Source organism: Kitasatospora sp. NPDC058046, assembly GCF_042885595.1.
GTDB lineage: Bacteria > Actinomycetota > Actinomycetes > Streptomycetales > Streptomycetaceae > Kitasatospora.
The window spans coordinates 64,973-121,827 of the sequence record NZ_JBHVRS010000013.1 but is presented as its reverse complement, the minus strand read 5'-3'; the positions used below and the strand labels follow the sequence as shown (position 1 = coordinate 121,827).

Below are 56,855 nucleotides of genomic sequence, written 5' to 3'. Positions count from 1 at the left end.
GGCTCCTGGACGGTCCTGCTGTTCGGGCCCGCCGACGGCGGGACGCGGAACCCGGGCGGCGCGCCCTTCACCCCGTTCGTCGCCAGCGTCCTGCTGATCGCCTCCTTCGGGCCGGTGTGCGTGGCGCTGACCCCGCGCTGGGCCGCCGTCACCGGGGTGGGCATGCTGGCGGCCGTCTTCCCGGCCGGGGTGCTGTCCGGGGGCGACCCCGCCGGCGTCGCCGGGTACCTGACCGGACTGACCATCGGCATGGCCTTCATCGGCTTCAGCTGCCGCAGCTTCGCCTGGCTGACCTCGATCGTCTGGGAACTGGACACCGCCCGCGAGGCGCAGTCCCGGCTGGCCGTCGCCGAGGAGCGGCTGCGCTTCTCCCGCGACCTGCACGACGTGATGGGCCGCAACCTCACCACCATCGCGCTGAAGAGCGAGCTCGCCGTGCAGCTCGCCCGCCGGGGCCGCACCGAGGCCGCCGACCAGATGGCCGAGGTGCAGAAGATCGCCCAGGAGTCGCAGCGCGAGGTCCGGGACGTCATCCGCGGCTACCGCACCGCCGACCTGCACGCCGAGGCGATCGGCGCCCGCGCGGTGCTGCGCTCGGCCGACGTCGTCTGCGAGATCGACCTCGGCGAGCAGGCGGACGAGCTGCCGGCCCCGGTCCAGTCGGTGTTCGGCTGGGTCATCCGCGAGGCCACCACCAACGTGCTGCGGCACAGCGAGGCCGACCGCTGCCTGATCCGGCTGCGGACCGAGGACGGACGGGCCGTGCTGGAGCTGGAGAATGACGGGGTGCCCGACGTCCCGTTCCCCTCCCAGGGCAGCGGCACCGGGCTGCGCGGACTGCGCGAACGGCTCGCCGCCCACGGCGGCGAGCTGGCCGTGCCGACCGCCGGGCAGGGCGTCTTCCGGATGCTCGCCACCGTCCCGCTGCCGAGCTGAGGAAGAAAGACCGCCCGATGACCGAGAACGCCGCGCCCGTCCGCGTCCTGCTCGCCGACGACGAGCACCTGATCCGGGGCGCGCTGGCCGCGCTGCTCTCGCTGGAGGACGACATCGAGGTGGTCGCCCAGGCCGGCTCCGGGACGGAGGCGCTGGCGATGGCCCAGGCGCACCGCCCGGACGTCGCGGTGCTGGACCTCCAGATGCCCGGCAAGGACGGCATCGAGGTGGCCGCCGCGCTGCGGCTGCTGCTGCCGGACTGCCGCTGCATGATCGTCACCGGCCACGGCCGCCCGGGCTACCTGAAGCGGGCGCTGGAGGTCGGGGTGCGCGGCTTCCTGCCGAAGACCGTCTCGGCGGCCGACCTGGCGGGCATCATCCGGACCGTGCGCTCCGGCGGCCGGTACGTGGACCCGGAGCTGGCGGCGGACGCGATCAGCGCCGGCGAGACCCCGCTGACCCCGCGCGAGACGGACGTCCTGGAACTGGCCGCGGACGGCACCCCGATCGCCGAGATCGCCGAGCGCGCCTCGCTCTCCCAGGGCACCGTGCGCAACTACCTGTCCTCGGCGGCCACCAAGCTGGGCGCGGAGAACCGGCACGCGGCGGTGCGGATCGCCCGCGAGCACGGCTGGATCTGAGGGATCCGGCGCCCGCGGGCGATCGTTCCGGGCTCAGGCCCAGGTGGTGCCGGTCAGCCGCTCGTACACCTCGATGTACCGGGCCCGGGTCTGCTCGACGATCTCGGTCGGCAGCGCCGGCGGCGGCTGCTCGCCGTGGCGGTCCCAGCCGGAGGCCGGGGAGACCAGCCAGTCGCGGATCAGCTGCTTGTCGAAGGACGGCTGCGAGCGGCCCGGCTGCCACTGGTCGGCGGGCCAGTAGCGGGAGGAGTCCGGGGTGAGCACCTCGTCGCCGATCAGCAGCTCGCCGTCCAGCAGGCCGAACTCGAACTTGGTGTCGGCCAGGATGATGCCGCGCTCGCGGGCGATGTCCCGGGCCCGGGCGTAGACGTCCAGGGTGGTGCGGCGCAGCTGGGCGGCGAGCTCGGCGCCGATCCGGCGGGCGGTCTCCTCGTAGGAGACGTTCTCGTCGTGCTCGCCGACCTCGGCCTTGAGCGCCGGGGTGTAGATCGGGGCGGGCAGCTCGGAGCTGTTCTCCAGGCCCTCGGGCAGCGCGATGCCGCAGACCGTGCGGCTCTCCTGGTACTCGGCCAGGCCGGAGCCGGCCAGGTAGCCGCGGGCGACCGCCTCGACCGGGACCATCTCCAGGCTGCGGCAGACCAGCGTGCGGCCCTTCCAGTCGGCCGGGGCGCCGGCCGGGACCTCGGTGGAGATCACGTGGTTGGGGACGATGTCGGCGATCCGCTCGAACCACCACAGCGACAGCTGGGTGAGGATGCGGCCCTTGTCCGGGATCTCGTTCGGCAGCACCCAGTCGTGGGCGGACGTCCGGTCGCTGGCCACCATGACCAGCTCGCCCGATCCGGTGCGGTAGAGGTCGCGCACCTTGCCGGTGTGCAGGTGGACCAGGCCGGGTACCTGGACCGGCTCGGGCTTGGTGACAAATCCGCTCAAGGTGTTCAGTCCTCAGGGGTCGTTCGCGGGTGGGGCACCGCGAAAGGGGAGGTCACTGCCCCCGCAGTCTTTCACGACCGGGTTCGCCCGCCCCGACCCGTCCCCGGCCTCGGGGGACGGAGCGCCTAGTTCTTGCACAGTCGGTCCAGCAGGTTGGCGGTGGCCCGCTGGATCCGCTCGTCGGTCAGGCCCGGGCGGCCCAGTGCGGGCGACCAGGCGAAGGTGCCCGCCGCGAAGACGTACGCGCCGCTGGGCGCCCGGTACAGCGAGGTCTCCTGGTAGCGGGTGCGGCCGCCCAGGTCCTGGTACGGCGAGTGCGCCAGCAGCACCCGCTCGATGTGCTCGGGCAGCGCCACCTTGGGGTAGTAGCGGTCGGCCTCGCCGGCGACCAGCCCGGGCAGCTCGTCGCCCTCCTGGAGGCCGGTGCCGTCCCAGAGCCAGTGCGCGGTGTGCCGGGCGACCAGCGGGACGGGCGCGGCGACCCGCCCCGAGTACTGCACCCCGAGCAGCTGCTGCTCGGGCTCCCCGGCGTCCCGCCACAGCGCGCTGGCCGCGCCGGGCGCCCCGGCGGCCGGGCTGCCGGGGCGGACCTTCTGCCGCTTGCGGCAGTTGAGCAGCCGGTTGGGCTCGCCGGAGGCGGCGGCGGTCAGCTCGACCCGCCAGTACATGGTGTTGGCGGAGAGGAACACCAGCGAGGTGCCGCCGTCCCGGGCCCGCTCGGCGGCCCGGCGCATCGGCTCGGACCAGTACTCGTCGTGGCCGGGGAAGACCAGCGCCCGGTGCCGGGACGGGTCCACCAGGCCGGCGTGCAGGTCGGTGGCGGTGGCGTAGGAGAGGTCGTAGCCGAAGCGCTCGGCCCAGCGGATGAAGTCGTACGCGTGGCCGACGTGCAGCGGCAGTCCGGCGGTGGCGTGCGGGCGGTCGAAGGAGACGGTGACGGCCGCCTCCGGCTCGCCGACCAGACCGCCCAGGCCGTCCCAGGCGTGGTAGAGGCTGGCGCCGGTGCGGCCGTCCTCGGGGAACAGGTTGTACGCCTGCCAGGTCACGTCGGGGAGCACCAGGAGCAGCTCGGCGGTGCGCGCCCGCTCGTCGAAGTCCCGGACGGTGAAGGGGATGTGGCTGCGGTGCAGCATGTCCGCGGTGGTCAGCACGGCGACGTACGAGCCGGGCTTCCAGTGCGCCGGGATCTGGAGCCGCCAGGAGTGCCACCAGTGGTGGCAGGAGACCGTCCGGTCGACCACCAGCGGGGCGGGCTGGGCGAGGCCGGAGATCAGCGGGCTGGAGGTCATGTGGCGGGCGCCGTCGCCGCCGTAGTGGCCGATCCGGAAGACGTCCACGGTGAACTCGCGGGGCGGGTTGACGGTGACCCGGAAGTCCACCGAGCCGCCGGGGCGGATCACCCCGGCCGAGGCGAAGCCCTTGATCTGCTGGTCCACGTCGTTGGCGCCCTGCGGGCTGCCGACCGACGGCTTGGGCCGGGTGCCCGCGGCCAGCGGCTGCTGGCCGGGCGCGTCCACCGAGACGTACCAGGGGACGGCGCCCTCCGCCCCCGCCAGGTACTGGTCCGGGCTGCGCAGCCAGGGCAGCGGCCCCTGACCGAAGGGGTCGGAGACGCTGTAGGCGTGCGTCCCCGACTCCCAGCGGCGGTTGAGTTCGGTCCCCACGCGCCCCTCCCAGGTGCACTTCCGCCCGGTGGCACGTGCCCCCCGGATGTGCGTGCGGTCTAATACACCACAGAGTGCTGCCGTAACGTCACCCTCCGGTAGCAATTGGTGCAGGGAATCTCGCGCGCCTCCCGGGCAGGGCCTCCGGCCTGCGAAGACGCCGGGCGGCCAACCGATTTGGGGGCGCGCACCGGGACACCGAGCGCCCTCCTGGAACGCCTGGGACGTCAGAGGCGGACGGGTTTCTCGAGACGGACGTCGGCCGCGTCCAGCCAGGCGCGCAACGGGCCGTCCTGGCCCTGTTCGACGGCCTGGGCGACCGGGCCGGCCAGGTCGGTGCGGCGCACCCCGCCGAGCAGCAGCACCGGGCCGTCCAGCCAGTCCAGGCCGGGGGAGCCTCCGGCGGTGTCCACGGCGGCGCAGCAGACCATCGCGGTGACGTGGTCGACCAGCAGGTCGCGGCCGCTGCGGTCCGGTTCGAGCAGCGGGGCCGGGGCGGTGGTGCGGGCCAGCTGGGCGGCGAGCGCGGCGGCCAGCAGCTCGCCGTCGCCCTCGGCGAGCCGGCCCAGCAGCCGGGTGAGGGTCGGAGCGCCCGGGCGGGACTGCGGGGCGAGCCGGTCCAGGGCGGTCTGCAGGGCGGCGGCGCCCGCCCGCCAGCCGGCGTCCACCACCTCGGCCGGGTAGTCGGCCCACTCCAGCTCGTGCCAGCCGCCGACCGCCGGGCGGCCGAAGAACAGGTCGGCGGCGAGCCGGGAGACCGCCCGGTCGACGGTGCCGGGCTCCTCCAGCAGGTCGCAGGCGGGGCGGTCGCCGAGCCGGCTGCCGTAGCCGTCGGCCAGCCGGTCGCGCCGGGACAGCTCGGTGAGCGCGGAGACCACGCCGGCGTTGAGGTGGGCCGGGTGGCGGCCGAGCCGCCAGGCGGGCAGCGCGACCCGGGTGAGCAGCCGGTCCCAGCCCGCGTAGGCCAGGCCGACCTGCTCCTGGGCGGCGATCCGCAGGCCGTAGTCGACCGCCCTGGCCTGCTCGGAGGCCCAGCCCGCGACCGAGCGCTCCAGCTCGGCGGAGTGGCCCCGGCAGGCGCCGAGCAGACGGCGGACGACCCGGCGGACGACCCGGTCGGCGAGTGCGGCCGGACCGCGCCGGGGCGGCCGGGGCGGGGCGGCCAGGATGCCGCCGCCGAGGCCGGGGGCCGTGCCGCCGCCGGAGTCCAGGCAGGCGTCCAGGCGGCGCAGGAAGCGCCGGGCGGCGGCGATCTCCGGGTCGGCGGAGGCGGCGGTGCCGGCCACCACGGGGGCGAGCAGGGCCCGCAGCTCGCCGGCCCGCATCCACCAGAGGAAGGGCGAGCCGATCACCAGGACGGGGGCGGGCTCGGCCGGGTCCGGCTGCGGCGTGGCTGTCGGCCCGGCGGGCGGGACATCCTCCAGCCAGCTGTCGCAGTCCGGGGTGAGGGCGACGGCGGAGGGCGCGGGCACGTCCAGCCGGTCCGCCAGTTCGTCGATCAGCCGGTACAGCTCGGGTGCCTCGGCGCGGTCCAGCGGGACGGCCGGGGTGGACGGCGGGACGGCCCGGCGCAGGGCCCGGGCGGTCAGCCCGGCCACCAGCAGGGTCAGCGCGGCGACCGCGCAGACCGCCCAGCGGGCGGCGTCCCAGCCGGCCGCGTCGGCGGCCCCGGGCGCGCCGATCCGGCCGGTGAACCGGCCCGCGAGCAGGACCACCGCGACGGCGGTGGGCAGGGCGGCGGCGGCCCGGGCGAGGCCTCGGACCCGCAGGACCGCCTGGGCGTGAGCGCGCGCGATGTCGACTGCTGCCATACGGTGCGGCACCCCCTTCGGAGCCCTCGGGCGCCCGGCTTCGGGCCCTGAGCCGACTCGAAATGATCAGTTCCGACCGGGAAGCGGAGGCGTCCGATCCCCGGTAGTGCATGCTGCGTGGCGCTACTGACATTTTCGACGCCCCGGTCCGGGTGGGCGTTCCGGATCACCCCGGTTTCCACTCGTCCCGGTGACACTGCCCGGATTCCGGACGCCGGCGGCCGGTCCGGTGCGAAGCACCCGACGACCGCCCGGCCGGACGCCGTCCAGCATCCCCCCGTGGGAGCACCGCTACCCGGCGGCGACCCCGGCGCACGGGCCCCGCGCACCGCGATCCAGCGCACCATAAGGCCGCGCAGCCGGTTGCGTCAGCCGGATGCGGGTGCTGTCACCCGATGGGCTGGAATCCGTCGGCCGAACGGTGAGTCCGCCCCGGTGGCCCCTCCAGCCCCGAAACGCCCGGGGCACTGCGCCCATGGGGGTTGACCGGCCAGCTCGGTTGTTCGAGCTTCGCTCGCCCCTGCCGGCGGCCCCCGCCGCGGGCCCGAGCGGGGCCGTCGCACGCCGCGGCCCCCGTGCGAACGGTTCGCACGGGGGCCGCGGTCGGCACGGGCACGGGTGGCCTCAGGCGGTGGCCGCCTTCAGCGCGATGTCGGTACGGTGCTGGCCGCCCTTGAGGGAGATCCGGTCCACCGCGGCGTACGCGCGCTCGCGCGCCTCGGCCAGGTCTGCGCCGGTCGCGGTGACCGACAGCACGCGGCCGCCGGCGCTCAGCACCTGGCCGTCCTCGCCCGCCGTCGTCCCGGCGTGCAGCACGAACGCGGTGCCGTCCGCCTCGGCCTCGGCCAGGCCGTCGATCGGGTCGCCGGTGCGCGGGGCGGCCGGGTAGCCCTCGGAGGCGACGACCACGGTGACGGCCGCGCCCTCGTCCCAGCGCAGCGGCTCCAGCTGGTCCAGGGTGCCGTTGGCGGAGGCCAGCAGCACGCCCGCCAGCGGGGTGCGCAGCCGGGCCAGCACGACCTGGGTCTCCGGGTCGCCGAAGCGGGCGTTGAACTCGATCACCCGGGTGCCGCGCGAGGTGAGCGCCAGGCCCGCGTACAGCAGGCCGGAGAACTCGGTGCCGCGGCGGCGCAGCTCGTCCACGGTCGGCTGGAGGACGGTCTCCAGGACCTCCTCGACCAGCCCGGCGGGCGCCCACGGCAGCGGCGAGTAGGCGCCCATGCCGCCGGTGTTGGGGCCCTCGTCGCCGTCCAGCGCGCGCTTGAAGTCCTGGGCGGGCTGGAGCGGGACGACGGTGGTGCCGTCGGTGATCGCGAACAGCGAGACCTCGGGGCCGTCCAGGTACTCCTCGATGACCACGCGCTCGCAGGCGGCGGCGTGCGCCAGCGCCTCCGCGCGGTCGGAGGTGACCACGACGCCCTTGCCGGCGGCCAAGCCGTCGTCCTTCACCACGTACGGGGCGCCGAAGGCGTCCAGCGCCTCGGCCGCCTCGGCGGCGGTGGTGCAGACGTAGGAGCGGGCGGTGGGCACGCCGGCCGCGGCCATCACGTCCTTGGCGAAGGCCTTCGAGCCCTCGAGTCGGGCGGCCGCCGCGGACGGGCCGAACACCGGGACGCCGGCCGCGCGCACGGCGTCCGCGACGCCGGCCACCAGCGGGGCCTCCGGCCCGACCACCACCAGGGCGGCGCCGAGCCGGCCGGCCAGCGCGGCGACCTGCGCACCGTCCAGCTGGTCGACCGGGTGGACCGTCGCGACCTGCGCGATCCCGGCGTTGCCCGGGGCACAGTGCAGTTCGGACACAGCGGGATCTTGGGACAGAGAGCGGCACAGGGCGTGTTCGCGGGCGCCGCCGCCGATGACGAGGACCTTCACGCCTGGCAGCGTAGTCGGTGGCCTGTTCCGGCCGCTCTCCGGTCCCGTCGGATCCTCCAGGCGGAACGCTCCGTACGCCGAGCACACTGGAGGATCGTCCAAGCTCGACCGGGCCGATTCGGCGACGGGTGCCCGGGTCACGACGGCGGGTCACCCGACCCTCGCTCGGACGGGTGAAATCTCGCCGACCCCCGCAACCCGCCCACCTCGGGTTCCGTTGGCCGAAACCGGTAACGATCAGCGGAGAAGCGCCCCCACGGTCAGCCATTTGGCGGTAAGAAGTGCTGTTGGAGAACCACCGGCGGACACCACGTCAGCCGTTGCGCCGACAGACCCAGCAGTCCGCCCGCCACAGGGAGCCCCACAGGTGAGCCAGCCGGAAATGCAGCCCGAGGAGAGTGCCTGGGGCAAGGAGATCGGCGAGGAGGACCCGCCCGCCGCCGCCGTCGTCCGACGGGCCTCCACCCGACGCCGGGACGATCTGAGCACCCGACAGTTCCCGCTCGGGGACTGGGGCGAGCCCGCCGAACGGCTGGAGGAGCTCTACCGCTGGTCCGAGGAGCGGGCGGTCGAGGCCATCGAGTGGTACCGCCGGGACCGGATCTGGAAGCGCCGCTGGGCGCGCCTGCTGCGGTTCGGCGCGGCCGGCTTCGCGGTGGGCGGGGTGACCGCCCCACTGGTCGACCTGGCCGGCGCCTTCGCGAACGGCACCGGCTGGGGCTACGTCGGCTTCGCGCTCTCCGCCGGCTGCCTGGCCGTCGACCGGGTCTTCGGCCTCACCTCCGGCTGGATGCGGGACGTCTCCACCGGACAGGCGCTGCAACGCCGCCTGGAGGCCTTCCAGTTCGACTGGGCGTCGGAGTGCGTGCGCGAGGTGCTCGGCCCGACCGAGGGCACCGCGGGCGAGGCCGCCGAGCGCTGCCTGGGCGTGCTGCGCCGGTTCTGCGAGGACGTCTCCGACATGGTCCGCTCCGAGACCTCGGAGTGGATGCTGGAGTTCCGCGCCTCGATGACCCAGCTGCCCACCCAGTCCGGCGGGGCCTGGGGCGGGCGCAGCGAGCCCGGGGTGGGCGCCCAGGTGCGGGTGCTGCCGCCGCCGGGCACCCGGCCCACCATGCCGCGTCAGCGGCCGCCGGAGGGGCCGCTGCGCTAGCGGTCGGGGCCGGGAGCCGGATCGCGACTCGGGGCTCGGGGCTCGGGGCTCGGGGCTCAGGGCTCAGGGCTCAGGGCTCAGGGCTCAGGGCTCAGGGCTCAGGCGAAGACGATCATCGAGCCCTGGGCGACGCTCCTGGTCGCCGCCGCGTACAGGCCCGACCAGGCGTGCCGCTCCCGGGCGAAGGGGTGGACGTCGTCGATCGGCGGCCCGAACGGCTGCTCCAGGCCGGTCGGGCCGAGCGGCCGGGTCGGGTCCGGCGGGTTGAGCGGGTCGATGCCCAGCGCCGGTGCGACGGCCTGGAGTTCGCGCAGCAGCCCGTGGCTGGAGCCGAGCGGGCCGCCGGAGGCGAGCAGCGTCTCGTCCACCAGCGGCACCGCGAACTCGACCGGCACGTACGCGCCGGCGTGGTCGAAGTGCCAGACCAGGTGCGACTGTTCGGCACCGCTCTCGAACATCTCCAGCAGCTGCTCGTAGTCGCCGCCGAGCGTGTCGACCGGGGTGATGTCCAGTCCGGTGAGGCCCAACAGGTAGGCGCGGCGCAGGAAGTGCAGCGAGTCGTAGTCGAAGGCGGCTATCGGCTCGACCGCACCGCTGATGCCCGGGACGAACTGGTAGACCGGCACCTCGGGCAGCCCGCGCGAGGCCAGCACCGCGTTGTAGAGCGCGAGGTCGTCCCGGAAGGGGTTGTCGGGACTGTGGCTCAGCACGTCCACCAGCGGGACGAGCCAGAGGTCGCAGGCCATGGCCGGCAGTTCCTCTCCGGAGGCGGGGATCGCCCGCGGAGACGGGGCGACGACGGGGGCTTGGGTCGGTACCCGGACGGCCCGTTGGCGGGGCGCCCGGTCCGACGCCCGCCCACCCTACCGGCCCGGCGCGGCGTGCGGGTCGGACCGCCCCCGCGGGGCCTCCGGGGGCGGCTCGGGCAGCCGCCGGCCGAACCGGCCGTACGGCGTCGCGCGCGGCTGCGGCACCAGGCCGAGGCCCAGTCCCAGTTCACGGCCGAGCTCCCGGCCGACCTCGTCGCTGCGGCGGCTCCGCTCGGCGCGGGCCGCACCGGGCCCGGCGGCGGACTCGGCGGCCGGCTCCGGCGGGGCCGGCGGCGCGGGCGGCGGCTCGACCGGCACCGCGGGCGGCTCCTCCCCGGCGAACTCGGTGAGCAGCCCGAGGACCGTCACCGACTCCAGCGGCTGTCCGGCCAGCCCGGCCAGCAGCCGGACGGTGTACAGGTTGTACTCGCAGATGATCCGGTGCGCGGCGAGCGGGTCGCGGGCCTCGATCGCCTCGACCAGGTCCGGGTGGCGCTCCCAGCAGACCCCGCCCAGCGCGGGCAGCTCCCGCAGGTAGCGGGCGGCGAACATCCAGGACTGCACCCGCAGCCAGTCCAGGTAGTCGGCGATCCGGCGGTTGCCGAGCAGCGCGCCGACCTCCTGCCAGAACCGGCGGTCGCAGCCCACCATCACGTCCAGGTTCCCGGCCCGGGCGGCCCGCACCGCCGCGTCGGCCCGGCGGTGCAGCGAGGACAGCCGGCTGAGGTCGGGCAGCGCCCGGCGGGCGGTGTACTGGCGGTGGAAGCTGTCGGTGATCAGGACCCGGGACTCGAAGATCTCCAGGAAGTCGTCCCAGCCGAGCTCGGGCACGGTGAAGCCGCGGTGGTGCTCGGCCCGCAGCAGGCCCTGCGCGCCGAGGTCGACCAGGGCCTCGCGGGCCGGGGTCGCGGAGACGCCGTACAGCTCGGCGATCTCCTTGACGGTGAAGTTGCGGCCGGCCGCGAGTCGGCCGGCCATCATCTCCTCGCGCAGCGCGCCGGCGATCTGCTCGCGCAGGCTGTTGCGGTGGATGACGGGACGGGGGGTGTCGCCTGCGCCGTTGTCAGGCATGGGCGCGACCTCCTCGGGCGGGCCGACCGGGCAGGCCCTCGTACGGGCCGGCGGGGAACACGACGAGTGCTCATCTTCTCAAACCCGATCGACCCAGGTACGAACCAACCCTCCGGAACGCCGTCCGCGGCGCCCCGGCGCCGTCCCGACCGCGTCCCGTCCCCCGCTCCCGCCGCCGTGCCGGCCCCCGCTCCGGGCGCCGCTCCGGCTCAGCGCTGGACCGGCGCCGGGATCCCCAGCAGGCGGTCCCGCAGCACCGGGAACTCCTCGCGCGCCTTGGCCACCTCGGCCGGGTCGAACTCGACCGTCAGGACCTCCTCGTCCGCCCCCGCCTCGGCCAGCACCCGGCCCCACGGGTCCACCACGATGCTGTGCCCGGCCTGCTCGACCCCGGCGTGCGTCCCGGCGGTGTTGCAGGCCAGCACGAAGGCCTGCTCCTCCACCGCCCGGGCCCGGGCCAGCAGCGTCCAGTGCTCGCGCCGCCGGGCCGGCCAGGCCGCCGGGACCACCAGCAGCTGCGCGCCGGCGTCCAGCAGCGCCCGGAACAGCTCCGGGAAGCGCAGGTCGTAGCAGGTGGCCAGGCCCAGCGTGGCGAAGTCGGTGGGCGCGGTGACGATCTCCTGCCCGGCGCCCATCACCACCGCCTCGCCGCTGTCGAAGCCGAAGCGGTGGATCTTGCGGTACGTGTGCACCAGCTCGCCGTCCGGGGAGAACAGCAGCGAGGTGTTGTAGATCGGACCGTCCGGATCGCGTTCGACGATCGAACCGGCGTGCAGCCAGACCCCGGCGGCCCGGGCGGCGGCCGACATCACGTCCGAGGTGGGCCCGTCCAGCGTCTCCGCGCCGTCCGACCAGAGGTCGTAGGCGAAGCCGCCGAGCGGCCACAGCTCCGGGAGGACCACCAGGTCGGCACCCTGTTGCGCCCGCACCAGGGCGGCCGCCCGAGCCCTCCGCTCGGCGGGCGGCTCCGCGTCGGAGACCGCGAGTTGGATCAATGAAGCGCGCACAGTACCACCGTCCACGGCAAGAGACCTACGATCGTCACCCGAAAGCGCTGCCCAGCTGTCTCCCGGCAGCGTAACGTGCGGTTAGCGTGTGCGCCGGGAAAGCCGGACCATCCCGGTCGGCCGTGACGGCGGGGCACAGGCGGCAAGGAAGCTGACGGAGGGCCGGAGATTCCCGTGACGGACAACCAGACCGTGCAGGCTTACACCGAGGCGTGGACCCAGACCATCGAGTCCATATCGGAGCTGGTCGCCCCCCTTCCCGAGGGCTCCTGGAACCGGGCCACCGAGTGTCCGGGCTGGTCCGTCCGGGACGTCGTCTCGCACGTGATCGCGGTCGAGTCCGACCTGCTCGGCGACCCCCGCCCGATCCACTCGCTGCCGCGTGACCTCCGTCACGTGACCTCCGAGTTCGCCCGCTACGTCGAACTCCCGGTCGACAAGCGCCGCTGCCACACCGCGCTGGAGATGACCAGCGAGCTGGAGTACACGATCATCCGGCGCTCCCGGGCGCTGCGGAACGCCAAGCAGACGCCCGAGGAGCCGGTGCGCTGGCCGGCCGGGCCGCTGGCCAGGGACGTCCCGTACCACGAGCTGCTGCGGAGGCGGGCCTTCGACGTCTGGGTGCACGAGCAGGACCTGCGCCGGGCCCTGGAGGCCCCGGGCAACCTGGACGCCCCGGCCGCGCTGATCACCCGGGACGTGCTGCTGGAGCTGCTGCCCAAGGCCGTCGCCACCAAGGCCGGGGCCCCGGCCGGAACGGCCCTGGTGCTGGACGTCACCGGCCCGGTGGAGTTCCTGCGCACCGTCCGGGTGGACGCCACCGGCCACTGCACCGTGGACGAGTCGATCAGCCTGGCGCCCGACGTCCAGCTCACCATGGACTGGGAGACCTACCTGCGGCTCGCCTGCGGCCGCGGCCGGCCCGGCCCGGTCTCCGTCGAGGGCGACCAGGAGCTGGCCGAGCGGGTGCTGGCCAACTTCTCGGTCACCATCTGAGGCGGGCCGCCCGGGGCCCGGGGCCGGACGGCCCCGGGCTCAGCCCGCCGGCGCCGCGACCGCCTGCGCCGCGACCTTCCGGCGCAGCCGCAGGATCATCGCCGTGCCCACCGCCAGCGGGACGTACTGCCAGCAGAACGCCCAGCGGAAGGCGTCGGCCGAGTACCCGACGGCCCCGTCCGGGGAGAGCGCGTCCAGCAGCACGCCGATGCCGAACAGGGTGATCATCGTGCCGATGAAGCCGCCCATGTTGACGATCCCGGAGGCGGTGCCGAGCCGCTCCGCGGGGTTGCGGGCGCGCGCGTAGTCGAGGCCGACCAGCGAGGCCGGGCCGTTGCTTCCCATCACCAGGATGATCCCGACCAGCAGCCAGGTCGGCGGGTGGCCGCCGGGCCAGGCCAGCACCAGCGCCCAGCCGAGCGCGGTGGTCACGACGACGGTCAGCACGATCGGCATCCGGGTCCGCGCCGAGGCGGAGAGCAGCCGGCCGAACAGGAAGCCGAAGCTCATGTTGCTGAGCACCAGCAGGGTCAGCAGCCCGCCGGCCCCCGCCCGGGACATGCCCTGCGCCTGCACCAGGTAGGGCAGGCCCCAGAGCAGGCCGAAGGCGTTGCCGGGGAACTGGGTGGTGAAGTGGATCCAGAGCCCGAGCCGGGTGCCCGGCTCCCGCCAGCAGGCGAGGACCTGCTGGCCGACCTTCGGCCGCGCCCCGGTCGCCCCGCCCTTCCCGGCCTCCCCGGGCCGGGCGGCGGCGGCCTCCTGCGGGGGCGTGTCCTTGAGGAAGAGCGCGACCAGCGCGAACACCGCCACGCCCAGCAGCGCGATCGCGGTGAAGGTGGGCGTCCAGCCCTCGCTGTGCAGCGCCTGGGCGAGCACCACGGTGGTGACCAGGTTGCCGCCCATCCCGGCCAGGCCGGTCAGCTGGGCGACGAACGGGTTCCGGGCCGCCGGGAACCACCGGGCGGCGATCCGCAGCACGCTGATGAAGGTCATCGCGTCGCCGCAGCCGAGCACCGCGCGGGAGGCCAGCGCGGGGCCGAAGGAGGAGCTGAACGCGAAGGCCAGCTGGCCGGCGCTCAGCAGCAGGACGCCCAGCAGCAGCACCCGGCGCGGCCCGAACCGGTCGACCAGCAGGCCGACCGGTATCTGCATGGCCGCGTAGACCAGCACCTGGAGGATCGAGAAGGTGGAGAGCGCCGAGGCGCCGATGCCGAAGCGGTCGGCGGCGTCCAGTCCGGCCACGCCGAGGCTGGTGCGGTGGATGACGGCCAGGATGTAGACGCTGACGCCGACGGACCAGGCCAGCCAGGCCGCGCGGCCGCCGGGCGGCTCGAATACGGGTCCGGGCACCGGCGCTGACGCCGGCACGGGGCCGACCGGGGGCCCGGCGGCGGGTCGGGGAGCGGGGACGGACGGGGACGGGGCTGGACGGGCGGGCTCCACGGTCATAGTCCGACCAGATTAGTCATCCCATGATTGGACGCCCAGATGCGGGGCGCGCACCGCGCCTCAGCCGGTCAGCGTCCAGGACACCGAGCGGGTCATGTGGCGCTCCCGGAAGGCCTCGTCCCGCACCCAGTCGGTGGTGTCCTTGACGGTCGCCATCACGGTGGCCGTCCGGCCCGGGGCCAGCTCCAGCGGGGCGGTGTCCAGCCAGGAGCCGTCGGGGGACTGAGGCGTCACGGGGACGCCGTTCACCTTCCACTCCACCTTCAGCTGCCGCGGGCCGGTCAGCGGCAGCGGCCGGACGTCGAGCCGGGGCCGCCCGGACACCTCGCCGGGGGCCGGCACCGGGGCGTCGGTCGGCCGGACCCTGCGGTACAGCTCCTCGATGATCGCCTCGCGCGAGGGGAGGTTGTACGCGCTGCCGAGGGTGCGCATCACCGAGTCCGGGGTGGGCCGGTAGAGGCCGTTGGCGCTGCGGTACGCCCCGACCACCCCGGCCCCGTCCGGGGACTCGGCGCCCAGCCAGCGCCACCACTTGGTCTGCTTCCTGCGCATGTCGTCGGCGTTGAGGGTGGCGAGGTTCGGGTAGTCGGCGTCCTCCGGGGCGCTGTCGTACTCGTCGCCGAGGTCCCCCACGGTGTGCCCGATCTCGTGCTGGATGATCCGTCCGGCGTCCGGGCTGCCGCCCGCCAGGGTGGTCACCCCGGTGCCGCCGGCGCCGCCGTACTCGGTGGAGTTGGCCAGGGCTATCAGGTACTGCGGCCCGGCGCCGCCCCCCGCGTACCGGGCGGTGGCGGCCTCGTCGGCGCAGAGCAGCCGGGCGGTGCCCTCGCACCAGAAGTGCATGCCGAGCGGGGTGGCGGTCTTGCGGCCGCGGCTCTCGGACTCGGCTATCCCGGAGACCGGGGAGACCACCTCGACCCGCCTGATGTTGAAGAAGCCCTGGTAGGTGCGGAAGGGCTCGATGTCCATCAGCGCGTGCCAGGCCTTGTCGGCCTGCTGCCGGAAGAGCTCCTGCTCGCCGGCCGTGTAGCCGTCGCCGAGCAGCACCAGGGTGATCCGGTTGGCCGGGTCCCCGGTGCGACGTATGTCGACGGTGGGGGCGGCCGCGGGTATCCGCTGGTCGGCCTGGAGGGCCGCGTGCGGCGGCACCGCGCGGTCGGCGGCGGCCCCCGGCCCGATCACGCCGAACGGCGAGGGGCCGACCAGCTCCAGGGCGCCCGGGAGGGCGGCGGCGGACACCAGCACGAGTGCGGCCAGACTCCGGACGAGACGGCCAGGGTTGCCAGGCGGCATACGGGTGCGTCCTCCGGGTTCCGGTCACCCGGCGTCGCCCGGGTGGTGGAGCGGAGACGTACCCGGGCGGCCGGGACTCCCCTATCCGGCCGCGAAAAAGTCACCGACCTGGCCGAACGATCCGTACTTTCCGGATCATTCAGGTCATACCAACCATCACTCGGACGGTCTCCGAGGCCCGCCGAAGAACTCCGAAAAATTCTCGGAACCCGCCTGCAACCCCTGACGGGGATGCGCGTCTATACGGATGAAGGCACGGAGAGCGAGACCGGCGGAGCCGGGGGGCGCTTCCGCTCGTGAAGCAGCGGGGCCGGTCGTCTTCGCCCACACACACCGTCAGACCCATGACCCTGGGGAGTCACGTCATGCGCACGTCCGTTATCACCCGTTTTGCGAAGAACGACCGCGCCTTCTCCGGCCGCCGCCGCATCGCCACCCTCGCCGCCACCGTCGTCCTCGCCGGCGGCGTCCAGTTCCTCGCCACCGACACCGCCTGGGCCTGCGGGGACCACCGGCTCAACGGCGCGTACGAGGCTCCGGCCAACGTGCCCGGCCTGTCCCCGGACACCGCCATCGTCTCCGCCAAGTCCTCCGTGGTGGCGGACGGCAGCTGGAACGAGGTCTCCGTCAAGGTCACCAACAAGGCCGCCGAGGACGCCCACGGCATGGAGCCCTTCCTCGGCATCCACACCCCGGGCTCGGGCGCCGCGGCCCGCCTCAAGGACGTCAAGATCCAGTACGAGGACTACACCGGCGCCTGGAAGAACCTCCAGCTGCTCGACGGCTGCTCCCGCGTCGTCGACATCACCGGCTCCCAGCGCCAGCGGATGGCCGCCAACAGCTCGGCGACCTTCAAGTTCCGCTACTCGCTGGCCGCCGGCACCCCGGCCGGCGTGACCACGATCGACCTGCTGGCCTCGACCGAGATGGCCGGCTCCCAGGGCCCGGGCGACTCGGGCTTCAAGACGGTCAAGGTGACCCACCCCCAGGACACCGCCGGCACCAAGCCGACCACCCCGTCCAAGCCCAAGCCCACCCCCACCAAGGACACCAAGCCGGCCCCGGCCAAGCCCGCCGCCGAGCAGACCAAGGACACCGCCGCGGCCGCCCCGGCCCCGAAGCCGACCACGCCCTCCGCTGCCCCGGCCACCACCGCGCCCGCCGGCACCCCCGAACTCGCCCAGACCGGCTCCTCCTCCACCAACACCTTCCTCGCCGCCTCCTCCGCCCTGCTCCTCGCCCTCGGGGCCAGCGCCCTGATCGCCGTGCGCCGCCTCCGCCGCCAGCACTGACCTGCGGTCGTCAGGGCCGAGCGGGCCCCGGCGCCGACGGTCGGAAGATTCTCGGAACCCACCTGCAACCCCTGACGGGGATGCGCGTCTATACGGATGAAGGCACGGAGAGCGAGACCGGCGGAGCCGGGGGGCGCTTCCGCTCGTGAAGCAGCGGAGCCGGTCGTCTTCACCCACACACCACCAGCACGACGACTTTGGGGAGTCACGTCATGCGCACGTCCGTTATCACCCGTTTCGCGAAGAACGACCGCGCCTTCTCCGGCCGCCGCCGCATCGCCACCCTCGCCGCCACCGTCGTCCTCGCCGGCGGCGTCCAGCTCCTCACCACCGACACCGCCTGGGCCTGCGGGGACTCCGACAAGGCCCCGGTCACCACCCCGGCGAAGCCGTCCGCCGCGGACGAGGAGGACCGGTCCGTCGAGCTGCACGGCCAGGGCACCAACGCCACCTTCCTCAAGGCCCCCGGCACGCTCACCGTCGGCGGCCCCAAGGCGGAGTTCGACGTCCAGTTCTTCAACGGGACCGGTGCCGACTACCACCGGATCTTCCCCGGCATCGCGTTCTTCAACATGAACGGGGCCACCCCGAAGCCCTCGCAGGTCACCGCCGAGGTCATGGCGAACGGCACCTGGCAGCGCGTGAAGCTGGCGAACGGCTGCGACCCGGCGATCGGCGGCTCCCTCCCGTCCGCGGGCGGGCCGCTCGCCGACGGCCACGCCGTCCGCTACCGCTTCCGGGTCGGCCTCTCCGCCGACGTGGCCAAGGGCATCGACGGGCTCCAGGTCACCGTCAAGCCCAGCGAGGGCCGGGGCGTGAGCACCGCCGTCAAGGTGGTGCACCCGGCGGCGCCCGCCAAGCCGACCACCCCGGCCAAGCCCACCCCCACCAAGGACGCCAAGCCGGCCCCGGCCAAGCCCGCCGCCGAGCAGACCAAGGACACCGCCCCGGCCGCCCCGGCCCCGAAGCCGACCACCCCCTCCGCCGCCCCGGCCACCACCGCCCCCGCCGGCACCCCCGAACTCGCCCAGACCGGCTCCTCCTCCACCAACACCTTCCTCGCCGCCTCCTCCGCCCTGCTCCTCGCCCTCGGAGCGGGCGTCCTGATCGCCGTCCGTCGACTCCGTCCCCAGCGCTAGTCGAACGGGCGGTCACACCGAAGGGGCCCTCCTCCGCACGGCGGTGCGGAGGAGGGCCCCTTCTTCGGTGCTACCGGGCCGTCAGCCCCAGGTGATCAGGCGCTTCGGGCGCTCCAGCAGCGCGGCCACGTCGGCCAGCACCTTGGAGCCCAGCTCCCCGTCCACCAGGCGGTGGTCGAAGGAGAGCGCGAGCGTGGTCACCTGACGCGGGACCACCTTGCCCTTGTGCACCCACGGCAGTTCCCGGACCGCGCCGAAGGCCAGGATGGCGGCCTCGCCCGGGTTGAGGATCGGGGTGCCGGTGTCGACGCCGAAGACGCCGACGTTGGTGATGGTGATCGTCCCGCCCTGCATGTCGGCCGGCGAGGTCTTGCCCTGACGGGCGGTCTCGACCAGCTCGCCGAGCGACGTGGCCAGCCCCGAGAGGGTCCTGGACCCGGCGTCCTTGATGTTCGGGACGATCAGGCCGCGCGGGGTGGCCGCGGCGATGCCGAGGTTCACCTGGCCCTTGAGGACGATCTCCTGGGCCGCCTCGTCCCACTGGGCGTTGATCCCGGGGTGCCGCTTGATCGCGGTGAGCAGCGCCTTGGCGACGATCAGCAGCGGGCTGACCCGGACGTCCCGGCCCAGCTCGCCGCTCTCCTTGAGCCGGCGGACGAACTTCATCGTGCGGGTCACGTCGACCTGCACGAACTCGGTGACGTGCGGGGCGGTGAAGGCCGAGGCCACCATCGCCTGCGCGGTCGCCTTGCGGACGCCCTTGATCGGCACCCGGACGTCGCCCGCGCCGGACACCGGCGCCTGCGGCGCGGCCGGCTCGGCCACGGCGGTCTCGGCCACCGGCGCCACCGGGGCCGCCGGAGCGGCCTGGGCGGCGGCGTGGGCGTGCACGTCCTCGCGGGTGATCACGCCGTCCCGGCCGGTCGGGGTGACCGCGCGCAGGTCGACGCCGAGGTCCTTGGCCAGCTTGCGCACCGGCGGCTTGGCCAACGGCCGCTCCCCGGACGGTACTTCGGCGACCGGGGCCGGGGCCGCGGGCGCCGGTGCGGCGACCGGGGCCGGGGCGGCGGCCGGAGCCGGCCTGGTCGCGGCGACCTTGGTGGTGGTCGTCCGCCGGGCCCGGCGCTGGCTGCCGCCGGTGCGCGGGCCGTACCCGACCAGCACCTCGCGCCGCTCGGGCTCGGGCTCCTCTGCGGGAGCCGGAACCGGCGCCTGGGCCGGCGCCGCGGCGGGGGCGGCCGGAGCCGCGACACCCGCCTCCCCGGCGACCGCGATCGAGATGATCACGGTGCCGACGTCGACCGTCGCGCCCTCGGGGAAGTGCAGCGTCTCGACCACCCCGTTGAACGGGATGGGCAGCTCCACGGCCGCCTTGGCGGTCTCCACCTCGCAGACGACCTGCCCGTCGGTGACGGTGTCACCGGGCTTGACGTACCAGCTGAGGATCTCGGCCTCGGTGAGGCCCTCGCCCACATCGGGCATCTTGAACTCGCGGAGCGAGCGAACTTCGGTGGTCATCTTCGCTCCCCGGAGTCAGTACGCGAGCGCGCGGTCGACGGCGTCGAGCACGCGGTCCAGGTCGGGGAGGAAGGCCTCCTCGACCCGGGACGGCGGGTACGGCGCGTGGTAGCCGCCGACCCGCAGCACGGGTGCCTCCAGGTGGTAGAAGCACTTCTCGGTGAGCCGGGCGGCCAGTTCGGCGCCCATCCCCAGGAAGACCGGTGCCTCGTGCACCACGACGGCCCGACCGGTGCGCTTGACCGACGCCTCCAGGGCGGCGAAGTCCACCGGGGAGAGCGAGCGCAGGTCGACGACCTCCAGCCGGCGGCCGTCCTCCTCGGCGGCCGCGGCGGCCTCCAGGCAGACCTTGACCATCGGCCCGTACGCGATCAGCGTCAGGTCGGTGCCGGGCCGGACGACCCGGGCCTCGTGCAGGCCCAGGTCGGCGGCGTCGCCGACCTCGCCCTTGTCCCAGTAGCGGCGCTTGGGCTCCAGGAAGACGACCGGGTCGTCGGACTCGATCGACTGCCGCAGCATCCAGTGCGCGTCGTGCGCGCTGGACGGGGTGACCACGCGCAGACCGGCGGTGTGCGCGAAGTACGCCTCGTGCGACTCGCTGTGGTGCTCGACCGCGCCGATGCCGCCCGCGTAGGGGATGCGGATGGTGACCGGCATCTTGACGTGCCCGAGCGCGCGGGCGTGCATCTTCGCCAGCTGGGAGACGATCTGGTCGAAGGCCGGGTAGACGAAGCCGTCGAACTGGATCTCCACCACCGGGCGGTAGCCGCGCAGCGCCAGGCCGATCGCGGTGCCGACGATGCCGGACTCGGCCAGCGGGGAGTCGATCACCCGGTCCTCGCCGAAGTCCTTCTGCAGGCCGTCGGTGATCCGGAAGACGCCGCCGAGCTTGCCGATGTCCTCGCCCATGAGGAGGGTCTTCGGGTCGTTCTCCAGCGACTTGCGCAGCGCTCCGTTCAGCGCCTTGGCGATGCTCAGCTGACCGGCCATCAGTGGGTCTCCCCCGCCTCGAAGGAGGCCGCGTACTCGACGTACTCGGCCCGTTCCTCATCGACCAGCGTGTGCGGCTCGCTGTACACGTGGTCGAAGATCAGGGTCGGGTCCGGGTCCGGCATGCCGCGCACGCCCTCGCGCACCCGCAGCCCCAGCTGCTCGCTCTCGGCGTCGACGGCGGCGAAGAACTCCTCGTCGGCCAGGCCCTCCTTCTCCAGGTGGGCGCGGAGCCGGGAGATCGGGTCCTTGGCCTTCCAGGCCTCGGTCTCCTCGGTGTGCCGGTAGCGGGTGGGGTCGTCGGAGGTGGTGTGGGCGCCCATCCGGTAGGTGAACGCCTCGATCAGCACCGGGCCGTTGCCGTTGCGGGCGTGGTCGAGCGCCCAGCGGGTGACCGCGAGGCAGGCCAGCACGTCGTTGCCGTCGACCCGCACGCCGGGGAAGCCGAAGCCGGAGGCGCGGCGGTACAGCGGGATCTTGGTCTGGGTGGTGGTGGGCTCGGAGATCGCCCACTGGTTGTTCTGGCAGAAGAAGACCACCGGCGCGTTGTAGACCGAGGCGAAGGTGAAGGCCTCGTTGACGTCGCCCTGGCTGGAGGCGCCGTCGCCGAAGTACGCGATGACCGCGTCGTCGGCGCCGTCCTTGGTGATGCCCATCGCGTACCCGGTGGCGTGCAGGGTCTGCGCGCCGATCACGATGGTGTACAGGTGGAAGTTCTTCTCGTTCGGGTCCCAGCCGCCGTGGTTCACGCCGCGGAACATGCCGAGCAGGTTCAGCGGGTCGACGTCGCGGCACCAGGCCACGCCGTGCTCGCGGTAGGTGGGGAAGGCGTAGTCGCCGGGGCGCATGGCGCGGCCGGAGCCGACCTGGGCGGCCTCCTGGCCGAGCAGCGAGGCCCACAGGCCCAGCTCGCCCTGGCGCTGGAGCGCGGTGGCCTCGCCGTCGAACCGGCGCACCAGCACCAGGTCGCGGTAGAGAGCGCGCAGCTCCTCGGGAGTGGTGGTGAGGGGGTAGTCCGGGTGCTCGACCCGCTCGCCTTCCGGCGTGAGCAGCTGGACGAGCTCCGGCTGGGCGTCCTTGCCCGTGGCGCGGAGGGTGTCAGGGACGCCGGGGGCCGCCTTCTTGCGGGCCCTCGCCGTGCTTTTGACGGTCACGTTCACTCCTCGGTCTGTCCGGCCGCCCGGGGTCGCCGGTGACCGGTCCGGTCACCGCCTCGCGGGGCGCGCGTGGGTGTGCGCTCCCACTGCGGGGCAGGTGGTGATCCTGTTCCGACGGCGTCCCTCACGAGAACGTTACCCAGCGTCCGCCCTCGACGCGCTTGCGCTAGGACGTCCTACTTGTTCAGGGCCTACAACCCCGAGGGTGCCGCGTTCGGCTCGCCGTCGGAAGGGTGGGGGTGACGGTCGGCGTGACGCAGCTCTCAATTCGAGCGCCTTCAGGACACCAGCGCACGTTATCCGGGCAGACGCCCGTACGTAAGGGGGTTCTCGGTATCGGTTTCGGACGGCTGTGGCCGGATCGCGTTGGTATGGAGGTCCGGGCGATAGGTCTTTCGTACGGTGTTATGGGAGGCTTTGGACGTGACTGATAACGGACAAATCAGGGTATTCCTGCTCGACGATCACGAGGTCGTCCGGCGGGGCGTGCACGATCTGCTCTCGGTCGAGGACGACATCGAGGTCGTCGGCGAGGCCGGCACGGCCGCCGAGGCGCTCACCCGGATCCCCGCGGTCCACCCGGACGTGGCGGTGCTCGACGTCCGGCTGCCGGACGGCAACGGGGTCGAGGTCTGCCGCGAGATCCGGTCCAAGCTGCCGGAGATCAAGTGCCTGATGCTCACCTCGTTCTCGGACGACGAGGCGCTGTTCGACTCGATCATGGCCGGCGCCTCCGGCTACGTGCTGAAGGCGATCCGCGGCACCGACCTGATCACCGCCGTCCGGGACGTCGCGGCCGGCCGCTCGCTGCTCGACCCGGTCGCCACCAGCAGGGTGCTCGCCCGGCTGCGCGACGGCGGGGAGAAGGAGGACGAACGGCTCGCCCAACTCACCAAGCAGGAACGGCGGATCCTCGATCTGATCGGCGAAGGTATGACAAATCGTCAGATCGGCAACGAGTTGCACCTGGCGGAGAAGACGGTGAAGAACTACGTCTCCAGTCTGCTCGCCAAGATGGGCATGGAGCGGCGCACCCAGGCGGCCGCCTTCGTGGCGCGGCACCAGGCCGACCACCAGTACTGATCCGGCCCTTCACAGAACTGACGGTTTGTCAAGGGCCCCCACAAGGGGGCCATAACCTCTGCACGTGACTTTCAGCCAGACCCTTGCCTGCGCACCGGCCCGCCCCGATCTCTCCGCACCACCGATGGGGACCCTCAGTCCCCCCGTCCCGGGGGGTGCGCTCGCCGAGGTCCTGGCCCGCTACCGGGTCGGACGGCCGCTGACCACCGAACCCGTCGCCGAGGGCCTGTTGAACCGGGGGTACCTGGTCACCACCGAGGCCGGTCCGTACTTCCTGAAGTGCTACGTCGACTCCGCCACCGCCAGCCGTCCGAAGATCCTCGCCCACCACCGCGCGATGGCCGCGCTGAACACCCTCGGCCTGCCCGTCGCACCCCCGCTGGCCTGCGCCGAACGGTCCGGCACGGTGGCCGCCTGGGGCGGCCGACTGTTCGCCCTGTTCCCCTGGGTCGAGGGCCGGCACCGGCACGGCGACGAGCTCGACCCGTCGCAGTGCGACGCGCTCGGCACGCTGCTCGGCCGGCTGCACGGCGCGCTCGACGACGTCTGCGCCCCCCTCGAACAACCCGCCGGGTACCGGAGCGCCGACCCCGTCGACAGCGCCGCACTCGCCCGCGACCTGCGGCGCCGCGCCCGGGAGCACCAGCCGGCCGGGGAGTTGGACGCCCTCGTGGTGGAACGGCTCACGGAACGGCTGGAACTGCTCGCCGAGCACGCCCACCGCCGCCCCGCCCCGGAGGCCGCGCCGCCCACCGGCTGGACCCACGGCGACTTCCACGGCCTCAACCTGCTGTACGAGGACGACCCGCGGGGCGGCCGGGTGGCGGCCGTCCTGGACTGGGACAAGCTCGGCCCGCAGCCACGCGCCGAGGAGGCGGTCCGGGCCGCCACGCTGCTCTTCAACGACCGCTCGTCCGGCGCCCTCGACCTGGTCCGGGTCCGCCGCTACTCCCAGGCCTACCGGGCCTCCGGGGCGGCCACCGCCGAGCACCTGGCCGCCGCCGTCCACCGGGTCTGGTGGGAGCGGCTGAACGACTTCTGGATGCTGCAGTGGCGCTACCAGCGGGCCGACCACCGGGCCGACCCGCTCTACCCCGCCTCCGCGGGCCAGCTGGCGTGGTGGTGCCAGGAGTACGAGCAGGTCCTGGATGCCTTCGCCAACTGACCCGCCGCCGCCGACCGGGTCAGGGGGTCGGCGGCACGACCGGGATGGACGGCTTCGGGTCCGTCGGCGGCTTCGGCGACCCGGTGCCGGGGCCCGCGGTCTGCGGCGGCGCCGTCGTGGGCGGCGCCGTCGTCGCGGGCGCCGTCCCGGTCGGCGTGTGGCTGGCCGTCCCGGTCGGCGTCGGGGTCGGGGTGTGCTTGCCCGTGTTCGGCGACGGCGACATGTTGTTGCCGCTGTTCCCGTTGTTGTTCCCGTTGTTGTTGCCGGGGTCGGTCGGCTGCTGCGGCTTCTTGCTGCCGGAGGCCGAGGCCGGCGGGGTCGCCAGGCCGCTCTGGGACGGGGGCGCGGTCGTCTCGGTACTGGTCGCCGCCGGGGGCTGCGGCGAGATGTCCGAGTGGCCGGTGGGCTCGCTGCCGCTGAGCGCGAACGCGATGCCCGCACCGGCTGCGACCAGCACGGCGATCGCACCGGCCACCCAGGCCCAGGGCCCGCGCCGCCGGCCGGGGCCCTCGTCGTCCCCGCCCGCACCGGTACCGCCGCCGTACGGGCCGCCGGCCGCCGGGTAGGGCGAGGAGGGGGTGTGCGGGCCGCCCGTCGAGTACGGCAGCACGGAGGTCTGGTCGGCCGGGCCCACCGCGCCGAAGGCCGCGGTCGCCGCGGCCTGGTCCGGCCGGAGCACCTGGGTCGCGCCGGTGTCGACCGCGGCCGCGCCGGCCCAGGCGGCCCCGCCCGCGCCGTGCATCTCACGCAGCGCGTGCTGCACGTGGGCGCGGAACTCGTCGGCGTCCTGGAAGCGGTCGTCCGGGTTCTTGGCGAGCGAGCGCAGCACCAGCGCGTCGAGGCCGGCCGGCACCCGGCCGTTGGCCTGCGAGGGCGGCACCGGCGGGTCCTGGACGTGCTGGTAGACCACCGACAGCGGGGTGTCGCCGGTGAACGGCGGTCGCACCGTGAGCAGTTCGTAGAGCATGCAGCCGGCCGCGTACAGGTCCGAGCGGTGGTCGACCGGCTTGCCGAGCGCCTGCTCGGGCGAGAGGTACTGCGGGGTGCCCATGACCATGCCGGTCTGGGTCATCGTGGTGGCCCCGCCGGTCAGCGCCCGGGCGATGCCGAAGTCCATCACCTTGACCGCGCCGGCGTTGGTGATGCTCACGTTGGCGGGCTTGATGTCGCGGTGGACGATGCCGCTGCGGTGGCTGTAGGCGAGCGCCTCCAGCACCCCGGCGATGATGATCAACGCCTGGTCGACCGGCGGCGCCTCCTCGTCCGCCAGCAGCTCGCGGACGGTGCGGCCCTCGACCAGCTCCATCACGATGTACGGCGTGGACTCGTCCCCGTCGTACTCCTCGCCGGTGTCGTAGACCGCGACGATCGAGTGGTGGTTGAGCGCCGCGACGGCGTGTGCCTCGCGGGTGAAGCGCAGCCGGGCGACGTCGTCCTGGGCCAGCTCGCCACGCAGCAGCTTGACCGCGACGGTGCGGCCGAGCCGCACGTCCTCGGCGGCGAACACCTCGGCCATGCCGCCGCGCCCGAGCCGGTAGGTCAGCCGGTAACGGCCGTCCCCGACGGTGCTCAGCGGCACGGCGGTGCCGCGGCCCGGGGTGTGCGGGCCGCCCGTGGCGACCGGCGGCAGCGCCGAGGTCGGGGCCTCGCCGCCGGGCTCGGGAATCCTCGGGGTTCCGCCGGTCCGGCCGACCGCCCGGACACCCGCGTCGTCGTCCGGCTGCTGCGTCTGTGCCATCGCTCCTCGCCCCGGGCGTTCGCTCGGATCGCGGTGCCCTGTCGCTTACGTATCCCCGAACGCTACCGCCTCCGGCGGACGACCGTGGTACCCCCGAACCTGCCGGAAACCGTCAGAGCAGGCCATTCCGGTCGGCCGGGAGGTCGAGGACCAGCACGTCGGCGGGACGGTCCGCGTGGCTGAACTTGCCGCCCGTCTTCTCGTCCGCCTTGTTGACCACGATCGCGATGATGATGCCCGCGAGCACCAGCACGCCGACGATGATCCCGATCACGACCACGGCCGTCGAGCAGCCGCCGCCGCTGGTGGGCGCCTTCGGCTGCTGGTACGGCGGCATCGGCTGCGGCATCGGCTGCGGCGGCGGGGTGTGCGCCCCCTGCTGGAGGTACTGCGGGTGCGGCGTGTGCGGGGCCTGCGGCCGCGGGGTCTGGTAGGCGGGCGGCGGGGTCTGGTACTGCTGCCCGCCCTGCTGGAGGTACTGCGGGTGCGGCGTGTGCGGGGCCTGCGGCTGCGGCGTCTGGTAGGCGGGCGGCGGCGTCCGGTACTGCTGGGCCCCCTGCTGGAGGTACTGCGGCTGGGGCGTCTGCGGGGCCTGCGGAGCGGCGTGCACCGAGCGCGGGCCCTCGTTGATCACCAGCGGGGTGCTGGCCTGCAGCCGGTGCCCGTTGTCGCCGCCCTTGGCGGCCGCGATCAGCCGCTCCGCCTCGTCCCGCATCGCCGCCGCGCTCTGGAACCGGTGCGCCGGGTCCTTGCGCAGCGCCTGGGCGACGAAGGCGTCCACCTCGGGCGTGATCGAGCGGTTGAGGGTGGAGGGGGCCGGCGGCTCCTCCTGGACGTGCTTGTAGGCGATCGAGAACGCCGAGTCCCCGTCGAAGACCAGCTGCCCGGTGATCATCTCGAAGAGCATCACGCCGACCGAGTAGAGGTCGGAGCGGGCGTCCACCGGCTTGCCGAGCGCCTGCTCGGGCGAGAGGTACTGCGGGGTGCCGACCACCATGCCGGTCTGCGTCATCGACGTGACGCCGGATTCCAGCGCACGGGCGATGCCGAAGTCCATGACCTTGACGTTGCCCTTGCGGTCGAACATGACGTTGCCGGGCTTGATGTCGCGGTGCACCAGGCCCATGTCGTGCGAGGCCTCCAGCGCGTTCAGCACGCCGACGGTGACCTTCAGGGCCTCCTCGGCCGGCATCGCGCCGTACTGGCCGACCGCCTCGTTGATCGCCTCGCGCAGGCCGTTGCCGTCGATCAGCTGCATCACGATGTACGGCGTGCTGGAGCCGTCCGGGGCGATGTCCTCGCCGCTGTCGTACACGGTGACGATGTTCGGGTGCTCCAGCCGGGCCACCGCCTGGGCCTCGCGGCGGAACCGCTCCTTGAACGAGTCGTCCCGGCCCAGCTCGCTGTGCATGCTCTTCAGCGCGACCTGCCGGTCCAGCACGCGGTCGTGGGCGAGGTGCACGGAGGCCATGCCGCCCTCGCCCAGCAGCCGCTGCAGCACATAGCGGCCGTTGCCCAGGGAGAAGCCCTCGACCGCCGCGTTGCCGTGCTCGCTCATGGTCCTCTGCTCCCCCTCGGCGCGGCCGTGCTCGCCGCAACCTGACGTTCGGTCTCGTCCGTGCGTGGTGGGCCCGGCCCGCTGGCCTGGCGGGCCCCTGCCGCGGCGGTTCCACCGGCCGGCGACAGGGGCCAGGGTATCGGCTCGCGCCGACGGTGATCGGTCCAGGGCCGGGGCCGGTCCCGGCCCGGGGGCCGCCCGGCCCGGCGGCCCGGGGCCGGGGAGGATCGTCGTGGTACGTCCGGTCCGACGGCGGTCCGGGCGGCCCGGACGCGCCTACCGGCGGGTACCGCCGGGTGCGGCTACAGGTAGGGGCCGGAGCGGATGCCGCGGCCCTGGCCCGGCTCGTCCTCGTCCGGCTCGCCGCTGTGCAGCCCGGGCGGCAGCGCCCGCCGCATCTGCTCCAGCTGTGCCCGCGCCGCCATCTGCTGCGCGAACAGGGCGGTCTGGATGCCGTGGAACAGGCCCTCCAGCCAGCCGACCAGCTGGGCCTGGGCGATCCGCAGCTCGGCCTCGGTCGGGATGGTGTCGTCGGTGAACGGCAGCGACAGCCGCTCCAGCTCGGCGACCAGCTCCGGGGCCAGCCCCAGTTCGAGCTCCTTGATCGAGCTCGCGTGGATGTCCTTCAGCCGGACCCGGCTCGCCTCGTCGAGAGGCGCCGCCCGGACCTCCTCCAACAGCTGCTTGATCATGCTGCCGATGCGCATGACCTTGGCGGGCTGCTCGACCATCTCGGTCACCGGGAGCTCGCGCGGCACGTCGCCCTCGTCGTCCCCGTCCCCAGCCGCACCGGCGAACCCCTGGCCCACGGGCAGCCCGTCCGGTCCGACGATCAGCACCTTCTGGCCGTCCTGCGACTGCCCGCCGCCGGCCCGGAAGGGCTCCTGCGACGGGCGCTCGTTCATCGGATTCGTCATGAACAACATTCTCTCTCACTGGGGTTGGTCGGGCGGAAGCCCCCGGTCGTCCCGCCGTCCTGCGCCACCCGTGACGACGCTACGCCTCCGGACGCCCTGCGGGAATCCGTACGGATACTCAGTTCCCGCACCCGGTCCGCCGACCGGCCACCGGCCGCCCGGCGACGGCACCCCGGCCCCGCGCACGGCGGTCCGCCGCTCCGTGGCCGCCGAAACCCCGGGCCGCTCCGGGCGCGCCGCGCCCCGCCGGGCCCCAGCCCTTGCGCTACCGCAGCCCCGGCCCCGGGGGGCTCAGTCCTTGCGCAGCCGCAGGCCGACCAGTCCCAGGCCGCAGCCGATCAGGCCCAGGCCGACGCCCAGCGGGAGCTGAGTGGTGGAGGCGTCCTGCCAGCGGGCGGGGAAGAGCGCGGGCACCCCGGCCACGGCCGCGACCGGCTGTCCGGCGACCGCCTCGGCCGTGTTCGCCGCGGCCGGGTCCGGGACGGCGGCCGCGCCGGGGGCCTCGGCCTCCGCGGCGTCCCCGTCGGCCTCCGGCTGCTCGGCCCCGACGGCCTGGTCCGGGGCCTCTTCCGGGGTCTGCTCGGCAGCCTGGTCGGGGGCCTGCTCCGGGGCCTGGTCGACGGCCTGGTCGGCGGCCTGGTCCGGCAGCTGCTCGGGAGCCTGGTCGGGGGCCTGCTCCACGGCAGCGTCGGAGCGCTCGGGCAGCGAGGCCAGGTGGTGCCGGTGGGCCTGCGGGGCGTTGCCGGCCGGGTGCGGACGCGGCAGCGGTCGCCGCGGCGGCGCGGCCACCGGCCCGGGGACGCCCGGTTCGTCGTCGGCTTCGTCGTCCTGCTCGGCGGCCGGCCCACCGCCCGGCTCGGCACGCGTCCCCGCGTCCGGCGAGGGATACGCCGCCGGCAGGGGGAGCGCCCCCGGCGAGGGCAGCGCCACCGCCGCCGAGGCGGCGGCCAGCGGGAGCGTGAGCCCCAGCACGGCCGCCGCGAACAGCCGCTGGGCGCGGCCCGGAGAGCGGCGGGACGGACGACGGTGGTGCGGCGCGACGGGCAGCGGCCCGAGGGATGCGTGCGGAGATGCGGCCACGGTCGGAGTCCTTCCGACGGCCGACGGCGCCCGGGGGCGGGATCGGCGGCGGGACTGCTCCGGACCAGATTCGCACGCGCCCGCCGTTACGGCATTTCGGGCAATTCACACCCGTCCGGCCGCCGCCCCGCCACCGGGGTCCCCCGTGCTCAGGCCCGCAGCACGACCTTCCCGACCTGCTCCCCGCGCTCCAGCACCCGGTGCGCCTCGGCCACCTCGGCCAGCGGCAGCACCCGGTCCACCACCGGCTTCACCACCCCGGACTCGACCAGCGGCCACACGTGCTCCCGCACCGCCGCCACGATCGCCGCCTTCTCCGCCAGCGGCCGCCCGCGCAGGTTGGTGGCGATCACCGCCCCGCGCTTGCGCAGCAGCGTGTTGAGGTCGAGCTCGCCCTTCACCCCGCCCTGGAGTCCGATGATCACCAGCCGCCCGTTGACCGCCAGCGCGTCCACGTTCCGCTGGAGGTACTTGGCGCCCATGATGTCCAGGATCACGTCCGCCCCGGCCCCGTCGGTGGCCTCCCGGAGCACCTCGACGAAGTCCTGCTCGCGGTAGTCGATCAGGATGTCCGCGCCCAGCTCGGCGCAGCGCGCCAGCTTCTCCGGGCCGCCCGCGGTGACCGCGACCCGGGCGCCGACCGCCTTGGCCAGCTGGATCGCCATCGTCCCGATCCCGCTCGCGCCGCCGTGCAGCAGCACCGTCTCCCCGGGCCGCAGGTGCGCGGTGAGGAAGACGTTGGACCACACCGTGCAGGCGACCTCGGGCAGTGCCGCGGCCTGCTCGGCGGACAGCCCCGCGGGCAGCGGCAGCAGCTGCCCGGTCGGCACCGCGACCCGCTGCGCGTAGCCGCCGCCGGCCAGCAGCGCGCACACCTCGTCGCCGACCGCCCAGCCGGCCACCCCGGGCCCGAGCGCGACGATCCGCCCGGCGCACTCCAGCCCCGGGTAGGGCGGGGCGCCGGGCGGCGGGTTGTAGAAGCCCTGCCGCTGGAGCAGGTCGGCGCGGTTGACGGCGGTGGCCGCCACCTCGACCAGGACCTCGCCCTCGGCGGGGACCGGGTCGGGCACCTCGGCCCAGACCAGTGCCTCGGGACCGCCGGGTACGGGAATCGTCATCGCATGCATGCCCCGAACCTACTGCGGGCGGGGGCGGTTCCACGGCGCGGCTCAACCGGTCGGCGCGGCTCGACCCGTGGGCGACGCTCGCCCCGCCCGTGGGCGCGGCTCAGCCCGTCGGCGCGGCCGCGCTGGACTTGATGACGATCACCCGGTCGGTGAGCTGGAGCACGGCGGCCTCCGGCTCGGTGTAGTTGAGCACCCGTCGGCCCCGGACCACCGCGACCACCAGGTCCGCGCACTCGCGCGGGCTGTGCCCGGCCTCGGCCCGGGTGACCGGGCGCTCCACCACGTCCAGCCCGTTGCCGTACGTCAGCAGGTCCTCCATCACCGCCCCGGCGTGCGGGCTGAGCATCGACAGCCCGAGCAGCCGCCCGGCCGAACTGGAGCTGGTCACCACGACGTCGGCGCCGCTCTGCCGCAGCAGCGGCGCGTTCTCGTCCTCCCGTACGGCGGCGACCACGGTGGCGGCCTTGTTCAGCTGGCGGGCCGTCAGCGTGATCAGCACGGCGGTGTCGTCCCGCTCCGGCGCGACCACCACCCGCGCGGCGGTGGGCAGCCCGGCGCGCACCAGGGTGTCGGTGCGGGTGGCGTCGCCGACCACCCCGACCAGGCCGTGCTGGGCGGCGGCGTCGACCACCTTGCGCTGCGGGTCGACGACGACGATCTCCTCCTTCTTCACCCCCTGCCCGATCAGGGTGTCGACGGCGCTGCGGCCCTTCGTCCCGTAGCCGATGACGACGGTGTGCTCGCGCACGGTGGACCTCCAGCGGTTCAACCGCCATTGCAGGCGGGTCCGTTCGGTGAGCACCTCCAGGGTGGTGCCGACCAGGATGATCAGGAACACCACGCGCAGCGGGGTGATCACGAAGATGTTGGTGAGCCGGGCGCCGTCGCTGAACGGGGTGATGTCGCCGTACCCGGTGGTGGAGAGCGTCACGGTGGCGTAGTACGCCGCGTCCAGGAAGCTCAGCCCGCCGCCGGCGTTGTCGTTGTAGCCGTCCCGGTCGAGGTAGACGATGAACGTGGTGGCGACCAGGACGGCGAGCGCCAGCAGCAGCCGGGAGCCGACCTGCCGCACGGCGGGCTCGGCCCGTCGGGCGGGCAGCACGATCCCGGCGTCCGCCCACGGCTCGGTGCCGGGCGCGAGGTTGCGTCGGATCCGGCTCATGCGCCCACCCCGGCGGCCCCCGCGCCGGACGCGCGGCTCTTGACGGTTCCCTCGTTCACGGCACCTCCAGCAGTTCGACCGTCTCCCCCGCCGCCGCCCCGCCGGGCGGCACCACGGCGAGCGCCTCGGCCCGGGCGAGCCCGCGCAGCATCGCCGGGCCGTCGAAGGCCAGCGGCAGGACGCCCTCGGCGGTCCGCCGGACCGGCTGGAGCCGGGTGTCCGTCCGGTGCCCGGCCAGCGGGGCCGCGGCCGGGGCGAGGGCGGGCGGGCCGACGGTCCGTCCGCTGCGGGCGTGCAGCAGCGGCAGGACGAGGGTGACCATCCCGGCGACGGCGGCCAGCGGGTTGCCCGGCAGGCCCACCAGGTGGCGGCCGCCGGGGAGTTCGGCCAGCAGCATGGGGTGCCCCGGCCGGACGGCGACGCCGTCCACCAGCAGTCGGGCGCCGGCCTCGGCGAGCGCCCGGTGCAGGAAGTCGACCGGTCCGGCGGCCGTTCCGCCGGTGGTGACCACCAGATCGGCGGTGGAGTGCCGCAGCGCGTCCCGGAGCAGCCCGAAGTCGTCCCGGACGTACCCGACCTCGGGCGTCCCGGCGCCGGCGGCCCGCAGCCAGGGCGGCAGCAGCGGCCCGAGCGCGTCCCGGACCAGGCCCGACCCGGGCACCCCGGAGGTGAGCAACTCGTCCCCCAGGACGAGCAGTCGGACCTCCGGACGGCGGCGGACCGGCAGCCGGTCGTGGCCGCAGGCGGCGGCCAGGCCGAGCACGGCCGGCCCGACCGGGGTGCCGGACGGCAGCAACTCCTCGCCCAGGCGGCACTCCTGGCCGCGCGGGCGGACGTCCTGGCCGGTGGTCAGCGGCCGCGGGCCGCGGTCGTGCAGCAGCGCGGCGTCCGTCCACCCGTGCTCACGGCGCAGTACGGCGGTGGCGCCGGGCGGCAGTTGGGCGCCGGTGGCGATCTCCACGGCGGTGCCGTCGGCCAGCGGCGCCGGCTCGGCCCGTCCGGCCAGCACCCGGCCGGCGACCCGCCACGGGCCGGGACCGGCGACCGCCCAGCCGTCCATCGCGGAGGTGTCGAAGGCGGGCAGGTCGGTCAGCGCGCCGAGCGGCTCGGCGAGGGTGCGGCCGAGCGCCTCGGCCAGCGGGACGGGGACCCCGGGCAGCGGGCGCAGCCCGGCCCGGCGCGCGGTCTCCCGGGCGCCGGGCCAGCTCAGCACGCCGGGACCGGTGGACGGTGCGGCCACGGTCGGCTGTCCGACCGCGCTCACGACTCGCCCGGCCGGTCGGCGGGGCCCCAGCCCTCGGCGAGGGCCTCGGTCCGCCGGGCCGCCTCGGCGACGGCCGCCGCCCCGCCGCCCCGCTGGGCGGCCGCGTAGCCGATCAGGAAGGCGGTCAGCGGCGCGGCCGGCCGGGCCACCCCGTGCGCGACCACCCGGGCCGTGTCGAGCAGACCGTGGACGTCGACGTCCAGGTCGATGCCCAGGTCGGCCTTGACCTCGGCGATCCAGTCATCCAGCGTGCGCTCCATGCGCCCATGCTGCCTGATCGGTGGTTTCCCGAAGTGTTCGCCCCGTGTGCGGGGCGCGTCGTTTCGCTCACACGTCGGTGGCCGGGGCGGTGCGCCTCAGGTCCGGTCGCGCTCGCGGGCCTGCTCCAGGTCCTCCCAGGTGTCGCAGTCGTAGGCGACGTTGTCGGTGTCGGCCACCCGCAGCCGGGGCAGTCCGCCGACCAGGCGGCGCAGCGGCTGGCCGGCGGGATCGCCGAGGGCGGCCAGCGCGGCGCGCAGCGGGGCGGTGCGGTAGGCGGCGGCGAGCGGCTGGTCGCGGCCGCCCGCGTCGACCAGCACGGCGGCGGCGCCGTGCGCCCCGGCCCGGTCGAGGGCGGCGACCAGCCGGTCCACCGTCCGCCGGTCCAGGAAGGGCAGGTCGGCGGCGAGCAGCAGCACGGTGTCCGCGGTGACCAGGTCGAGCCCGGCCGCGACGGCGGCGACCGGCCCGCCGCCGGGCGGCCGCTCCCTGGTCCAGTGGACGCCGCCGCGCGCGGTCGGCCGGACCGGGCCGACCACGACGGTGGTGCGGGCGCCCGCGCAGGCGGCGAGCACCCGGTCGAGCAGGGTGGTCCCGCCGACCGTCAGCCCGGGCTTGTCGGCCCCGCCGAGGCGCCGGGCGGCCCCGCCCGCCGGGACGATCACGTCGTACGGCGTCATGCGGCCAGTATCCGCCCTACGCCTGCTCGGGTCCGCCGTCCTCCTTGGACTCCCGGTCCTCCTCGGGCTCCCCGGCCGCGCGGGCGGTGTTGGCCGCCGCGCCCAGCTGCAGGAAGGACGGCAGGGTCAGCTCCCCGTACCGCTCGTTCATCGCCGTGACCAGCGCCTCCGGGTCGTCCGGGTGCTCGGCCAGCAGCCGGTCGAAGTCCTGGAGGTACTCGCCGGTGAAGGCCAGCACCCGGGCGGCGTCGTCGCCCTGGTCCGGGGCCCGGTGACCGGCGATCACCCGGTCCGCGCCGAGGTCGGCGATCCGGCCGAGGTTGTGCCCCCAGGTGGTGCGCTGGGCCGGGGTGGTGTCGGCGGTCCAGACGTGGGTGCCGTTGTGGACGAAGTCCCCGGCGATCACGGTGCGGATGCTCGGCACGTGGACAACCGTGGAGTCCCCGCAGTCGGCCTGGCCGAGCAGCAGCACGGGGATCACCTGGCGGTCCAGCATCAGCGGCTGCGGCAGCAGCGGGGCGGGGATCAGCGGGTGGTCCGGGATGTCGTCGCCGTACACCGGCTTCCACTGCGCGACCTTGGCGGCGACGGTGCGCCGGATGCCCTCGACCACGGCCGGGGCGGCCAGCAGCTGCGCGTCGGGGAAGAGCCGCAGCACCTCCTCGGCGCCGAAGTAGTGGTCCGGGTGCTGGTGGGTGACGACGACGGCGAGCAGGCGTCTGCCCTTGCCGGCGACCCACTCGGCCAGCTCGCGCCCGGCGCTGCGGGTCAGCTGGGCGTCCACCAGGATCGCGGTCCGCTCGCCGAGGATCAGTGTCGAGGTGGCGAAGAAGGCCGACTCGGGGCCGGTGAAGACGGCGACCTCCAACGGCCGGGCCGGCTGCCCGGGCTCGGGCGGCACCGCGCCCGCGGCCGGGCGGGCCTGGGCACGCTCCGCGCCGGCGCTCTCCTCGGACGGGGACGTCGTCACGGGCTGCTCCCTCTGGTCGGCGGTCGGATTCCCTGCGCCCTACAGCATGGGAGCACCGACGGCCGATTGCGCGGAAGGCGCGCCCGGTGGGGCGCGCCTCCGGTGCACGTCACACCGCGGCTCGGGCGGCCGCTTCCTTGGCCCGGCGGGCGGCCTGCTCCAGGGCCTGGGCCTTGGACTCGACGGCCTTCGGGACGAAGTCGGCCATCGCCGGGACGGCGGCCGCCAGGGTGAACTCCGGGACGATGAAGTCGACCTCCAGCCCGAGCATGCCGGTCAGCACCTTCTCCAGGTAGGTGGTGACGAACTCGAACGGCTCGCGCGGGGCGCCGGGCGCGTACGAGCCGCCGCGGGAGGCGACCACGGTGACCGGGGTGCCCTTGGCGGAGGGCGTCTCGCCGGCGGTGCGGCCGACCAGGATCACGTGGTCCAGCCAGGTCTTGAGGGTCGACGGGATCGTGAAGTTGTACATCGGGCTGCCGATCAGCACGGCGTCGGCCTGCTCCAGCTCGGCCATCACCTGCTCGCGCAGCGCGAAGGCGGCGGCCTGCTCGGCGCTGTGGGCCTCGGCGGGGGCGAATCCGGCGCTGATGCCGTGCACGTCGAGGTGCGGGAGGGGGTCGGCGGCGAGGTCCCGGTAGATCACCGTGCCCTCGGGGTGCTCGGCCTGCCAGGCGGCGCGGAAGGCGGCGGTGACCTCGCGGGAGACGGAGCCGTCGGCGATCGCGGAGGAGTCGAGGTGCAGGAGCGTGGGCATGGCAGTGCCTCCAGATAATAAGTAGCTGCTGATTTCGCTGCGACTGCAATTACGGTAGCAGCTTACTTTTCTACAGTCACTAGTAGGGGTTCGAGTAGGCTGGACCCATGGCCGAGCACGAGGCAGTGACCGACGGAGTCCCGATCGCCACCGACGCGTGCGGCGCCGAGGGCCCCGGCCCGTGCCGCAACGTCGACCTGGCCCTCACCCGGGTGTTCACCCTGCTCGGCAAGCGCTGGACCGGCATGCTGCTGGGCGTCCTCACCAACGGCGGCCCCGCGTACTTCTCCGAGCTGCGCCGCGCCGTCCCGGGCATCAGCGAGCGGATGCTCTCCGACCGGCTGACCGAGCTGGCCGAGGCCGGGCTGGTCGTCCGCGAGGTCGACGCCGGCCCGCCGCTGCGGGTCAGCTACCGGCTCACCGAGGCCGGCTTCGCGCTCAAGCCCGCGCTCACCGAACTGGCGGTCTGGGCCGACCGCTACCTGCCGGAGGGCGTGCTCAGGAGCGGCTGCTGAGCCCCCCCGGGCGCCCGGCGCACCTCCCCCGGACATGCGGAAGGGCCCGTCCACCGGTTCGGTGGACGGGCCCTTCGGCTACGGACGGTTCGGTCGGTCAGCGCTTCGCGGTGGACCCGCGCAGCTTGGCCAGCCGGTCGGTGACACCCCAGGTGGTCACCCGCCACAGCGCCTCGACCACGATGCCGCGGCTCATCTTGGACGCCCCCAGCTCGCGCTCGACGAAGGTGATCGGCACCTCGGCGACCTTGAACCCGGCCTTCACCGTGCGCCAGGCCAGGTCGACCTGGAAGCAGTACCCGGCCGAGGCGACCTCGTCCATGCCCAGGCCCAGCAGGGTCTCCTTGCGGAACGCCCGGTAGCCGCCGGTGACGTCCCGGATCGGCACGCCCAGCATCAGCCGCGAGTAGGTCGAGCCGCCGCGCGAGAGCAGCAGCCGGGACTTCGGCCAGTTCACCACCCGGCCGCCCGGCACCCAGCGCGAGCCCAGCACCAGGTCGGCGCCGCGCAGCGCGCCCAGCAGCCGGTCCAGCTCCTCGGGCTGGTGCGAGCCGTCCGCGTCCATCTCGACCAGGACGTCGTAGCCGTTGTCGATGCCCCAGCGGAACCCCGCGAGGTAGGCGGCCCCGAGGCCCTCCTTGCCCTTGCGGTGCATGACGTGGACGTGCTCGTCCTCGACGGCCAGCTTGTCGGCCAGCTCGCCGGTGCCGTCGGGGCTGTTGTCGTCGGCGACCAGGACGTGCGCCTCGGGAACGGCGGCACGGACCCGGCCGACGATCCGCTCGACGTTCTCCGCCTCGTTGTAGGTCGGGATGATCACCAGGACCTTGCCGAGATCAGCAAAACTCTGCTGGTTCACGGTCACGTACAAACCTCTCGGCCGATGACGGGGGGTCTCGGAACACCGGCGCCCGCACTCTGGAACGCGGCTCCGCCGGCAGCCCGCCGGGAGGACCTCGGTGGCGAACTGCGCGCAGGGCGGAGGCTACTGCGTCCTGGCATCCTACTACCGCGCCGGGAACCGCAGGTCCGGCCGTGGCACTCCCACCCGGTGGCCACCGTTTCCCCGTGGGTGACACCGTTCGGCTAGGGTCGTTTCCCTTGCCCGTGCCCGGACCGCCCGCACCGCCGGGCCCGCCCCGGCGATCCGGACTCGGGACATCCGGGGCCGCCCAGACTGCGAAGGAGTAGGACCGCGCGCATGGACAGGCTCGTCAACACCGTCCGCCCGTACGCCTGGGGGTCGCTCACCGCCCTGCCCGAGCTGCTCGGGCAGCGGCCGACCGGTGAACCGCAGGCCGAGCTGTGGATGGGCGCCCACCCCGGCGCCCCGTCCCGCGCCGACCGCGGCGAGGGCCCGCGCCGGCTGGACGAGCTGATCGCGGCCGACCCCGAGGGCGAGCTGGGCGCCGCGAGCGTGGCCAGGTTCGGCCCGACCCTGCCGTTCCTCTTCAAGGTCCTGGCCGCGGGCATCCCGCTGTCCATCCAGGCCCACCCCACGCTCGACCAGGCCCGGGCCGGCTTCGCCGCCGAGAACGCCCTCGGGATCCCCCTGGACGCCCCCGAGCGCAACTACCGGGACGCCAACCACAAGCCCGAAATGGTCTGCGCGCTGGGCGACTTCGACGGCCTGTGCGGCTTCCGGCGGCCCGCCGACGCGGCCCGGCTGCTGACCGGGCTCGGGGTGCCCGGGCTCGCCCCGGTGATCGGGCGGCTGGCCGCCGAGGACACCTCCGAGGCGCTGCGCGGCGCCCTGACCGCCGCCCTCGCGCTGGACCCGGAGACCGTCCGGCGGACCGTCGAGGTGCTGGCGGCGACCGACCCGGACGGGGAGTACGCCCCGTACGCCCGGATCGCCGAGGACTTCCCGGACGACCGCGGCGTGGTCGCCGGCATGCTGCTCAACCACGTCCGGCTGCGGGCCGGCCAGGCGCTCTACCTGGGCGCCGGGGTCCCGCACGGCTACCTGTCCGGCGTCTGCGTCGAGCTCCAGGCCAACTCCGACAACGTGCTGCGGGCCGGCCTCACCCCCAAGCACATCGACGTGCCGGAGCTGCTGAAGGTCGTGGTCTTCGAGGCCGGCGCCCCCGAGCCGCTGGAGCCGGCCCCGGTCGAGGGCACCCCGGGCGAGGAGCTCTACCCCGTCCCGATCGACGAGTTCCGGCTCTCCCGCTTCGTCCTGGACGGCGCCGATCGCGAGATCGACGGCCGCACCCCGCAGATCCTGCTCTGCACCGAGGGCGCCACCCGGCTGACCGCCGCCGACGGCACCGTCCTGGACCTGGCCCGCGGCCAGGCCGCCTTCCTCCCCGCCACCGGCACCCCGACCCGCCTCTCCGGCACCGGCGGCACGCTCTTCCGCGCCACCGTCACCGTCTGACCGCTCCGGACGGGGCCCGGGCTCAGTCCCGGGTCATGTCGACGAAGCGCGAGTAGTGGCCCTGGAAGGCCACCGTGATCGTCGCGGTCGGACCGTTACGGTGCTTGGCGACGATCAGGTCGGCCTCGCCCGCGCGCGGGGACTCCTTCTCGTAGGCGTCCTCGCGGTGCAGCAGGATGACCATGTCGGCGTCCTGCTCGATCGAGCCGGACTCGCGGAGGTCCGAGACCATCGGCCGCTTGTCGGTGCGCTGCTCGGGACCACGGTTCAGCTGGGACAGCGCGATGACCGGGACTTCCAGCTCCTTGGCGAGCAGCTTGAGGTTACGGGACATGTCCGAGACCTCCTGCTGACGGTTCTCGGCCCGCCGGGAGCCGCCGGACTGCATCAGCTGGAGGTAGTCGATGACGACCAGCTTGATGTCGTTGCGCTGCTTCAGCCGGCGGCACTTGGCGCGGATCTCCATCATCGACAGGTTCGGCGAGTCGTCGATGAACAGCGGCGCCTCGCTGACGTCGGGCATCCGGCGGGCCACCCGCGTCCAGTCGTCGTCCGTCATGTTCCCGGAGCGCATGTGGTGCAGCGCCACCCGGGCCTCGGCGGAGAGCAGGCGCATGGCGATCTCGTTGCGGCCCATTTCGAGCGAGAAGATCACGCTCGGCAGCTTGTGGTGGATCGAGCAGGCCCGGGCGAAGTCCAGCGCCAGGGTGGACTTGCCCATCGCGGGACGGGCCGCGATGACGATCATCTGGCCGGGGTGGAGGCCGTTGGTGAGCTGGTCGAAGTCGGCGAAGCCGGTGGGGACGCCGGACATCTCGCCGTTGCGGGAGCCGATCGCCTCGATCTCGTCGAGGGCGCCCTCCATGATGTCGGAGAGCGGGGCGTAGTCCTCGTTGGTGCGCTGCTCGGTGACGGCGTAGATCTCCGCCTGGGCGGCGTTGACGATCTCGTCCACGTCGCCCTCGGCCGCGTAGCCCATGCCGGCGATCCGGGTGCCCGCCTCGACCAGCCGGCGCAGCACCGCGCGCTCGTGCACGATCTGGGCGTAGTACTCGGCGTTGGCCGCGGTCGGGACGGAGTTGACCAGGGTGTGCAGGTAGGAGGCGCCGCCGACGCGCTGGAGCTCGCCGCGCTTGGTCAGCTCGCCGGCCACGGTGATCGGGTCGGCCGGCTCGCCGCGGGCGTAGAGGTCGAGGATCGCGCCGTGGACCATCTCGTGCGCGGGCCGGTAGTAGTCGACCGGCTTGAGCACCTCGACCACGTCGGCGATGGCGTCCTTGGAGAGCAGCATGCCGCCGAGGACGGACTTCTCGGCGTCCAGGTCCTGCGGCGGGACGCGCTCGAAGCCGTCCACGCCCCCGCCCCCGTCGCCGCCGCCCTCGTCCCGGCGCTGCCAGCCGCCGTCCTTCCGGTCGCCCTTGCCGCCCTTCTGGAAGCCGCCCTTCTGGCCGTCACGGCCACCGCCCTGACCGCCCTGGCCACGGCCGCGCGAGACCGGCAGCCGGTCCCCCGGGCCGTCCGGGAAGGGGGCGTCGTCGAAGGCGCCGGCCGGGAAGGGGTCCTCGGCGGGCTGCCAGTCCTCCTCCGGCGGCGGGGCGTCGTGGTCGTCGTACTGGGGGCCGGTCACGCGTGTTCCCCGATCAGCGAGTGGTGCGAAGGTGGAGCGGGCTTGCCGGTGGCTGGGTGGAGCGGAGCCGCTCCTCTTTGTACGCCACGGTCCCGACAAAACGGACGCCGGGGCGGCGGGAGTGTCGGGCGGAGGGCCCACGCTAAGGCGCCGGACGCCGTTGCGCCAAGGCGGTTATCCACAGGGGGTGTGGATGACCGGCCCCGTCCTGTGGAGAACTGCCGCAAAGCTGTGGACACCCCTGTGGACGTCCCTGTGGATAACCGAACAATCGATCCACCGTCAACCTGTTGACCTGGGATTACCTCTTCCCGGTCCTGTGCATGAGAAATTCTTCACACACCTCCGAACGGCTGTGGGCGCAGAGCGGACGAACCGCGCCGCTCAAGATTTCGAGTAATAGTCACTAGGCCCTTACATCCATTACCTGTGGATGAGTAGCCTGGAGCCCATGACCGCCTCGCCCCCGACCCCGGCCCCGAAGCCCTCGCGACGCCGGCACGACCGGGAGATCCTCGCCCTGGCCGTCCCGGCCTTCGGCGCACTCGTCGCCGAACCGCTCTTCCTGATGGCCGACTCGGCGATCGTCGGCCACCTCGGCACCCCCCAGCTGGCCGGGGTGGGCGTCGCCTCCGCCGCGCTCTCCACCGCGACCGGCGTGTTCGTCTTCCTCGCCTACGCCACCACCGCGGCGGTCGCCCGCCGGATCGGCGCCGGGGACCGCCGGGGCGCCGTGCAGCAGGGCATCGACGGCATCTGGCTCGCCCTGGGCCTGGCCGTCCCGGTGGTCCTCCTCACCCTGGTGCTGGCGCCCTGGGCGGCCGACGCGCTGGGCGCCTCGGCGACCGCCGCGCCGCACGCGGTGACGTACCTGCGGATCAGCTCGCTCGGCATCCCGGCGATGCTCATGGTGCTGGCCGCCACCGGGGTGCTGCGCGGCCTCCAGGACACCCGCACGCCACTGGTGGTGGCCGTCGCGGGCTTCGCCGCCAACATCGGCCTGAACGCCGGCCTGGTGTACGGCGCCGGGCTCGGGGTGGCCGGCTCGGCCTGGGGCACCGTGCTCGCCCAGACCGGGATGGCCGCCGCCTACCTGGTCGTGGTGGTCCGCGGCGCCCGCCGGGAAGGGGCCTCGCTGCGGCCGGACACCGCGGGCATCCGGGCCAGTGCCAGGGCCGGCGGCCCGCTGCTGGTCCGGACGATCAGTCTGCGCGCGGTGCTGATGACCGCCACCGCGGTCGCCGCCAGGCTCGGCGACGACCAGGTCGCCGCCCACCAGATCACCATGGCGCTGTTCAACTTCCTGGCCTTCGCGCTGGACGCGATCGCGATCGCCGGCCAGGCCATCATCGGCCGCTACCTGGGCGCCTCGGATGTCCCCGGCGCCAGGGCCGCCACCCGGCGGATGGTCGAGTGGGGCGTCGTCTCCGGACTGGTGCTCGGCCTGCTGGTGGTGGTCGCCCGCCCGCTGTACGTCCCGCTCTTCACACCCGATCCGGCCGTCCGGGCCCAGCTGGACACCGCCCTGCTGCTGCTCGCGCTCACCCAGCCGGTGGCCGGCCCGGTCTTCGTGCTGGACGGCGTGCTGATGGGCGCCGGGGACGGCCGCTACCTGGCCTGGGCCGGGCTCGCCACCCTGGCGGTGTTCGTCCCGGTGGCCCTGGCGGTGCCGGCCACCGGCACCGGACTGGCCGGGCTCTGGTGGGCGATGAACCTGTTCATGCTGCTGCGGGCCGGCTTCCTGGCCTGGCGCGCCCGCGGCGGCAAGTGGCTGGTCACCGGAGCGGTGCGCGGCTGAGACCCGAAGAGAACCGGGCCGGAAAAGACCGAGGGCCGGACTCCCGGAGGAGTCCGGCCCTCAGGCCTTGTGCTCTACGGAGCTCAGGCAGCCACGACGGCGACGTCGAGGTTGGCCACGACGTCCGAGTGCAGCTTGACCGAGACCTTGTGGGAGCCCACGGTCTTGATCGGCGAGGCGATCGCGACGGCGCGCTTGTCCACGGCCGGGCCGCCGGCGGCCTTGATGGCCTCGACGACGTCGGCCTGGGTCACCGAGCCGAACAGACGGCCGGCGTCGCCCGAGCGGACGGCCAGCTTGACCTGGACGCCCTCGAGCTGACCCTTGACCGCGGTGGCGGCCTCGAGGGTCTGGATCTCGTGGATCTTCCGGGCGCGACGGATGGCGTCGACGTCCTTCTGACCACCCTTGGTCCAGCGGATGGCGAAGCCACGCGGGACCAGGTAGTTGCGGGCGTAGCCGTCCTTGACCTCGACGACCTCGCCGGCGGAGCCGAGACCCGGCACCTCGTGAGTGAGGATGATCTTCATTACTTGGTCACCCTCTCTTAGCGCGCGGTGCTGGTGTAGGGCAGCAGCGCCATCTCACGGCTGTTCTTCACGGCCGTGGCGACGTCACGCTGGTGCTGGGTGCAGTTGCCGGTCACCCGACGGGCACGGATCTTGCCGCGGTCGGAGATGTACTTCCGCAGCAGGTTCGTGTCCTTGTAGTCAACGTAGTTGACCTTGTCCTTGCAGAAGACGCAAACCTTCTTCTTCGGCTTGCGAGCAGGCGGCTTCGCCATTGTGTGCTCCATTTGGGGTTCACGGCCCGGCGGGCGTCCGGGGACGCCGGCGGCCGGGCCGCACGAAATCTGTCAGCTCTTAGAACGGGGGCTCTTCCGAGTAGCCGCCACCGCCGCCGGCCGGGGCACCCCAGCCGCCGCCCTGGTTTCCACCGGACGGGGCGCTGGAGGCCCAGGGGTCGTCGGAGGGGCCGGACTGGCCGCCGCCGGAGTTTCCACCCCAGCTGCCGCCGCCCTGCTGGCCGCCGCCGCCGGAGTTTCCACCCCAGCTGCCGCCGCCGCCCTGGCCGCCACCCTGCTGGCCGCCGAAGCCGCCACCGGGGGCGCCGGACCGGTTGGCCCGGGTGACCTTGGCGGTCGCCGAGCGCAGGCTCGGACCGACCTCGTCGACCTCGACCTCGAAGACCGTCCGCTTCTCGCCTTCCTTGGTCTCGTAAGACCGCTGGCGCAGTCGGCCCTGCACGATGACGCGCATGCCGCGCTGCAGCGACTCGGCCACGTTCTCCGCCGGCTGCCGCCAGACGTTGCACGTGAGGAAGAGGCTCTCGCCGTCCTTCCACTCGTTCGTCTGACGGTCGAAGGTGCGGGGGGTGGACGCGATGCGGAACTTCGCGACCGCCGCACCCGACGGGGTGAAGCGCAGCTCGGGGTCGTCGACGAGATTGCCGACGAGGGTGATGACGGTCTCGCCTGCCATGGTGGTGATGACCTCTCGGGAAGATGTCCGTTCACCGCTGTTTCACGTGAAACAGCGGACGCGAGCTACCCGAGACCCGAAGGCCTCAGAGGTGGCTCAGTGGGTGTCCGGGCGCAGGACCTTGGTCCGCAGAACCGACTCGCTCAGGCCCAGCTGGCGGTCGAGCTCCTTGACGACCTCAGGCGTGGCCTTGAGGTCGATGACCGAGTAGATGCCCTCGGACTGCTTGTTGATCTCGTAAGCCAGACGGCGGCGACCCCAGGTGTCGACCTTCTCCACCTTGCCACCCGCGTTGCGGACGACAGTGAGGAAGTTCTCGATCAGGGGGGAGACAGCGCGCTCCTCGACCGAGGGGTCGAGGATGACCATCAGCTCGTAGTGACGCATGAGTAACCCACCTCCTTTGGACTCAGCGGCCACGGTCTCTCCGTGGCAGGAGGGTTGTGCGTAGCGTCGGCACCGGAGCAGTGACGACTCCGGCCCACCGTAGCGGCCGGGTCGGACAATCGGCCCCCGCTCCGCCCGGAGGCGGATCCCACCCGGTAGAGGGTGCAGAGGGGGCACAACTACACCAGTGCAGACGGCACAGCCTACCTGCACCCGGACGGCCGAACAAAACGCATAGGGGTTGTGAGAGCGGCCCAAGCGCCGCAATCTGGACGGAACGGGATTCCTGCCCGTTCGTCTCCACGCCAGGAGGTGGGACCCATGGCACAGTCCGTCCACCGCATGCCCGCCCTCACCCTGAACACCGACGGCCACCCGCACCCCCGCGAGAACGCCCTGGTGGGCGTCACCGCCGTGCTGGGCGTGATCGCCTTCACCACCTCGTTCTTCCACAACCTGCACCTGCTGACCTCGTGGACCGGCCTGTTCGGCATCGTCACGGGCCTGTGGGGCATGTTCGTCTCGGTCACCACCGCCGAGCGCTTCGTCCTGATGATCACACTCGGCGCCGCCGCGATCGGCTTCTACCTCGGCATCGCCCGCGGCGGTCTCTGGGGCTGAACCGGGCCCCCGCGCCCCCTCGCACGCCCCCGGACCGCACCGCTGGGACCGAGCCCACAGGCCCCGCCCGGAACCCTCGCCGCCCCCGTCGCGTATCTGCAGAGGAGACAGGTACCCGACGGGGGCGCCGCCGTGCCCGCAGCGACGGGCGCCCGGACCCCGGACGATAAGGTCAGCCCGAGAACCTGGGCCACCGCAGCCCGACGACGAGGAGCACCGAGCACATGAGCCTGCGCCTGAGGACGATCACCCGCGAGGAGCACCTCGCCTTCATCAGGAGCCGCGCCTCGGCCAGCCACATGCAGGTGCCGTCGTGGGGCGACGTGAAGGCCGAGTGGCGCTCCGAGTCGATCGGCTGGTTCGACGAGACCGACCAGCTCGTCGGCGCCGGCCTGGTCCTCTACCGCCAGCTGCCCAAGCTCAAGCGCTACCTCGCCTACCTGCCCGAGGGACCGGTCATCGACTGGTTCGACCGCGACCTCGACCGCTGGCTCTCCCCGATGCTGGCGCACCTCAAGTCGCAGGGCGCGTTCTCGGTGAAGATGGGCCCGCCGATCGTCATCCGCCGCTGGAACGCCCCCACCATCAAGGAGGCCATCGCCGGCAAGCAGGCCAAGCGCCTGCGCGACGTCGAGGCCGACTGGTACGAGGCCCGCGCCTTCGAGGTGGCCGACCGGCTGCGCAAGGCCGGCTGGCTGCAGGGCGAGGACGGCGGCGCCGGCTTCGGCGACGTCCAGCCCCGCTACGTCTTCCAGGTGCCGCTGGCCAACCGCTCGCTGGACGACATCCACAAGAACTTCAACCAGCTCTGGCGCCGCAACATCAAGAAGGCCGAGAAGAGCGGCGTCGAGGTCTACCAGGGCGGCTACGACGACCTGCCGATCTTCCACCAGCTCTACCTGGTCACCGCCGAGCGCGACAAGTTCACCCCGCGCCCGCTGGCCTACTTCCAGCGGATGTGGAAGGCCCTGGTGGCCGAGGACCCGAACCGCATGCGGCTCTACATCGCCTACCACGAGGGCGAGCCGCTGGCCGCCACCACGATGCTGGTGGTCGGCGAGCACGTCTGGTACTCCTACGGCGCCTCGGCCAACCACAAGCGCGAGGTCAAGCCGTCCAACGCCATCCAGTGGCGGATGATGCGCGACTCCTACGCCCTCGGCGGCGGGGTGTACGACCTGCGCGGCATCAGTGACACCCTGGACGAGAACGACCACCTGTTCGGCCTGATCCAGTTCAAGGTCGGCACCGGCGGCCAGGCGGCCGAGTACCTCGGCGAGTGGGACTTCCCGCTCAACAAGCTGCTGCACAAGGCCCTCGACCTCTACATGTCCCGCCGCTGAGGAGGCTGACCCGATGACGCTGTCGCTCTACCTCGAGACCGAACGCTGGCGCACCCACCAGCGCTCCGTCCTCGCCGAGTTCCCCGGCCTGGTGCCCGTCGCCAAGGGGAACGGCTACGGCCTGGGCAACCACCGGCTGGCCGAGGAGGCGACGCTGCTGGGCACCGGGGTGCTCGCCGTCGGTACCGCGTACGAGGCGGCCGACGCCGCCGAGTGGTACGGCGGCGAGCTGCTGGTGCTCACCCCGTACCGGGTCGGCGAGGAGGTGCTCCCGCTGCCGCACGCCCGGGTGATCCGGACGGTGGCCAGCGTGGAGGCGCTGCGCTCGCTGCACGGTGCCCGGGTGGTGCTGGAGTGCATGACCACCATGCGCCGGCACGGCGTGAGCGCGGCCGACCTGCGCACCGTCGCCAACGAGCTGGAGGGCGTCGCCTTCGAGGGCCTGGCGCTGCACCTGCCGATGGACCGGCCGGACGGCTCCAGCCCGATCGAGGAGGTCGCGTACTGGGTGGACACCGCCCGGGCGGCCGGCATCCCGGTGCACACCGTGTTCGTCAGCCACCTCGGCGCGGCCGGCATGGACCAGCTGGCCCAGCGCTACCCGGAGACGGTCTTCCGGGCCCGGATCGGCACCCGGCTCTGGCTCGGCGACCACGCCGCGCTGGAGGTCCGGGCCACCGTCCTGGACGTCACCCCGCTGCAGAAGGGCGACCGCTACGGCTACCGCCAGCACCCGGCGCCCTCCGACGGCCACATCCTGGTGGTCGCCGGCGGCACCGCGCACGGCATCGGCCTGGAGGCGCCCAAGTACCTCCAGAGCATGGGGGCGCGGGCCAAGGGCATCGCCCGGGCCGGCCTGGCGACCGTCAACAAGACCAAGTCGCCGTTCCACTGGGCCGGCAAGCAGCTGTGGTTCGCCGAGCCGCCGCACATGCAGGTCTCGCTGCTCTTCCTGGACGGGGAGACCAAGCCCCCGGCGATCGGCGAGGAGCTCGGTCTCCAGGTCCGGCACACCACCACGCACTTCGACCGCGTGGTGGACCGCTGACCCGCCAGGCCTTTCCGACCCGCCAGGCCTTTCCGACCGGCTAGGCCTTTTCGGCCGGCTCCGGCAGCTCGGGCTCGTTGAGCCACTGCTCGGGGCCGGCCGGCGCGTACCCGGCGTAGCTCTCCTCCTCGCGCAGCCGGCGGGCGGTGCCCAGCACGGACACGTCCGGGGCGTGGTCCAGCACCCCGCCGGAGGGGTCGTCGCTGCCGTCCCAGCGCACCGGGTCGCGGTCCGGGTGGAGGACGTCGCGGACCACCAGGGCGACCAGGTACAGCGTGCCCAGCAGGTGCAGCCCGATCGCGAAGTGGTACCAGCCCTCGCCGATCCCGTGCTGCTTGGAGCCGGTGACCAGGCCCAGGTGGGACCAGATGCCCAGGGTGTAGAGCACCTCGCAGGCCTGCCAGACCAGGAAGTCCCGCCAGCGCGGCCGGGCCAGCACCGCGAGCGGCAGCAGCCAGAGCGCGTACTGCGGCGAGTACACCTTGTTGACCAGCACGAACAGCGCGACCACCAGGAAGGCCAGCTGGGCGAAGCGCGGCCGGCGCGGGGCCGAGAAGCCGAGCCACGCTATGGCCAGGCAGCCCAGCACCATCAGCACGCCGATGTAGACGTCGAGGTCGGCCAGCCCGGCGCCCCGGCGCTGCATCAGGATCAGCCAGAACGAGCCGTAGTCCTCGCCGCGGTGCTTGCTGAACACGTAGAAGGTCGACCAGCCCCGCCAGTTGGCCAGCATGATCGGCAGGTTGACCACCAGCCAGGAGCCGACCGCGCCGCCCAGCATCACCCGGAACTCGCGCCACCGGCCGGCCCGCCAGCAGAGCACCAGCAGCGGGCCGATCAGCAGCAGCGGGTAGAGCTTGGCCGCGGTGGCCAGGCCGATGAAGACACCGGCCCAGCCCGGGCGGGCACCGCTCCACCAGGCCATCGCCACGGCGGCCAGGGCGACCGCGAGCAGGTCCCAGTTGACGGTGCCGTTGAGCAGCAGGACGGGGGCGAGCGCGAACAGCAGCGCGTCCCATGGACGGCGCCGGTGGGTGCGGGAGAGCGCCACCGCGGCGACCACCGCGCAGGCCATCAGCATCCCGGCGTTGATCGCCCAGAACCACTGCTCCTGGCTCTGCTGGTCCCCGCCGCCCGGCGTCAGCCAGGCCGCGACCTGCATGAACAGGCCGGTCAGCACCGGGTACTCCAGGTACTGGAGGTCCCCCGAGGAGCCCGGGATGCGGTCCACGTACGGGTGCAGCCCGGCCGCGAAGCCGCGTCCGGAGAACAGGTGCGGGATGTCGCTGTAGCAGGCGTGGATGTACTGCGGCGAGCCCGGCTGGAACCAGGCCTGCTCGTAGCAGGGCAGCTTCTGCACCATCCCGAGCACCGACACCACGATCACCGCGAGCGCCAGGAAGCGCGCCGGGACCCACCAGGAGACGCCGAGCAGCGCCCGGCGGCCCGGGGGCCCGCCGAACACCTCGCTGCCGGCCGCCGCCACCGGGTCCTCGTCGGCCGGCACGACCACGGTGTTGGCCGGCGGCGCGGCCGTGGCGACGGCTGCCGGGAGGGGCCCTGCGGCGGCGCCGGACCCGTCCGGCCCGGCGGTTTCGTCACGATCGCTCGACGTCATGCCGGACATCCTGCCGCACCCGTCCCGCCGGGACGAGGAGGACCCCGCAACGGTCTGTACCTCTTCGCCGCGGGCGGGCGCGGCGGGCGCGACGGAAACGGCGGTGGCGGCCCTCCGAGGAGGACCGCCACCGCCGTGGTTCCGGGTTCCGGGTTCCGCCCGGCCGGGGCTACTGCCCGGCCGCCCCGCCGCCCTGGAGACCGCCCGTGCTGCTCGGCGTCGGCTTGCCGCCGCCGGTCGGGCGTCCGCCACCGCCACCGTTGCCGCCGCCCGGCGGCGTGGTGTCCGTCGGTCCCGGCGGCTGCGTCTGGCAGCCGATCACCGGCAGGCAGCTGTTGCCCGGGTTCGGCCTGGTGTGCGAGGGGGTCGGCTGGTCGCCGGGGCAGTCCACGCCGGGCACGCAGGTCTGGGTGGGCTGCGGCTGCACGGGCGGCTGCGGCGCCTGCGTCTGGGCGGCCGGCGGGGCCGTCGGGCTGTCGGTCGTGGTCGGGGTCGCCGCCGCGCTGGCCGTGGACGGCGCGCCGGAGGAGTCGACCTCGGTGCCGACCGGCTGCGGGGTCGGGAAGTCCATCTTCTTCTCGTTGGCCAGTGCGGCCTTCATGTACCGGGTGAAGACGTCGGTCGGGATGTCACCACCGTGGATGGACTCCTTGCCGCCGGTGCCGTTGAGCGACTGCCGCTCGTGCTTGGTCGGGTCCTCGCGCCACATCGCGACGCTGGTCGCCAGCTGCGGGGTGTAGCCGACCCACCAGGCCGACTTGTTCTGGTCGGTGGTACCGGTCTTGCCGGCCACCGGGCGGCCCAGGTCCTTCGTCTTCTTACCGGTACCGTTCACCGCCACGTTCACCAGCGTGTCGGTGACGTTGTCGGCCACGGCCGGCTCCAGCGCGACCTTGGGCTCCTTCTTGCCGAAGCCCGGCCGCTCCACGCCGCTCACCTCGACCTTGGTGACCGAGTACGGCTCGGCCTCCTTGCCGCTGGCCGCCAGGGTGCCGTAGGCGGTGGCCATCCGGATCGGGCTGATGGTGGAGGTGCCGAGCGGGAAGGTCGCCGTCTTCGGGTCGGCGAGGCTCTCCTTCTTGATGCCCATCTGCACCGCGATGTCGGCCACGTTCTGGCCGCCGACGTCCTGGTTCAGCTGGACGAAGGGCACGTTGTACGAGTACTGCATGGCCATCCGCAGCGAGACGTAGCCGCGCTTGCCGGCGTCCTCGTTCTTCTGCCGGTAGGGCTTGCCGTCGTCGCCGATCACCAGCGAGCCGTCCGCCTTGCGGATCTCGGACATGTCGTCGGCCAGGTAGCGGCTGTCGGCGTTGATCCGCTTCGGCTTGCCCTTGTCGTCCTTCGCGGTCTGCACGCCGGTCTGCATCGCGGTGGCCAGCACGAAGGGCTTGAAGGTCGAACCGACCTGGACGCCGGTGGCGTCGGCGTTGTTGTCGAAGTGGCCGTTCTCCACGCCGTCGCCGCCGTAGAGGGCGACGATCGCGCCGTCGCCGGGGCGGATGCTGGCGGAGCCGAACTGGATGTTGGTGTCGTTGTCCGGCCGCTTCTGCGGGTTGAGGTTCTCCGCCTTGACGGCGTCGACGGCGCTCTTCAGCGCGTCGACCTTGTCCTTCTCGAAGGTGGTGTAGATCTTCAGGCCGCCCCGGTCGATCATCTGCTGGGTGATCGTCTTGTCGGTGGCCATCACGTACTTGTTGGCGGTGTCGACCAGGTAGCTGATCTCACCGTTCATGTTGGAGTTGGGCTTCTGCGCGATCGGGTCCGGGAACGCGGTGCACTTGGCGCGCTCCTCCGGGGTGATGGCCTTGGTGTCCACCATCTGGTCCAGGATCCAGTTCCACCGGCCCTGGGCCCGGTCCTTGTTGGCCGGGTTGGTGGGGTCGTAGTACGCCGCACCCTTGAGCAGACCGGCCAGCATGGCGCTCTGACAGACGTTGAGGTCCTTGGCGTCCACCCCGTAGTACGCCTGGGCGGCCGCCTGGGCACCGTTCGCACCGCGACCGAACCAGCTGGTGTTCAGGTAGCCGGTGAGGATCTCCGGCTTCTCCTTCTCCTGGTTGATCTTCAGCGTGATGAAGAACTCCCTCACCTTGCGGCTGAGGGTCTGCTCCTGGCTCAGGTAGGCGTTCTTCACGTACTGCTGGGTGATCGTCGAGGCGCCCTGGGTCTCACCGCCCTTCGCCATGTTCCAGACCGCGCGGAGCATGCCCTTGGGGTCGATGCCGCTGTCGGTCTTGAAGCTCTTGTTCTCCGCGGCGATGACGGCGTCCTGGAGGTGCGGACTGATGTCCTTGAGCTCGACGATCTGACGGTTGGTCTGGCCCTTGCGGGTCATCTCCGTGTTGTCGGCCCAGTAGTAGATCGTGTTCTGGTCCTTCACCAGATCGTTCAGCTTGGGGACCTCGGTGGTCTGGTACAGGTAGAACACCAGGCCCACGAAGCAGCCGAAGACCAGGACGAAGGCGCTCAGCCACTGCTTCCAGGACGGCAGCCAGCGCCGGACGCCGGTCTTGCCGAACCGCGGGTAGTCGATGAAGCGCTTCTTGCCGGGGCCGGCGGCCGCGGCGGCGGAGGCGGCCGCGGCGTCACCGCGCCGGCCACCCCCCTTGGCGCCCTTCTTCTGGGCGGCCTTGCGCATCTCCGCACGGGTCATCCGGGGCTGCTGTGCGGTCTCCCTGACCCCCGAGGGGCGTCGCCGACCGGCGCCGTCCGAGCGCAGCTCGTCGGGTCCCGGCCCCTCGCCCTGACGGCCACCGCCTCCCGGGGGCTGCTGCCCCTCACCGCCCGGGTTGGGCGTCCTTCGCCGTCGCTCGCTCATCTTCCAGCCACTCCTCGCCAGGCGTTTCCAGCCTGAAGGCAGGGTTCACGTCCGATGCCCGCCAACCGCCCTGATCCCGGAGGTGGTCCTCGTGCACACGCGACAGCGTACGCAGCACGGATATACAACTAATCGGACATCAGTTGCCAATGCCCGCAAAACGGCAACAGATCATTACAAGCCCGTTGCCAACACCAGCCGCGCGTCGGCTTGTGATCACATTCACGCGCGCCCCTCTTGCCCGTTCCGGGGGTCGGGTTTACTGTTCTCGATATATCGAGCCGATACATCGAAGCGGTATACCGCCGGATGCAGCGGCCGATCGGACACCGAGCGGGAGGAGGGCGGCGACAGTGGGCAGGCGCTCAGGAGTGCTGGAGTTCGCCGTCCTCGGGCTGCTCCACGACGCCCCGATGCACGGCTACGAGCTGCGCAAGCGGCTGAACATCCTGCTCGGGACGTTCCGGGCGCTTTCCTACGGGACGCTCTACCCCTGCCTGAAGAGCCTGGTCGCCCAGGGCTTCCTGGTCGAGGACAACCCCGACGTCGAGTACGTCCCGGCCACCGCGCTCAACGGCAAGCGGTCCAAGATCGTCTACCGGCTCTCCGCCGAAGGGAAGCAGCGCTTCGAGGAGCTGCTCGCCGACTCCGGCCCGGACGCCTGGGAGGACGAGCACTTCGGCGTGCACTTCGCCTTCTTCGGCCAGACCGACCGGGCCGTGCGGATGCGCGTCCTGGAGGGGCGCCGCAGCCGGCTGGAGGAGCGGCTGGAGCGGATGCGCAACTCGCTGGCCCGCGCCCGCGAGCGGTTCGACGACTACACCGTCGAACTCCAGCGGCACGGACTGGAGTCGGTGGAGCGCGAGGTCCGCTGGCTCAACGAGCTGATCGAGACCGAGCGGTCCAACCGCACCGGAAAGACCGGCCCCGACGCCGGCGGCAGCGCCGCCGGACCCCGCAAGACTTCGGACGGCCGTGGCCAGGAGACCGGGTCCCCGGACCCGTCCGGGCCACCGTACGACCGCCCGGGGCGCTCCGCCCAGGAGCGCTGACACCGCGCCAGCCCTGTGCCGCGCGGCAGGAATGGGCGCCTCGCGCCCGTGCACGCAGTCATCGAAGAAGCAGGACGAGTTCCGCCTACCCCGGCGGGCCTCATGAGATCACAGGGAGCAACCGGAATGGGTTCGGTTCGCGTAGCCATCGTGGGCGTGGGCAACTGCGCCGCGTCGCTGGTGCAGGGTGTCGAGTACTACAAGGACGCCGACCCGGCCGGCAAGGTCCCCGGGCTGATGCACGTCCAGTTCGGTGAGTACCACGTCCGCGACGTGGAGTTCGTCGCCGCCTTCGACGTCGACGCCAAGAAGGTCGGCTTCGACCTGGCCGACGCCATCGGCAACAGCGAGAACAACACCATCAAGATCTGCGACGTGCCGCCGACCGGCGTGACCGTCCAGCGCGGCCACACCCTCGACGGCCTGGGCAAGTACTACCTGGAGACCATCGAGGAGTCGGACGAGGCGCCGGTCGACGTCGTCCAGGTCCTCAAGGACCAGCAGGTCGACGTCCTCGTCTGCTACCTGCCCGTCGGTTCCGAGGACGCGGCCAAGTTCTACGCCCAGTGCGCCATCGACGCCAAGGTCGCCTTCGTGAACGCCCTGCCGGTGTTCATCGCGGGCACCAAGGAGTGGGCGGACAAGTTCACCGAGGCCGGCGTGCCGATCGTCGGTGACGACATCAAGTCCCAGGTCGGCGCGACCATCACGCACCGCGTGATGGCCAAGCTGTTCGAGGACCGCGGTGTCATCCTCGAGCGCACCATGCAGCTGAACGTCGGCGGCAACATGGACTTCAAGAACATGCTCGAGCGCGAGCGCCTGGAGTCCAAGAAGATCTCCAAGACCCAGGCCGTCACCTCGCAGATCCGCGACCGCGAGCTGGGCGCCAAGAACGTCCACATCGGTCCCTCGGACTACGTGGCCTGGCTGGACGACCGCAAGTGGGCGTACGTCCGCCTCGAGGGTCGCGCGTTCGGCGACGTCCCGCTGAACCTGGAGTACAAGCTCGAGGTCTGGGACTCCCCGAACTCCGCCGGTGTCATCATCGACGCCGTGCGCGCCGCGAAGATCGCCAAGGACCGCGGCATCGGCGGCCCGATCCTGTCGGCCTCCTCGTACTTCATGAAGTCCCCGCCGGTGCAGTACTTCGACGACGAGGCCCGCGAGAACGTCGAGAAGTTCATCCGCGGCGAGGTCGAGCGCTGAGCGCAGCGAGGTTCGCGACTGTTGAGCGCTGAGCGCTGAGCACAGCGAAGTTCGCGACTGTCGGACGCCGAGCGCTGAGCCTTGGGCTCTGAGCGCTGAGCGCCGCCAGCTCGCAGGAAGGGCCCGTGGTCTCCGGATCGCGGGCCCTTCACGTTCTCGCGGCCAATGTTTCACGTGAAACAGCGGCCGGTTCCATGGCACTCTGGGCGGGTGGCGATCACCGAGAACGGCAGCACCCACCAGTCCGCGCACCGCGCCACGCTCCTCGACCTGATGAAGGGCCGCGACTTCCGGCGGCTGCTGACCGCCCGGGTGCTCTCCCAGCTCTCGGACGGCGTCTTCCAGGTCTCGCTCGCCGCGTACGTGGTCTTCTCCCCCGAGAAGCAGTCCTCCCCGGCCGACATCGCCTCGGTGCTGGCCGTGATGCTGCTGCCGTTCTCGGTGATCGGCCCGTTCGCCGGTGTGCTGCTGGACCGCTGGCGCCGCCGCCAGGTGCTCTACTTCGGCAACCTGGCCCGCTTCGGACTGGGCCTGGGCACCGGCGCGCTGCTGCTGGCACAGGCCCCGACCTGGCTGTTCTTCGCCTCGGCCCTGCTGGTCACCGCGCTCAACCGGTTCATCCTGGCCGGCCTGTCCGCCGCCCTGCCCCGGGTGGTGGAGCAGGACCAGCTGGTCACCGCCAACGCCCTCTCCCCCACCCTCGGGACGGTCGCCGCCGCCTCCGGCGGGGGCATCGGCTTCGCGCTGCACCAGCTGATGGCCCCCGGGCCGAGGGCCGACGCCGCCCTGGTCACGGTGGCCGCGCTGCTCTACCTGTCGGCCGCGCTGGCCGCCCGGCGGATGGACCGCGACCTGCTCGGCCCGGAGCAGCACCGGGACCGCCCGGGGCTCGGCCAGGCGCTGGTCCGGGCCGCCGTCGAACTCGGCGCCGCGGTGCGCCACCTGGTCCGGGACTGCCGGCCCGCCGTGCACGCGCTGGCCGCCGTCACCGCGGCCCGGTTCTGCTACGGCGTGCTGATCGTGGTGGTGGTGATGCTCGCCCGGTACACCTTCAACGACCCGACCGACAGCGCGGCCGGGCTGGTCACCCTCGGCCAGGCGGTCGGCCTGTCCGCCGCCGGGTTCTTCGTCGCCGCGCTGGTCAGCCCCTGGTGCACCCGCCGGCTGGGCCTGGCCGGGTGGATGACGGCCTGCCTGGTCGCCCCGGTGGTCTTCGTCCCGGCGCTGGGCCTGAGCTTCACCCTGGTGCCCTGCCTGCTCGCCGCCCTGCTGCTCGGGGTGGTCACCCAGGGCACCAAGATCTGCGCCGACACGGCGGTCCAGGAGTCGGTCGAGGACGAGTACCGCGGCCGGGTCTTCGCCATCTACGACGTGCTGTTCAACGTCGCCTTCGTGGCCGCCGCCCTGGTCACCGCGCTGGTGCTGCCGCTGTCCGGCCGCTCGGTCGCGGTGGTGCTCGGGGTCGCCGGGGTATACGCGCTGACGGCGGTCCTCTACCTGCGCTCCGCCCGCCGGAGTCCCCTCCCCCGCTGACCAGGCCTCCTGGAAACCCGCGGGGCTCGGGGCCGACGGCGTCCGACCGACTCGCTAAGGTACTCGAACCTGTCGTAGCGACAGAACTCTGTCTCGGGGGACGAACTGATGAGCACACCGCCCAATCCGTACGGGCCGCCCTCGTCGGCCCCGGTGGGCCCGCCCGCAGCACCGCCGTACGGGGCACCCGTCCCCCCGCCGGCCGCGCCGTACGGGCCGCCGCCGGCCTACGGACAGCCCGCGCCGCCGCCCCCGCCCGGCTTCGGCCCGCCGCCCGCCTACGGACAGCAGCCGAACGGCCAACCGCCGTACGGGCAGTCGGCCCCCGGGCCGTACGGGCAGCAGCCGCCCCCCGGGCCGTACGGCTACCCGCAGCCCGCGCCGCCGGTGCAGCCCGCGCCGGCCGCCAAGCGCGGCATCCGCTCCAAGCTGCGGATCGTCGGAGTGGTCGGCGGCTGCCTGGCGTTGGCGGTGGGCTACTTCGTGGCCGGGCCGAGCGTCAGCAGCGCCAAGGCCGGCGACTGTGTGCACGCCAGCGGCTCCCGAGATGTCGAGATCGTCAAGTGCACTGACACCAAAGCGAATTACCGGGTGCTGTCGAAGTTCGAGGGCACCACGGACGTGACCCGCTGCCAGCAGACGCCGCAGACCACGACCGCCGTCTCGGGCAAGAGCGGCCGCCGCTGGAACAAGAAGCGGTACGTGCTCTGCCTCGGCCCGCTGGCGCCCGCCACCACCGGCGTCCCGCCGGTGAAGAAGTCCTGAACTCTTCCGCTCTTCCTTTCCCGGGGGACCCCTTGTCCGTTCCGCCTCCGCCCCAGATGCCGTACGGCCCGCCACCGGGCGACGGCAACCCGTACGCCTCCGGCGGTTCCTACGGCGCCCCGCCGCCGCCCCCGCCGCCGCCGCCCGGGTACGGCTACCCGAGCGCGCCGCCGCCGCCCGAGCAGCCGTACGGCGTCCAGCCCCCGCCCGGCGGTTACGGCTACGGGTACCCGCCGCCGCCCCCGATGGACGGGACCACCTGCCGGTTCTGCGGCGGCTACCCCGCGGTCAACGCCACCGTCCGCGGCCACCAGGGCCTGATCATCGCCTACCGGATGCTGCGGATGACCGGCCCGTTCTGCCGCACCTGCGGAACGGCGACGGTGCGCGACATGTCGGCCCGGACGCTGGTCCAGGGCTGGTGGAGCCTGGTGTCCTGGCTGCTGACCCCGATCACGCTGCTGCTGAACCTCGGCCCGCACAACAAGTTCAAGCGGCTGCAGCCGCCCGTCCCGGGCAGCCACGGCCCGCAGCTGAACCCGGGCGTCCCGCTGACCAGCCGGCCGCACATCGCGATGCTGCTGGTGCCGGTCTCGCTGGTGGCCGCGGTGACCCTGGCCGCCACCGGCGTGCTCGGCCCCGGGAAGACCGACCCGGCCGCCGACCCGACGCCGACCCCCACCCGGCTGACCCTCTCGCCCACGCCGCCGCCGGTCATCCCCTCGCCGACCTACACGCTGCCGGCGCCGACGCTCACCCTCCCGCCGGTCAGCACCCCGACCGACTCGGACAGCAAGGTGGACGCGGCCGGGGTCGGCGACTGCCTGTACAACGCGAACGGCACCAACCAGACCAACGACACCCACCCGAAGATCACCGTGGTGCCCTGCACCGACGCCAAGGCCCAGTACAAGGTCGTCTACAAGTACCTCGCCACCTCCGACGAGAAGTCCTGCGAGAAGCAGCCGAAGTCGGACAGCTGGTACACCAGCAAGCACCCGAGCTTCCCGGCCCTGGACTACGTGCTCTGCATGAAGCAGATCAAGTAGCCCGGCACGGAGGAGGGGTGGGGGCCGGCCCCCGCCCGGGGGCCCCCCCGCGGAGGGTCAAGAGCAGGCCCGGCCCCCCCGGCGCCCCGGGCGGCGCCCGCCCCCCCCGCGAGGTGCG

Annotated in this window: 48 protein-coding genes and 1 pseudogene (1 of these 49 cut by a window edge); 19 read left to right on the top strand and 30 right to left on the bottom strand. The window is 73.5% G+C overall.

What is annotated here, in order from left to right:
* Together ACFVU7_RS25190 and ACFVU7_RS25185 are read left to right on the top strand one after the other, a co-directional pair.
* Positions 1–936, top strand: the 3' portion of a protein-coding gene (locus tag ACFVU7_RS25190; protein WP_388047268.1) for a sensor histidine kinase. Its footprint begins 294 nt before the window's first position; only the last 936 of its 1,230 coding nucleotides appear in the window; its start codon lies off the left edge, out of view; the stop codon is at positions 934–936.
* A 17-nt stretch (positions 937–953) separates the two neighbouring features.
* The gene (locus ACFVU7_RS25185) at positions 954–1,577 is read left to right on the top strand and encodes a response regulator transcription factor (protein WP_049654019.1); all 624 of its coding nucleotides are present in this window, start codon (positions 954–956) and stop codon (positions 1,575–1,577) included.
* A 33-nt stretch (positions 1,578–1,610) separates the two neighbouring features.
* Here ACFVU7_RS25185 and ACFVU7_RS25180 read toward each other — a convergent pair whose 3' ends face one another.
* The 4 genes from ACFVU7_RS25180 to purD form a co-directional block, all read right to left on the bottom strand.
* The gene (locus ACFVU7_RS25180) at positions 1,611–2,510 is read right to left on the bottom strand and encodes a phosphoribosylaminoimidazolesuccinocarboxamide synthase (RefSeq protein WP_049654021.1); all 900 of its coding nucleotides are present in this window, start codon (positions 2,508–2,510) and stop codon (positions 1,611–1,613) included.
* Between the two features lie 125 nt (positions 2,511–2,635).
* Positions 2,636–4,174, bottom strand: a complete 1,539-nt coding sequence (locus tag ACFVU7_RS25175; protein WP_117488693.1) for a N,N-dimethylformamidase beta subunit family domain-containing protein — start codon at positions 4,172–4,174, stop codon at positions 2,636–2,638.
* A 227-nt stretch (positions 4,175–4,401) separates the two neighbouring features.
* Positions 4,402–5,985: a hypothetical protein gene (locus tag ACFVU7_RS25170; RefSeq protein WP_388047266.1), complete on the bottom strand. Its 1,584-nt coding sequence runs from the start codon at positions 5,983–5,985 to the stop codon at positions 4,402–4,404.
* A gap of 624 nt (positions 5,986–6,609) precedes the next feature.
* Positions 6,610–7,857 (bottom strand): phosphoribosylamine--glycine ligase, encoded by a 1,248-nt coding sequence (gene purD / locus ACFVU7_RS25165; protein ID WP_049659445.1) that lies wholly within the window; start codon positions 7,855–7,857, stop codon positions 6,610–6,612.
* A gap of 367 nt (positions 7,858–8,224) precedes the next feature.
* On the opposite strand from purD, the gene ACFVU7_RS25160 reads away from it, so the two are divergent.
* Complete coding sequence (locus ACFVU7_RS25160; RefSeq protein WP_074001872.1) at positions 8,225–9,010, top strand: SLATT domain-containing protein; 786 nt, start codon at positions 8,225–8,227, stop codon at positions 9,008–9,010.
* 98 nt (positions 9,011–9,108) lie between these two features.
* On the opposite strand, the gene ACFVU7_RS25155 is transcribed toward ACFVU7_RS25160, so the two are convergent.
* The 3 genes from ACFVU7_RS25155 to ACFVU7_RS25145 all read right to left on the bottom strand — a co-directional run bounded on the left by ACFVU7_RS25155 (position 9,109) and on the right by ACFVU7_RS25145 (position 11,897).
* Positions 9,109–9,756, bottom strand: coding sequence for a hypothetical protein (locus tag ACFVU7_RS25155; RefSeq protein ID WP_049659440.1), 648 nt, complete (start codon positions 9,754–9,756; stop codon positions 9,109–9,111).
* A 117-nt stretch (positions 9,757–9,873) separates the two neighbouring features.
* Positions 9,874–10,890 carry a GntR family transcriptional regulator gene (locus tag ACFVU7_RS25150; RefSeq protein WP_074001873.1) on the bottom strand — a complete coding sequence of 339 codons (1,017 nt, stop codon included), beginning with the start codon at positions 10,888–10,890 and terminating at the stop codon, positions 9,874–9,876.
* 209 nt (positions 10,891–11,099) lie between these two features.
* On the bottom strand, positions 11,100–11,897 hold the full coding sequence (locus ACFVU7_RS25145; RefSeq protein WP_049656341.1) for a carbon-nitrogen family hydrolase: 798 nt from the start codon (positions 11,895–11,897) through the stop codon (positions 11,100–11,102).
* 174 nt (positions 11,898–12,071) lie between these two features.
* Between ACFVU7_RS25145 and ACFVU7_RS25140 the strand changes: the two genes are divergently transcribed.
* Positions 12,072–12,893, top strand: a complete 822-nt coding sequence (locus tag ACFVU7_RS25140) for a maleylpyruvate isomerase family mycothiol-dependent enzyme (RefSeq protein WP_049656343.1) — start codon at positions 12,072–12,074, stop codon at positions 12,891–12,893.
* 39 nt (positions 12,894–12,932) lie between these two features.
* On the opposite strand, the gene ACFVU7_RS25135 is transcribed toward ACFVU7_RS25140, so the two are convergent.
* Together ACFVU7_RS25135 and ACFVU7_RS25130 are read right to left on the bottom strand one after the other, a co-directional pair.
* Positions 12,933–14,342, bottom strand: a complete 1,410-nt coding sequence (locus tag ACFVU7_RS25135) for a nitrate/nitrite transporter (RefSeq protein ID WP_388047264.1) — start codon at positions 14,340–14,342, stop codon at positions 12,933–12,935.
* Between the two features lie 60 nt (positions 14,343–14,402).
* On the bottom strand, positions 14,403–15,635 hold the full coding sequence (locus ACFVU7_RS25130) for a M64 family metallopeptidase (RefSeq protein ID WP_388047262.1): 1,233 nt from the start codon (positions 15,633–15,635) through the stop codon (positions 14,403–14,405).
* Between the two features lie 365 nt (positions 15,636–16,000).
* On the opposite strand from ACFVU7_RS25130, the gene ACFVU7_RS25125 reads away from it, so the two are divergent.
* Positions 16,001–16,927, top strand: a complete 927-nt coding sequence (locus ACFVU7_RS25125) for an LAETG motif-containing sortase-dependent surface protein (protein WP_388047260.1) — start codon at positions 16,001–16,003, stop codon at positions 16,925–16,927.
* 212 nt (positions 16,928–17,139) lie between these two features.
* Positions 17,140–18,066, top strand: coding sequence for an LAETG motif-containing sortase-dependent surface protein (locus tag ACFVU7_RS25120; protein ID WP_388047259.1), 927 nt, complete (start codon positions 17,140–17,142; stop codon positions 18,064–18,066).
* An 81-nt stretch (positions 18,067–18,147) separates the two neighbouring features.
* Here the strand turns inward: ACFVU7_RS25120 and ACFVU7_RS25115 are convergent, their stop codons facing one another.
* The 3 genes from ACFVU7_RS25115 to pdhA are packed head-to-tail and all read right to left on the bottom strand — an operon-like array spanning position 18,148 to position 21,728.
* Positions 18,148–19,584: a dihydrolipoamide acetyltransferase family protein gene (locus ACFVU7_RS25115; protein WP_074001878.1), complete on the bottom strand. Its 1,437-nt coding sequence runs from the start codon at positions 19,582–19,584 to the stop codon at positions 18,148–18,150.
* Between the two features lie 15 nt (positions 19,585–19,599).
* The gene (locus tag ACFVU7_RS25110) at positions 19,600–20,574 is read right to left on the bottom strand and encodes an alpha-ketoacid dehydrogenase subunit beta (protein WP_049658928.1); all 975 of its coding nucleotides are present in this window, start codon (positions 20,572–20,574) and stop codon (positions 19,600–19,602) included.
* The gene (pdhA, locus tag ACFVU7_RS25105) at positions 20,574–21,728 is read right to left on the bottom strand and encodes a pyruvate dehydrogenase (acetyl-transferring) E1 component subunit alpha (RefSeq protein WP_049658931.1); all 1,155 of its coding nucleotides are present in this window, start codon (positions 21,726–21,728) and stop codon (positions 20,574–20,576) included. The genes ACFVU7_RS25110 and pdhA overlap by 1 nt, the downstream gene beginning before the upstream one ends.
* Positions 21,729–22,154: 426 nt before the next feature.
* Here pdhA and ACFVU7_RS25100 point away from each other — a divergent pair, with 426 nt between their 5' ends.
* Positions 22,155–22,814, top strand: coding sequence for a response regulator transcription factor (locus tag ACFVU7_RS25100; RefSeq protein WP_074001879.1), 660 nt, complete (start codon positions 22,155–22,157; stop codon positions 22,812–22,814).
* Positions 22,815–22,878: 64 nt separating this feature from the next.
* Positions 22,879–23,979, top strand: coding sequence for a phosphotransferase (locus ACFVU7_RS25095; protein ID WP_234348650.1), 1,101 nt, complete (start codon positions 22,879–22,881; stop codon positions 23,977–23,979).
* A 19-nt stretch (positions 23,980–23,998) separates the two neighbouring features.
* Here the strand turns inward: ACFVU7_RS25095 and ACFVU7_RS25090 are convergent, their stop codons facing one another.
* The 10 genes and pseudogenes from ACFVU7_RS25090 to ACFVU7_RS25045 form a co-directional block, all read right to left on the bottom strand.
* Positions 23,999–25,717, bottom strand: a complete 1,719-nt coding sequence (locus tag ACFVU7_RS25090) for a protein kinase (protein ID WP_388047257.1) — start codon at positions 25,715–25,717, stop codon at positions 23,999–24,001.
* Positions 25,718–25,829: 112 nt separating this feature from the next.
* Positions 25,830–27,275, bottom strand: coding sequence for a protein kinase (locus tag ACFVU7_RS25085; RefSeq protein ID WP_074001882.1), 1,446 nt, complete (start codon positions 27,273–27,275; stop codon positions 25,830–25,832).
* A 302-nt stretch (positions 27,276–27,577) separates the two neighbouring features.
* The gene (locus tag ACFVU7_RS25080) at positions 27,578–28,192 is read right to left on the bottom strand and encodes a bacterial proteasome activator family protein (RefSeq protein WP_198959330.1); all 615 of its coding nucleotides are present in this window, start codon (positions 28,190–28,192) and stop codon (positions 27,578–27,580) included.
* A 291-nt stretch (positions 28,193–28,483) separates the two neighbouring features.
* A complete protein-coding gene (locus tag ACFVU7_RS25075) occupies positions 28,484–29,272 on the bottom strand; it encodes a hypothetical protein (protein WP_074001883.1) in 789 nt (262 codons plus the stop codon).
* Between the two features lie 149 nt (positions 29,273–29,421).
* Positions 29,422–30,399: an NAD(P)H-quinone oxidoreductase gene (locus tag ACFVU7_RS25070; protein ID WP_049659602.1), complete on the bottom strand. Its 978-nt coding sequence runs from the start codon at positions 30,397–30,399 to the stop codon at positions 29,422–29,424.
* Positions 30,400–30,499: 100 nt separating this feature from the next.
* Entirely contained in the window at positions 30,500–31,561 is a 1,062-nt protein-coding gene (locus tag ACFVU7_RS25065; RefSeq protein WP_117488713.1) for a TrkA family potassium uptake protein, read from the bottom strand.
* A 55-nt stretch (positions 31,562–31,616) separates the two neighbouring features.
* Positions 31,617–32,801 (bottom strand): molybdopterin molybdotransferase MoeA, encoded by a 1,185-nt coding sequence (locus tag ACFVU7_RS25060; protein ID WP_388047255.1) that lies wholly within the window; start codon positions 32,799–32,801, stop codon positions 31,617–31,619.
* A 20-nt stretch (positions 32,802–32,821) separates the two neighbouring features.
* Positions 32,822–33,763, bottom strand: a pseudogene (locus tag ACFVU7_RS25055) (NTP transferase domain-containing protein).
* Positions 33,764–33,779: 16 nt separating this feature from the next.
* Positions 33,780–34,733 carry an MBL fold metallo-hydrolase gene (locus ACFVU7_RS25050; RefSeq protein ID WP_388047254.1) on the bottom strand — a complete coding sequence of 318 codons (954 nt, stop codon included), beginning with the start codon at positions 34,731–34,733 and terminating at the stop codon, positions 33,780–33,782.
* Between the two features lie 109 nt (positions 34,734–34,842).
* Complete coding sequence (locus ACFVU7_RS25045; RefSeq protein ID WP_049651105.1) at positions 34,843–35,490, bottom strand: FMN-dependent NADH-azoreductase; 648 nt, start codon at positions 35,488–35,490, stop codon at positions 34,843–34,845.
* 107 nt (positions 35,491–35,597) lie between these two features.
* Between ACFVU7_RS25045 and ACFVU7_RS25040 the strand changes: the two genes are divergently transcribed.
* Positions 35,598–36,005 (top strand): helix-turn-helix domain-containing protein, encoded by a 408-nt coding sequence (locus ACFVU7_RS25040; RefSeq protein ID WP_117488718.1) that lies wholly within the window; start codon positions 35,598–35,600, stop codon positions 36,003–36,005.
* Between the two features lie 97 nt (positions 36,006–36,102).
* Here the strand turns inward: ACFVU7_RS25040 and ACFVU7_RS25035 are convergent, their stop codons facing one another.
* Positions 36,103–36,870 carry a polyprenol monophosphomannose synthase gene (locus tag ACFVU7_RS25035; RefSeq protein WP_380741876.1) on the bottom strand — a complete coding sequence of 256 codons (768 nt, stop codon included), beginning with the start codon at positions 36,868–36,870 and terminating at the stop codon, positions 36,103–36,105.
* Between the two features lie 336 nt (positions 36,871–37,206).
* Here ACFVU7_RS25035 and manA point away from each other — a divergent pair, with 336 nt between their 5' ends.
* Positions 37,207–38,385, top strand: a complete 1,179-nt coding sequence (gene manA / locus ACFVU7_RS25030) for a mannose-6-phosphate isomerase, class I (protein WP_388047251.1) — start codon at positions 37,207–37,209, stop codon at positions 38,383–38,385.
* 22 nt (positions 38,386–38,407) lie between these two features.
* Here manA and dnaB read toward each other — a convergent pair whose 3' ends face one another.
* Positions 38,408–40,012, bottom strand: a complete 1,605-nt coding sequence (gene dnaB / locus ACFVU7_RS25025; protein WP_079271991.1) for a replicative DNA helicase — start codon at positions 40,010–40,012, stop codon at positions 38,408–38,410.
* 451 nt (positions 40,013–40,463) lie between these two features.
* On the opposite strand from dnaB, the gene ACFVU7_RS25020 reads away from it, so the two are divergent.
* On the top strand, positions 40,464–41,810 hold the full coding sequence (locus ACFVU7_RS25020; protein WP_049651108.1) for an MATE family efflux transporter: 1,347 nt from the start codon (positions 40,464–40,466) through the stop codon (positions 41,808–41,810).
* Positions 41,811–41,893: 83 nt separating this feature from the next.
* On the opposite strand, the gene rplI is transcribed toward ACFVU7_RS25020, so the two are convergent.
* The 4 genes from rplI to rpsF form a co-directional block, all read right to left on the bottom strand.
* The gene (rplI, locus tag ACFVU7_RS25015) at positions 41,894–42,340 is read right to left on the bottom strand and encodes a 50S ribosomal protein L9 (RefSeq protein ID WP_049651109.1); all 447 of its coding nucleotides are present in this window, start codon (positions 42,338–42,340) and stop codon (positions 41,894–41,896) included.
* Positions 42,341–42,357: 17 nt separating this feature from the next.
* Complete coding sequence (gene rpsR / locus ACFVU7_RS25010) at positions 42,358–42,594, bottom strand: 30S ribosomal protein S18 (protein WP_030059640.1); 237 nt, start codon at positions 42,592–42,594, stop codon at positions 42,358–42,360.
* Positions 42,595–42,673: 79 nt separating this feature from the next.
* The gene (locus tag ACFVU7_RS25005) at positions 42,674–43,291 is read right to left on the bottom strand and encodes a single-stranded DNA-binding protein (protein WP_049651110.1); all 618 of its coding nucleotides are present in this window, start codon (positions 43,289–43,291) and stop codon (positions 42,674–42,676) included.
* A 96-nt stretch (positions 43,292–43,387) separates the two neighbouring features.
* A complete protein-coding gene (rpsF, locus tag ACFVU7_RS25000; protein ID WP_049651111.1) occupies positions 43,388–43,678 on the bottom strand; it encodes a 30S ribosomal protein S6 in 291 nt (96 codons plus the stop codon).
* A gap of 321 nt (positions 43,679–43,999) precedes the next feature.
* Between rpsF and ACFVU7_RS24995 the strand changes: the two genes are divergently transcribed.
* The 3 genes from ACFVU7_RS24995 (at position 44,000) to ACFVU7_RS24985 (ending at position 46,690) form a co-directional block, all read left to right on the top strand.
* Positions 44,000–44,299, top strand: coding sequence for a hypothetical protein (locus ACFVU7_RS24995; protein ID WP_074001889.1), 300 nt, complete (start codon positions 44,000–44,002; stop codon positions 44,297–44,299).
* A 224-nt stretch (positions 44,300–44,523) separates the two neighbouring features.
* A complete protein-coding gene (locus ACFVU7_RS24990; protein WP_074001890.1) occupies positions 44,524–45,642 on the top strand; it encodes a peptidoglycan bridge formation glycyltransferase FemA/FemB family protein in 1,119 nt (372 codons plus the stop codon).
* 13 nt (positions 45,643–45,655) lie between these two features.
* Positions 45,656–46,690 carry an alanine racemase gene (locus tag ACFVU7_RS24985; protein ID WP_049651114.1) on the top strand — a complete coding sequence of 345 codons (1,035 nt, stop codon included), beginning with the start codon at positions 45,656–45,658 and terminating at the stop codon, positions 46,688–46,690.
* Positions 46,691–46,730: 40 nt separating this feature from the next.
* Here the strand turns inward: ACFVU7_RS24985 and ACFVU7_RS24980 are convergent, their stop codons facing one another.
* Together ACFVU7_RS24980 and ACFVU7_RS24975 are read right to left on the bottom strand one after the other, a co-directional pair.
* Positions 46,731–48,308 carry a glycosyltransferase family 87 protein gene (locus ACFVU7_RS24980; protein WP_380779774.1) on the bottom strand — a complete coding sequence of 526 codons (1,578 nt, stop codon included), beginning with the start codon at positions 48,306–48,308 and terminating at the stop codon, positions 46,731–46,733.
* Between the two features lie 169 nt (positions 48,309–48,477).
* Positions 48,478–50,964, bottom strand: a complete 2,487-nt coding sequence (locus ACFVU7_RS24975) for a transglycosylase domain-containing protein (RefSeq protein WP_388047250.1) — start codon at positions 50,962–50,964, stop codon at positions 48,478–48,480.
* A gap of 518 nt (positions 50,965–51,482) precedes the next feature.
* Here ACFVU7_RS24975 and ACFVU7_RS24970 point away from each other — a divergent pair.
* The 5 genes from ACFVU7_RS24970 to ACFVU7_RS24950 all read left to right on the top strand — a co-directional run bounded on the left by ACFVU7_RS24970 (position 51,483) and on the right by ACFVU7_RS24950 (position 56,737).
* On the top strand, positions 51,483–52,181 hold the full coding sequence (locus tag ACFVU7_RS24970) for a PadR family transcriptional regulator (protein WP_049651118.1): 699 nt from the start codon (positions 51,483–51,485) through the stop codon (positions 52,179–52,181).
* A gap of 126 nt (positions 52,182–52,307) precedes the next feature.
* Positions 52,308–53,390: an inositol-3-phosphate synthase gene (locus ACFVU7_RS24965; RefSeq protein ID WP_049651119.1), complete on the top strand. Its 1,083-nt coding sequence runs from the start codon at positions 52,308–52,310 to the stop codon at positions 53,388–53,390.
* Between the two features lie 210 nt (positions 53,391–53,600).
* The gene (locus ACFVU7_RS24960) at positions 53,601–54,923 is read left to right on the top strand and encodes an MFS transporter (RefSeq protein WP_338016271.1); all 1,323 of its coding nucleotides are present in this window, start codon (positions 53,601–53,603) and stop codon (positions 54,921–54,923) included.
* 108 nt (positions 54,924–55,031) lie between these two features.
* Positions 55,032–55,688, top strand: a complete 657-nt coding sequence (locus ACFVU7_RS24955; protein WP_388047248.1) for a hypothetical protein — start codon at positions 55,032–55,034, stop codon at positions 55,686–55,688.
* 32 nt (positions 55,689–55,720) lie between these two features.
* Positions 55,721–56,737 (top strand): hypothetical protein, encoded by a 1,017-nt coding sequence (locus tag ACFVU7_RS24950; RefSeq protein ID WP_143204515.1) that lies wholly within the window; start codon positions 55,721–55,723, stop codon positions 56,735–56,737.
* The last annotated feature ends 118 nt before the right edge of the window (positions 56,738–56,855 follow it).

Excerpts from the sequence above, each read along its gene's own strand:
- ACFVU7_RS25185 (WP_049654019.1), top strand. The coding sequence starts at position 954 with ATGACCGAGAACGCCGCGCCCGTCCGCGTCCTGCTCGCCGACGACGAG.
- ACFVU7_RS25170 (WP_388047266.1), bottom strand. The coding sequence starts at position 5,985 with ATGGCAGCAGTCGACATCGCGCGCGCTCACGCCCAGGCGGTCCTGCGG.
- ACFVU7_RS25155 (WP_049659440.1), bottom strand. The coding sequence starts at position 9,756 with ATGGCCTGCGACCTCTGGCTCGTCCCGCTGGTGGACGTGCTGAGCCAC.
- ACFVU7_RS25150 (WP_074001873.1), bottom strand. The coding sequence starts at position 10,890 with ATGCCTGACAACGGCGCAGGCGACACCCCCCGTCCCGTCATCCACCGC.
- ACFVU7_RS25135 (WP_388047264.1), bottom strand. The coding sequence starts at position 14,342 with ATGACCGTGGAGCCCGCCCGTCCAGCCCCGTCCCCGTCCGTCCCCGCT.
- ACFVU7_RS25130 (WP_388047262.1), bottom strand. The coding sequence starts at position 15,635 with ATGCCGCCTGGCAACCCTGGCCGTCTCGTCCGGAGTCTGGCCGCACTC.
- ACFVU7_RS25125 (WP_388047260.1), top strand. The coding sequence starts at position 16,001 with ATGCGCACGTCCGTTATCACCCGTTTTGCGAAGAACGACCGCGCCTTC.
- ACFVU7_RS25120 (WP_388047259.1), top strand. The coding sequence starts at position 17,140 with ATGCGCACGTCCGTTATCACCCGTTTCGCGAAGAACGACCGCGCCTTC.
- ACFVU7_RS25115 (WP_074001878.1), bottom strand. The coding sequence starts at position 19,584 with ATGACCACCGAAGTTCGCTCGCTCCGCGAGTTCAAGATGCCCGATGTG.
- ACFVU7_RS25110 (WP_049658928.1), bottom strand. The coding sequence starts at position 20,574 with ATGGCCGGTCAGCTGAGCATCGCCAAGGCGCTGAACGGAGCGCTGCGC.
- ACFVU7_RS25090 (WP_388047257.1), bottom strand. The coding sequence starts at position 25,717 with ATGGCACAGACGCAGCAGCCGGACGACGACGCGGGTGTCCGGGCGGTC.
- ACFVU7_RS25085 (WP_074001882.1), bottom strand. The coding sequence starts at position 27,275 with ATGAGCGAGCACGGCAACGCGGCGGTCGAGGGCTTCTCCCTGGGCAAC.
- ACFVU7_RS25080 (WP_198959330.1), bottom strand. The coding sequence starts at position 28,192 with ATGACGAATCCGATGAACGAGCGCCCGTCGCAGGAGCCCTTCCGGGCC.
- ACFVU7_RS25070 (WP_049659602.1), bottom strand. The coding sequence starts at position 30,399 with ATGCATGCGATGACGATTCCCGTACCCGGCGGTCCCGAGGCACTGGTC.
- ACFVU7_RS25065 (WP_117488713.1), bottom strand. The coding sequence starts at position 31,561 with ATGAGCCGGATCCGACGCAACCTCGCGCCCGGCACCGAGCCGTGGGCG.
- ACFVU7_RS25045 (WP_049651105.1), bottom strand. The coding sequence starts at position 35,490 with ATGCCCACGCTCCTGCACCTCGACTCCTCCGCGATCGCCGACGGCTCC.
- ACFVU7_RS25040 (WP_117488718.1), top strand. The coding sequence starts at position 35,598 with ATGGCCGAGCACGAGGCAGTGACCGACGGAGTCCCGATCGCCACCGAC.
- manA (WP_388047251.1), top strand. The coding sequence starts at position 37,207 with ATGGACAGGCTCGTCAACACCGTCCGCCCGTACGCCTGGGGGTCGCTC.
- ACFVU7_RS25020 (WP_049651108.1), top strand. The coding sequence starts at position 40,464 with ATGACCGCCTCGCCCCCGACCCCGGCCCCGAAGCCCTCGCGACGCCGG.
- rplI (WP_049651109.1), bottom strand. The coding sequence starts at position 42,340 with ATGAAGATCATCCTCACTCACGAGGTGCCGGGTCTCGGCTCCGCCGGC.
- rpsR (WP_030059640.1), bottom strand. The coding sequence starts at position 42,594 with ATGGCGAAGCCGCCTGCTCGCAAGCCGAAGAAGAAGGTTTGCGTCTTC.
- ACFVU7_RS25005 (WP_049651110.1), bottom strand. The coding sequence starts at position 43,291 with ATGGCAGGCGAGACCGTCATCACCCTCGTCGGCAATCTCGTCGACGAC.
- rpsF (WP_049651111.1), bottom strand. The coding sequence starts at position 43,678 with ATGCGTCACTACGAGCTGATGGTCATCCTCGACCCCTCGGTCGAGGAG.
- ACFVU7_RS24995 (WP_074001889.1), top strand. The coding sequence starts at position 44,000 with ATGGCACAGTCCGTCCACCGCATGCCCGCCCTCACCCTGAACACCGAC.
- ACFVU7_RS24990 (WP_074001890.1), top strand. The coding sequence starts at position 44,524 with ATGAGCCTGCGCCTGAGGACGATCACCCGCGAGGAGCACCTCGCCTTC.
- ACFVU7_RS24985 (WP_049651114.1), top strand. The coding sequence starts at position 45,656 with ATGACGCTGTCGCTCTACCTCGAGACCGAACGCTGGCGCACCCACCAG.
- ACFVU7_RS24980 (WP_380779774.1), bottom strand. The coding sequence starts at position 48,308 with ATGACGTCGAGCGATCGTGACGAAACCGCCGGGCCGGACGGGTCCGGC.
- ACFVU7_RS24975 (WP_388047250.1), bottom strand. The coding sequence starts at position 50,964 with ATGACCCGTGCGGAGATGCGCAAGGCCGCCCAGAAGAAGGGCGCCAAG.
- ACFVU7_RS24965 (WP_049651119.1), top strand. The coding sequence starts at position 52,308 with ATGGGTTCGGTTCGCGTAGCCATCGTGGGCGTGGGCAACTGCGCCGCG.
- ACFVU7_RS24955 (WP_388047248.1), top strand. The coding sequence starts at position 55,032 with ATGAGCACACCGCCCAATCCGTACGGGCCGCCCTCGTCGGCCCCGGTG.